The 57,389-nt window shown below is 67.7% G+C and carries 51 protein-coding genes, 2 tRNA genes and 1 pseudogene (2 of these 54 running past the window's edge); 32 read left to right on the forward strand and 22 right to left on the reverse strand.

The window, feature by feature from the left end:
* Nucleotides 1–178, forward strand: partial view of an aminoacyl-tRNA hydrolase gene (gene pth, locus ACIG5A_RS30230; protein ID WP_397246189.1) — the end only. The gene continues 392 nt to the left of window position 1, outside the view; only the last 178 of its 570 coding nucleotides appear in the window; its start codon lies beyond the left edge, outside the window; it ends in the stop codon at nt 176–178.
* Between the two features lie 66 nt (nt 179–244).
* Here pth and ACIG5A_RS30235 read toward each other — a convergent pair whose 3' ends face one another.
* From ACIG5A_RS30235 to ACIG5A_RS30250, 4 genes are all read right to left on the reverse strand, one after another.
* The gene (locus tag ACIG5A_RS30235; protein WP_397246191.1) at nt 245–379 is read right to left on the reverse strand and encodes a hypothetical protein; all 135 of its coding nucleotides are present in this window, start codon (nt 377–379) and stop codon (nt 245–247) included.
* Nucleotides 376–738, reverse strand: a complete 363-nt coding sequence (locus ACIG5A_RS30240) for a hypothetical protein (protein ID WP_397246193.1) — start codon at nt 736–738, stop codon at nt 376–378. The genes ACIG5A_RS30235 and ACIG5A_RS30240 overlap by 4 nt, the downstream gene beginning before the upstream one ends.
* Nucleotides 739–1,021: 283 nt before the next feature.
* The gene (locus tag ACIG5A_RS30245; protein WP_397246195.1) at nt 1,022–2,668 is read right to left on the reverse strand and encodes a fatty acyl-AMP ligase; all 1,647 of its coding nucleotides are present in this window, start codon (nt 2,666–2,668) and stop codon (nt 1,022–1,024) included.
* Nucleotides 2,669–2,913: 245 nt separating this feature from the next.
* On the reverse strand, nt 2,914–3,573 hold the full coding sequence (locus tag ACIG5A_RS30250) for a lysophospholipid acyltransferase family protein (protein WP_397246197.1): 660 nt from the start codon (nt 3,571–3,573) through the stop codon (nt 2,914–2,916).
* 115 nt (nt 3,574–3,688) lie between these two features.
* Here ACIG5A_RS30250 and ACIG5A_RS30255 point away from each other — a divergent pair, with 115 nt between their 5' ends.
* The gene (locus ACIG5A_RS30255; RefSeq protein WP_397246199.1) at nt 3,689–4,246 is read left to right on the forward strand and encodes a TetR/AcrR family transcriptional regulator; all 558 of its coding nucleotides are present in this window, start codon (nt 3,689–3,691) and stop codon (nt 4,244–4,246) included.
* Between the two features lie 80 nt (nt 4,247–4,326).
* Here ACIG5A_RS30255 and ACIG5A_RS30260 read toward each other — a convergent pair whose 3' ends face one another.
* On the reverse strand, nt 4,327–5,499 hold the full coding sequence (locus ACIG5A_RS30260; RefSeq protein ID WP_397246202.1) for an aminotransferase class V-fold PLP-dependent enzyme: 1,173 nt from the start codon (nt 5,497–5,499) through the stop codon (nt 4,327–4,329).
* 153 nt (nt 5,500–5,652) lie between these two features.
* On the opposite strand from ACIG5A_RS30260, the gene egtA reads away from it, so the two are divergent.
* The 5 genes and pseudogenes from egtA to egtD all read left to right on the forward strand — a co-directional run bounded on the left by egtA (nt 5,653) and on the right by egtD (nt 10,657).
* The gene (gene egtA, locus ACIG5A_RS30265; RefSeq protein ID WP_397247941.1) at nt 5,653–6,972 is read left to right on the forward strand and encodes an ergothioneine biosynthesis glutamate--cysteine ligase EgtA; all 1,320 of its coding nucleotides are present in this window, start codon (nt 5,653–5,655) and stop codon (nt 6,970–6,972) included.
* A gap of 116 nt (nt 6,973–7,088) precedes the next feature.
* Complete coding sequence (gene egtB / locus ACIG5A_RS30270; RefSeq protein ID WP_397246205.1) at nt 7,089–8,426, forward strand: ergothioneine biosynthesis protein EgtB; 1,338 nt, start codon at nt 7,089–7,091, stop codon at nt 8,424–8,426.
* Nucleotides 8,427–8,582: 156 nt separating this feature from the next.
* Nucleotides 8,583–8,735, forward strand: a pseudogene (locus ACIG5A_RS30275) (ergothioneine biosynthesis protein EgtC); the annotation flags it as partial.
* Between the two features lie 39 nt (nt 8,736–8,774).
* Entirely contained in the window at nt 8,775–9,689 is a 915-nt protein-coding gene (locus ACIG5A_RS30280; RefSeq protein WP_397247943.1) for a class II glutamine amidotransferase, read from the forward strand.
* Nucleotides 9,686–10,657 carry an L-histidine N(alpha)-methyltransferase gene (gene egtD / locus ACIG5A_RS30285; protein WP_397246207.1) on the forward strand — a complete coding sequence of 324 codons (972 nt, stop codon included), beginning with the start codon at nt 9,686–9,688 and terminating at the stop codon, nt 10,655–10,657. Before ACIG5A_RS30280 ends, egtD begins: the two co-directional genes overlap by 4 nt.
* A gap of 83 nt (nt 10,658–10,740) precedes the next feature.
* Here the strand turns inward: egtD and ACIG5A_RS30290 are convergent, their stop codons facing one another.
* The 6 genes from ACIG5A_RS30290 to ACIG5A_RS30315 all read right to left on the reverse strand — a co-directional run bounded on the left by ACIG5A_RS30290 (nt 10,741) and on the right by ACIG5A_RS30315 (nt 15,019).
* Entirely contained in the window at nt 10,741–11,388 is a 648-nt protein-coding gene (locus ACIG5A_RS30290; RefSeq protein ID WP_397246209.1) for a DUF2461 domain-containing protein, read from the reverse strand.
* A 43-nt stretch (nt 11,389–11,431) separates the two neighbouring features.
* Nucleotides 11,432–11,893 (reverse strand): hypothetical protein, encoded by a 462-nt coding sequence (locus ACIG5A_RS30295; protein ID WP_397246211.1) that lies wholly within the window; start codon nt 11,891–11,893, stop codon nt 11,432–11,434.
* 15 nt (nt 11,894–11,908) lie between these two features.
* Nucleotides 11,909–12,169, reverse strand: coding sequence for a hypothetical protein (locus ACIG5A_RS30300; protein ID WP_397246213.1), 261 nt, complete (start codon nt 12,167–12,169; stop codon nt 11,909–11,911).
* 234 nt (nt 12,170–12,403) lie between these two features.
* On the reverse strand, nt 12,404–13,384 hold the full coding sequence (locus ACIG5A_RS30305) for a ribose-phosphate diphosphokinase (RefSeq protein ID WP_397246215.1): 981 nt from the start codon (nt 13,382–13,384) through the stop codon (nt 12,404–12,406).
* Nucleotides 13,381–14,871, reverse strand: coding sequence for a bifunctional UDP-N-acetylglucosamine diphosphorylase/glucosamine-1-phosphate N-acetyltransferase GlmU (gene glmU / locus ACIG5A_RS30310; protein WP_397246217.1), 1,491 nt, complete (start codon nt 14,869–14,871; stop codon nt 13,381–13,383). Before glmU ends, ACIG5A_RS30305 begins: the two co-directional genes overlap by 4 nt.
* Before the next feature lie 77 nt (nt 14,872–14,948).
* Nucleotides 14,949–15,019: transfer RNA gene (locus ACIG5A_RS30315), tRNA-Gln, on the reverse strand.
* 424 nt (nt 15,020–15,443) lie between these two features.
* Between ACIG5A_RS30315 and ACIG5A_RS30320 the strand changes: the two genes are divergently transcribed.
* The 4 genes from ACIG5A_RS30320 (at nt 15,444) to ACIG5A_RS30335 (ending at nt 21,372) form a co-directional block, all read left to right on the forward strand.
* On the forward strand, nt 15,444–16,058 hold the full coding sequence (locus ACIG5A_RS30320; protein WP_397247945.1) for a TetR/AcrR family transcriptional regulator: 615 nt from the start codon (nt 15,444–15,446) through the stop codon (nt 16,056–16,058).
* Between the two features lie 180 nt (nt 16,059–16,238).
* Nucleotides 16,239–16,886 (forward strand): TetR family transcriptional regulator, encoded by a 648-nt coding sequence (locus ACIG5A_RS30325; RefSeq protein WP_397246219.1) that lies wholly within the window; start codon nt 16,239–16,241, stop codon nt 16,884–16,886.
* Between the two features lie 107 nt (nt 16,887–16,993).
* Nucleotides 16,994–20,611, forward strand: coding sequence for a transcription-repair coupling factor (gene mfd, locus ACIG5A_RS30330; protein WP_397246222.1), 3,618 nt, complete (start codon nt 16,994–16,996; stop codon nt 20,609–20,611).
* 122 nt (nt 20,612–20,733) lie between these two features.
* Nucleotides 20,734–21,372, forward strand: a complete 639-nt coding sequence (locus ACIG5A_RS30335; RefSeq protein WP_397247947.1) for a MazG family protein — start codon at nt 20,734–20,736, stop codon at nt 21,370–21,372.
* A 114-nt stretch (nt 21,373–21,486) separates the two neighbouring features.
* Here ACIG5A_RS30335 and ACIG5A_RS30340 read toward each other — a convergent pair whose 3' ends face one another.
* Nucleotides 21,487–23,292 (reverse strand): CocE/NonD family hydrolase, encoded by a 1,806-nt coding sequence (locus tag ACIG5A_RS30340; protein WP_397246224.1) that lies wholly within the window; start codon nt 23,290–23,292, stop codon nt 21,487–21,489.
* Nucleotides 23,293–23,439: 147 nt separating this feature from the next.
* Here ACIG5A_RS30340 and ACIG5A_RS30345 point away from each other — a divergent pair, with 147 nt between their 5' ends.
* Together ACIG5A_RS30345 and ACIG5A_RS30350 are read left to right on the forward strand one after the other, a co-directional pair.
* Nucleotides 23,440–23,862 (forward strand): winged helix-turn-helix transcriptional regulator, encoded by a 423-nt coding sequence (locus tag ACIG5A_RS30345; protein WP_397246226.1) that lies wholly within the window; start codon nt 23,440–23,442, stop codon nt 23,860–23,862.
* 144 nt (nt 23,863–24,006) lie between these two features.
* Nucleotides 24,007–25,098 carry a glycerol dehydrogenase gene (locus ACIG5A_RS30350; RefSeq protein WP_397246228.1) on the forward strand — a complete coding sequence of 364 codons (1,092 nt, stop codon included), beginning with the start codon at nt 24,007–24,009 and terminating at the stop codon, nt 25,096–25,098.
* Nucleotides 25,099–25,110: 12 nt separating this feature from the next.
* On the opposite strand, the gene ACIG5A_RS30355 is transcribed toward ACIG5A_RS30350, so the two are convergent.
* Nucleotides 25,111–25,761 (reverse strand): DUF4232 domain-containing protein, encoded by a 651-nt coding sequence (locus tag ACIG5A_RS30355; protein WP_397246230.1) that lies wholly within the window; start codon nt 25,759–25,761, stop codon nt 25,111–25,113.
* Between the two features lie 257 nt (nt 25,762–26,018).
* Here ACIG5A_RS30355 and ACIG5A_RS30360 point away from each other — a divergent pair, with 257 nt between their 5' ends.
* Nucleotides 26,019–26,972 (forward strand): phosphodiesterase, encoded by a 954-nt coding sequence (locus tag ACIG5A_RS30360; RefSeq protein ID WP_397246232.1) that lies wholly within the window; start codon nt 26,019–26,021, stop codon nt 26,970–26,972.
* Here the strand turns inward: ACIG5A_RS30360 and ACIG5A_RS30365 are convergent.
* Nucleotides 26,920–28,389, reverse strand: coding sequence for a stealth family protein (locus ACIG5A_RS30365; RefSeq protein ID WP_397247949.1), 1,470 nt, complete (start codon nt 28,387–28,389; stop codon nt 26,920–26,922). The two genes, ACIG5A_RS30360 and ACIG5A_RS30365, sit on opposite strands and share 53 nt — an antisense overlap.
* 493 nt (nt 28,390–28,882) lie before the next feature.
* Here ACIG5A_RS30365 and ACIG5A_RS30370 point away from each other — a divergent pair, with 493 nt between their 5' ends.
* The 3 genes from ACIG5A_RS30370 to ACIG5A_RS30380 all read left to right on the forward strand — a co-directional run bounded on the left by ACIG5A_RS30370 (nt 28,883) and on the right by ACIG5A_RS30380 (nt 30,598).
* Nucleotides 28,883–29,353, forward strand: a complete 471-nt coding sequence (locus ACIG5A_RS30370; protein ID WP_397246235.1) for a flavodoxin domain-containing protein — start codon at nt 28,883–28,885, stop codon at nt 29,351–29,353.
* A 111-nt stretch (nt 29,354–29,464) separates the two neighbouring features.
* Nucleotides 29,465–29,947 (forward strand): hypothetical protein, encoded by a 483-nt coding sequence (locus ACIG5A_RS30375; protein ID WP_397246237.1) that lies wholly within the window; start codon nt 29,465–29,467, stop codon nt 29,945–29,947.
* Nucleotides 29,948–30,022: 75 nt separating this feature from the next.
* Nucleotides 30,023–30,598: a TerD family protein gene (locus tag ACIG5A_RS30380; RefSeq protein WP_397246240.1), complete on the forward strand. Its 576-nt coding sequence runs from the start codon at nt 30,023–30,025 to the stop codon at nt 30,596–30,598.
* A gap of 37 nt (nt 30,599–30,635) precedes the next feature.
* Here the strand turns inward: ACIG5A_RS30380 and ACIG5A_RS30385 are convergent, their stop codons facing one another.
* The 5 genes from ACIG5A_RS30385 to ACIG5A_RS30405 all read right to left on the reverse strand — a co-directional run bounded on the left by ACIG5A_RS30385 (nt 30,636) and on the right by ACIG5A_RS30405 (nt 36,690).
* Nucleotides 30,636–32,042, reverse strand: a complete 1,407-nt coding sequence (locus ACIG5A_RS30385; protein ID WP_397246241.1) for an MATE family efflux transporter — start codon at nt 32,040–32,042, stop codon at nt 30,636–30,638.
* Nucleotides 32,039–33,088: a PLP-dependent cysteine synthase family protein gene (locus ACIG5A_RS30390; RefSeq protein WP_397246244.1), complete on the reverse strand. Its 1,050-nt coding sequence runs from the start codon at nt 33,086–33,088 to the stop codon at nt 32,039–32,041. Before ACIG5A_RS30390 ends, ACIG5A_RS30385 begins: the two co-directional genes overlap by 4 nt.
* Nucleotides 33,089–33,165: 77 nt before the next feature.
* Complete coding sequence (locus tag ACIG5A_RS30395) at nt 33,166–34,569, reverse strand: alanine racemase (protein ID WP_397246246.1); 1,404 nt, start codon at nt 34,567–34,569, stop codon at nt 33,166–33,168.
* Nucleotides 34,560–35,570, reverse strand: a complete 1,011-nt coding sequence (locus ACIG5A_RS30400; RefSeq protein WP_397246249.1) for an ornithine cyclodeaminase family protein — start codon at nt 35,568–35,570, stop codon at nt 34,560–34,562. The genes ACIG5A_RS30395 and ACIG5A_RS30400 overlap by 10 nt, the downstream gene beginning before the upstream one ends.
* The gene (locus ACIG5A_RS30405) at nt 35,542–36,690 is read right to left on the reverse strand and encodes a TauD/TfdA family dioxygenase (protein WP_397246251.1); all 1,149 of its coding nucleotides are present in this window, start codon (nt 36,688–36,690) and stop codon (nt 35,542–35,544) included. Before ACIG5A_RS30405 ends, ACIG5A_RS30400 begins: the two co-directional genes overlap by 29 nt.
* 303 nt (nt 36,691–36,993) lie before the next feature.
* On the opposite strand from ACIG5A_RS30405, the gene ACIG5A_RS30410 reads away from it, so the two are divergent.
* The 9 genes from ACIG5A_RS30410 to ACIG5A_RS30450 all read left to right on the forward strand — a co-directional run bounded on the left by ACIG5A_RS30410 (nt 36,994) and on the right by ACIG5A_RS30450 (nt 47,204).
* A complete protein-coding gene (locus ACIG5A_RS30410) occupies nt 36,994–38,511 on the forward strand; it encodes an ABC transporter substrate-binding protein (protein ID WP_397246254.1) in 1,518 nt (505 codons plus the stop codon).
* Nucleotides 38,508–39,809 (forward strand): ABC transporter permease, encoded by a 1,302-nt coding sequence (locus ACIG5A_RS30415; protein ID WP_397246256.1) that lies wholly within the window; start codon nt 38,508–38,510, stop codon nt 39,807–39,809. The genes ACIG5A_RS30410 and ACIG5A_RS30415 overlap by 4 nt, the downstream gene beginning before the upstream one ends.
* 2 nt (nt 39,810–39,811) lie before the next feature.
* Nucleotides 39,812–40,594 carry an ABC transporter permease gene (locus ACIG5A_RS30420; RefSeq protein WP_397246259.1) on the forward strand — a complete coding sequence of 261 codons (783 nt, stop codon included), beginning with the start codon at nt 39,812–39,814 and terminating at the stop codon, nt 40,592–40,594.
* A 135-nt stretch (nt 40,595–40,729) separates the two neighbouring features.
* Nucleotides 40,730–42,526 carry an ABC transporter ATP-binding protein gene (locus tag ACIG5A_RS30425; protein ID WP_397246261.1) on the forward strand — a complete coding sequence of 599 codons (1,797 nt, stop codon included), beginning with the start codon at nt 40,730–40,732 and terminating at the stop codon, nt 42,524–42,526.
* A 305-nt stretch (nt 42,527–42,831) separates the two neighbouring features.
* Nucleotides 42,832–43,521 (forward strand): lytic transglycosylase domain-containing protein, encoded by a 690-nt coding sequence (locus ACIG5A_RS30430; RefSeq protein ID WP_397246263.1) that lies wholly within the window; start codon nt 42,832–42,834, stop codon nt 43,519–43,521.
* A 161-nt stretch (nt 43,522–43,682) separates the two neighbouring features.
* On the forward strand, nt 43,683–44,972 hold the full coding sequence (gene eno / locus ACIG5A_RS30435; RefSeq protein ID WP_397246265.1) for a phosphopyruvate hydratase: 1,290 nt from the start codon (nt 43,683–43,685) through the stop codon (nt 44,970–44,972).
* Nucleotides 44,973–45,064: 92 nt separating this feature from the next.
* On the forward strand, nt 45,065–45,730 hold the full coding sequence (locus ACIG5A_RS30440; RefSeq protein ID WP_397246268.1) for a septum formation initiator family protein: 666 nt from the start codon (nt 45,065–45,067) through the stop codon (nt 45,728–45,730).
* A complete protein-coding gene (locus ACIG5A_RS30445) occupies nt 45,727–46,254 on the forward strand; it encodes a DUF501 domain-containing protein (RefSeq protein WP_397246270.1) in 528 nt (175 codons plus the stop codon). The genes ACIG5A_RS30440 and ACIG5A_RS30445 overlap by 4 nt, the downstream gene beginning before the upstream one ends.
* Before the next feature lie 2 nt (nt 46,255–46,256).
* Nucleotides 46,257–47,204, forward strand: a complete 948-nt coding sequence (locus ACIG5A_RS30450) for an exopolyphosphatase (protein ID WP_397246272.1) — start codon at nt 46,257–46,259, stop codon at nt 47,202–47,204.
* Nucleotide 47,205: 1 nt separating this feature from the next.
* Here ACIG5A_RS30450 and ACIG5A_RS30455 read toward each other — a convergent pair whose 3' ends face one another.
* Together ACIG5A_RS30455 and ACIG5A_RS30460 are read right to left on the reverse strand one after the other, a co-directional pair.
* Nucleotides 47,206–48,096 carry a neutral zinc metallopeptidase gene (locus ACIG5A_RS30455; protein ID WP_397246275.1) on the reverse strand — a complete coding sequence of 297 codons (891 nt, stop codon included), beginning with the start codon at nt 48,094–48,096 and terminating at the stop codon, nt 47,206–47,208.
* A gap of 81 nt (nt 48,097–48,177) precedes the next feature.
* Nucleotides 48,178–49,014 carry a neutral zinc metallopeptidase gene (locus tag ACIG5A_RS30460; protein ID WP_397246278.1) on the reverse strand — a complete coding sequence of 279 codons (837 nt, stop codon included), beginning with the start codon at nt 49,012–49,014 and terminating at the stop codon, nt 48,178–48,180.
* A 265-nt stretch (nt 49,015–49,279) separates the two neighbouring features.
* On the opposite strand from ACIG5A_RS30460, the gene ACIG5A_RS30465 reads away from it, so the two are divergent.
* The 6 genes from ACIG5A_RS30465 to ACIG5A_RS30490 all read left to right on the forward strand — a co-directional run bounded on the left by ACIG5A_RS30465 (nt 49,280) and on the right by ACIG5A_RS30490 (nt 55,963).
* Nucleotides 49,280–50,743: a peptide MFS transporter gene (locus ACIG5A_RS30465; protein WP_397246281.1), complete on the forward strand. Its 1,464-nt coding sequence runs from the start codon at nt 49,280–49,282 to the stop codon at nt 50,741–50,743.
* 30 nt (nt 50,744–50,773) lie between these two features.
* Entirely contained in the window at nt 50,774–52,249 is a 1,476-nt protein-coding gene (locus tag ACIG5A_RS30470; RefSeq protein ID WP_397246283.1) for an amino acid permease, read from the forward strand.
* Between the two features lie 11 nt (nt 52,250–52,260).
* Complete coding sequence (locus ACIG5A_RS30475) at nt 52,261–52,818, forward strand: hypothetical protein (protein ID WP_397246285.1); 558 nt, start codon at nt 52,261–52,263, stop codon at nt 52,816–52,818.
* A 131-nt stretch (nt 52,819–52,949) separates the two neighbouring features.
* Nucleotides 52,950–53,023, forward strand: a tRNA-Leu gene (locus ACIG5A_RS30480).
* 204 nt (nt 53,024–53,227) lie between these two features.
* Entirely contained in the window at nt 53,228–53,746 is a 519-nt protein-coding gene (locus tag ACIG5A_RS30485) for an SUKH-4 family immunity protein (RefSeq protein ID WP_397246288.1), read from the forward strand.
* A 30-nt stretch (nt 53,747–53,776) separates the two neighbouring features.
* Complete coding sequence (locus ACIG5A_RS30490) at nt 53,777–55,963, forward strand: hypothetical protein (RefSeq protein ID WP_397246291.1); 2,187 nt, start codon at nt 53,777–53,779, stop codon at nt 55,961–55,963.
* 65 nt (nt 55,964–56,028) lie between these two features.
* On the opposite strand, the gene ACIG5A_RS30495 is transcribed toward ACIG5A_RS30490, so the two are convergent.
* A protein-coding gene (locus tag ACIG5A_RS30495; protein ID WP_397246293.1) for a hypothetical protein crosses the window boundary here: on the reverse strand, nt 56,029–57,389 show its 3' portion. 124 nt of this gene lie beyond the right edge of the window; only the last 1,361 of its 1,485 coding nucleotides appear in the window; the start codon falls outside the window, past its right edge; it ends in the stop codon at nt 56,029–56,031.

Here is a 57,389-nt window from a genome sequence, read left to right on the forward strand (position 1 = left end):
CCGCACCCGCATCGGCATCGGCCGCCCGCCCGGCCGCCAAGACCCCGCCGATTTCGTGCTCAAGCCGTTCTCCACCCCGGAACGCAAAGAACTCCCGGTGATCGTCGAACAGGCCGCCGACGCGGTCGAGCTGCTGCTGCGCGTCGGTTTGGAAACCGCGCAGAACCAATTGCACTGAGGTTCGGGTCACCGCCCTGATCGTGTGATCCGTAACAGCTGAATCGGTCAGCCGCTCGTCCCGAGTTCAAGAAGACGAGTCGATGTCGTTGTCGCGCACATCATCAGCCAACAGCTCGTCAAAAACCGGATCATCAAACAACCGACTAGTGCGGCGATACTTCGTATTTGGACTGCGGGGCACACCAACCTGCTCAATCAAGCCCTGCTCCTGCATGATCCGAAGCCATCGACGCAATCCGGCCTCGCCTTGCTCGGTACGGCTTCTCGTCCCGCGCCATGTACCACCGCACGTCGTTTCATGTTGCGTCGCAAGGCCCGCAGCGCTTCGTGCACCATGATCGGAATAGGCCCTTCGGCCACTACAGAATCGAGATACCGCAATCCGGTTGACATTTCGGCGCCACTCACTGTCGGGTAGTACACGAACGTCAACATCAACTGTGGAAAATGCTCTTGTGGCATCCGGCCGATCGCCAGCAGGCCGCCGAGTGAGGTCACATCACGTCCTGTGTGCGGCACAAGCACTTTGTTGCGCCGCAGCACGTCGAGATCGGACACATTCGCATACGCATACGGTCGCAGGGCTCGAAGTCGCTCGATCTTGCTACTTGTCTCGAGAGCTGAAGATAAGTAGCAAGATGAGTGTCAGGCCTCGAGTGAACACGCTCGGTGAGACACCCGCCGGGCAGGTCGCGGCGAGGCGGCTGCATCCGAGCCGTAGCCGAGGTGAGGGCGCTGGCGTCCGAGAGGAGTGTCGATGCCGGACCTGGCGGGTAGCTGGTTCGCGATGGTCGGGTAGTCGAGCTTATCTGTGTGTATGGCGCTTGAAACACCGCCGGGTTCAGTGCAAGTGGATGGCGGTGGCGGAGCGGCGGAGTTTGCCGGAGGAGGTTTTGGGGAGGGCGCCGGGGCCGAGGACGGCTACGGTGCGTGGGCGGGAGCCCACTTCGGAGAAGACCTCGTGGACGATTTCGCGTTCGATGCGTTTGACCTCGTCGTGGTTCTGGTGGTCGTTGCTTTCCACGACGACGGCGAAGCTTTCGCGTTTCTGGCCCGCGTCGAGGCGGACCGCGACGGCGTTGCCGGGGCGAACACCCTTGACGCGCATGGCGGCTCGTTCGATATCGGTGGGGTAGATGTTGCGGCCGCCCATGATGATGACGTCCTTGATCCGGCCGCACACCACGATCAGGCCCTCATCGGTCAGGTAGCCGATATCGCCGGTGTCGAGCCAGCCCTCGGCATCCTGCGCGGGACGGAACCCTTCGACGGTGACGTACCCGGAAGTGACCGCGGGGCCGCGCAATTCGATCACGCCGACCGAACGGGTCGGCAGCGGTTCGTGTTCCGCGTCGACGACCCGGCCCTCGAGCTGATCGACCAGATAGCCGAGGGTCGGCAGCCTGCGGACGTTGCCGTGGTGGCCGTGCTCATCGTGCACCGGCACCGCCTTGCCGAGCGCTTCGAGCAGGTCGGCGTCGATGACGTCGAGCACCTGTCCGTGGCCTGGATCCGGAATCGACACCGCCAGTGTGGTTTCCGCCATCCCGTAGACCGGAGTGAGCGCCATCGGGTTGAGCCCGAACCGCTTACCGGAGGCGGCCAGTGCCTCCATGGTGTCCGGGTCGACCGGCTCCGCGCCGTTCCACATGTAGCGCACGCTGCTCAGGTCGTACGCGCCGTCGTCGGCCTGCCTGAGCCGCCGGGCCAGCAGCGAGTAAGCGAAATTCGGTGCGGCCGTGACGGTGCCGCGATACTTACTGATCAGCTCGGCCCACAGCAGTGGGCGCATCAGGAAGTCCAGCGGTGTCACGCAGACCACCTCGGCGCCGAACTGCATGGGGACGCTGAGGAATCCGACCATGCCCATATCGTGGAACAGCGGCAGCCAGCTGATCATCACGTCGTCGTCGAGCTGGAATTTCACCCGGTCGAACATGGCGTAGGCGTTGACGAAGAAGTTGCCGTGGGTGATCCGCACCGCCTTCGGCGAACCGGTCGACCCCGAGGTCAGCTGCTGCAACGCGATATCGGATTCCACGGTCGGCACCGGATCGATGTCCTCGCCGTCGTGCAGTTGGTCGATGCGCACGACGGTGATGCCGCGTTCGCGCAGCAGCGGTTCGGCGGCCTCGAACGGCGCGCCGAGCACCACCGCACGCGCCTCGATCATGTGCAGCACCGTTTCGGTGTCGCGGGCCCAGATCACCAGATCGGTGCGCGGGGTCGGCTGATGCAGCATGGTGATCGATGCGCCGCGCATCCAGATGCCTTGGCAGGCGGGGGCGATATCCACCGGCATTCCGGCGAGTACGCCGACCGCGTCGCCGTGCCCGATGCCCGCCGCCGCGAGTCCGCCCGCCATCCGCCGGGCGATCCGATGGATCTCACCCCACGTCTGTCTGAGCGGGGCGGCCGGCTCACCGGTCACCAGCCCGCGGATCGATGTCTGCGCCGTCGCGTACATCTCGTCGGTGAACCTGCTCAACGTCGGACTCCCTCATCACCAAGCCGAACTGCCCTGCACCAACTATCCCGCTATCGGCAACCGGCGTTAACCCTCTTTTCGAGATGTCCTGGACAACGCCGCACGCGATAGCTGTCAAAGCCCTGCGAGTGCCGCATCCAGGAATCGAGATCCGTCGAGCGCAGTCATATGGCCCCCAGTTACGGCGTGTCGCAGGGACATTTGACTGTGCTCAGCGCAGGGGGCGGAAGTGGTAGCGGCGCGAGCTAGTTCGCGGCGAAGGTGGCGGCGTAGTGGTCGACGTAGTGGCGGCCGGAGCGGGTGGCGATTTCGCGCATCAGCGCGTCGGTGGCGGCACGCGCGTCGGTGGGTTCGCCGAGGCGGGGGTACTGGCGCGGCGCGCCGAAGGTGATGCGCACCTTGGCGAACCGCCACATGCGGCTGCCGCGCGGGTTGACCCGGTCGGTGCCGGACAGCACGACCGGGATGACCGGCGCGCCGGTGGCGATGGCGACGCGCAGCGCGCCGGTGCGGCCGCGGTAGATCCGGCCGTCCGGCGAGCGGGTGCCCTCCGGATGGATCGCCCAGACTCCGCCCGATTCCAGAATCTTGGTGGCCGCGGCCAGTGCGTCGGCGGCCGCGGTGCCGCCGGTCCGGTCGACCGGCACCTGCCCGGAGACCGTGTAGAACCAGCGGTTGAATCGCCCCTTCGGCCCGGTGCCGGTGAAGTACTCCTGCTTGGCCAGGAAGGTGACGCGGCGCGGCAGTACCAGCGCCAGGTACAGCGAGTCGATCACGGCCAGGTGGTTCGCCGCGATGATCACCGGTCCGGTCTCCGGGATGTGGTGCAGGCCCTCCACTTTCGGCCTGCCGAGCAACCGCAGCAACGGTCCGAGCAGGACGTACTTGAAGAACGAGTACCACATGTAATTTCCTCCCGAGGATTGTGTAGACAATGTCTACCGCACGAGTGTAGACATTGTCTACACCTCGATGGGGTGCGAATGCGGCCGATGACGACCGGCCGTAGACAATGTCCACATGGCTGGAGGTGAACTCTTGCGAGAGCGATTGGTCGGTGCGGGTGTCGACCTCTTGGAGGAAGTGGGCGCGGCACAGCTCGGCCTGCGCGCGATCACCCGCGCGGCGGGTGTCTCACACGGCGCGCCACGGCGGCACTTCCCCACCCACAACGCGCTGCTCGCCGCCATCGCGGCCCGCGGTTTCGCGGATCTCGCAGAGCGCTTCGCCCGCGTCGACGAGCGCGCGAAATCACCGCGAGATCGGTTGCGGCGCATGGCCGTCGAGTATGTCGAATTCGCCGGTGCGCGCCCGGAGATGTTCACGCTGATGTTCCGCCACGACCTGCTGGAGGGTTCCGGCGAGAACCTGCGCGCCACCACGCTGCCGCTGTTCGACCGCTTCGCCGCGCTGGTGCGCCAGAACACCGAATCCGATTCCCGGGCGCGGGCCGTCGCGCTGTGGACCAACCTGCACGGCATCGCGGCGCTGCGCGCCAACCGCAGCCTGAGCCTGGTGGTCCCCGCCGCTGATACCGGTGCATTGGTCGCGCGCGCCCTCGACGTGCACCTGTCCTGACTTCCCGCACACCTTGCGCGCGCACTCCGGCGTGTCACGCGGCAAGTCGGTGTGCGACAGCGCAATAGGTGTGCGGGAACTCAGAGCGCGGCAACCGCCGCCAGGAAACGATCGAGCTCGTCGAAGCTGACGAAGGCGTGCGGCGAGGCGCGCAGCACCGACTCCAGCTTGCGGCTGGTCATATCGAGCAGGGTCGAGCTGGCCCAGCTGACGGTGAGCGTGATGTTCTGCTCGGCGAGCCGATCGCGCACCTCGGCACTGCCCGTGCCGTCCACGGTGAACGAGACGATGCCGCCGCGGCGCAACCCCAGATCGCGAACCGTGACGCCCGCGATCTCCGCGAGCCCCTTGCGCAGGTACTCCGCGCGGGCCGCGATCGCCGCGTACACCGCCTCCGGCCCGAGATCGAGCAGGTAGCGCACGGCGGCGCCGAGACCGAGCCTGCCCGCGATATCGGATTCCCAGAACTCGAACCGGCGCGCGTCCGGCGCGAGGCGGTAGTCGTCGGGGCCGGTCCATTCGGCGCTGTGCAGGTCGAGCCGCTGCGGCTCCATGGACTCGGCCAATTCCGGTCGCACATACAGGAATCCGGTGCCGCGCGGGCCGCGCAACCACTTGCGCCCGGTGACCGACAGCGCGTCGACGTCCAGCTCGGCCACGTCGATGGGCAGCTGTCCACCCGACTGGCAGGCGTCGAGCAGTACGAGCGCGCCCACCGAATGCGCGATGCGGGTGGCCTCGGCGGCCGGGTTGACGAGTCCGCCGTTGGTCGGCACATGCAGCACCGACACCAGCTTCACCCGCTCGTCGACCATGCGCGCCAACGCGTCCAGGTCGATCTGTCCGCTGCCGTCGCTGGGAATCTGCTCGACGGTCGCACCGGTGGCACGGGCGCGCTGCACCGCCGCGATGGCGTTGCTGGCGTAGTCGGCCCCGGAGATCAGCACGCGATCGCCGGGGCCGAGCGGCACCGAATAGAAGAAGTCCGCCCAGGCGCGAGTAGCGCTGTCGCTCAGCGCGATGCTGGTCGGAGCGGCGTTGATCAGGGCGCCGATGGCGGTCTTCACCTCGGCCAGATCGGCGAGCCGTTCGTTCGCCGCGCGATAGCCACCGATCTCGGCTTCGCGGCGCAGATGGCCGATGACGGTATCGGTGACGACCTGCGGAGGGAGCGACGATCCCGCGCTGTCCAGGAAAACCAGACCTGAACCGACGCCGGGAGTATCGGCCCGCACCCGTTCCTCGAGCTGCATATCGTCGACAGTATCGGGTCCAGTGTTCCTATTCTCGTCACTTTTTCTGTCAGTGGGCGTGGGTACCCTGGATTGATCGTTGCCAGGAGCCGGGGGGCCGCGCAGCGAGGGACACCGGGCCCTGACCCACGATGGAGGTTGGCAATGGCAGTCATGCTCGAACATCCGGAATCGATCGGTGACGTGCGTGCGGACGACGAACTGGGCTCCCGCGCCGCGGCCGAGGCGTATATCGCCAAGATCTGCTTCAAACAGGGGCCACCGACACTGATCGGCGCCGAGCTCGAATGGCTCACCGTGCAGGGTGAGTGTCCGGCGTCAGGCCGATCGGCCGCCCCGCGTCCGCAGTTGACCGATCTCGCGGATGCCCTCGGACCCTATGCACCACGGTCCATCGCCCCAGATTCTCCGGCGCTTCCGCTGCCGGGTGGCAGCCGGGTCACCATCGAACCCGGTGGTCAGATAGAACTTTCCAGCGCACCGTTCGCCGCCGCCGACCGGCTCTGCGACGCATTGCGCACCGACGCCCGAATGTTGCGGGCGCTCCTCGAATCCCGTTCCATCGGCACCGTTTCCGCCGCCGCCGACGCGGATCGCCGCGCGAAACGACTCCTGCGGCTGCCTCGCTATCGTGCGATGGAGCAGTCCTTCTCGGGCATCGGCCCGTTCGGCAAGCTGATGATGTGCAATACCGCCGCGACCCAGGTCAGCGTCGATGCCGGCGCGGACCGCGCCGAGGTCGCGGCCAGGTGGGTCGCCCTCTATGCGATGGGGCCCGCGCTCCTCGCCGCCTTCGCCTGTTCCCCCGAACTGCGCGGCGCCCCGGTCGGTGACTGGGCCTCGCAGCGCATGCGCGCCTGGCTGCGCCTGGACAATGCCAGGACCAGGCCGCCGGTCCAGGACTGGTCGGATCCCATTGTGTCCTACGGTCGTTGGGCTTTGGATGTGCCGCTGCTCTGCGTGCGCACACCCGACGGCATCGATGCGGCGAGCTGGGCGGCGCCGCCGGGCGCGACCTTCGCCGATTGGCTCTCCGGCGCGCTGGACGACGAGGTGGGCCGCCGCCCCGACATCGGCGATCTCGACTATCACCTGACCACGCTGTTCCCGCCGGTGCGCGCGTCCGGGCATTTGGAGATCCGCTATCTCGACGCGCAGCCCGGTGACGACTGGACCGTGCCGATCCACGTCTTCGACGCCTTGCTGTCCAGTCCCACCGTGGTCGCCGACGCGACGGCGGTTGCCGCGCCGGTCGCGGGCAGGTGGCTCGACGCCGCGCGATACGGCTTGGCCGACACCGAGATCAGGGCCGTCGCCGTCGATCTGCTGACGCTGGCCGCGGCACACGCCGCTACCGCGGACGCCGGGCGGGCGATCGAGACCGCCATCCGCCGATGTGCGAGCGGTCGCACGCCGATCGAGGAATTCCTGAACCCGCACGCCGAATCCGCAGGGCCGCCAGGCCGCTGGTGATCGCGGCGCGCACGACATCGGCCGCACAGATCCGCCGAGCCGACCTTTCGTGACCGCACGCGCCCACTCCGACCGCGGGTATCGCGGTCGACCGCACCCTCCGAAAGAGCTTTGCCATGACCATGTCCCACCACACCGACAACTCAGCCACCGAGCAGCTGCGTGACACGATCGCCGAGGTGCTGACCCGCGCGCGCACGCGAACCACCCTGCTCACCGACTGCCTCGACGAGGCCGAACTCGTCGCCCAGCATTCGCGCCTGATGAGCCCACTGGTCTGGGATCTCGCGCACATCGGCAACCAGGAGGAACTCTGGCTGGTCCGCGATGTCGGCGGCCGCGAAGCCGTCCGCTCCGATATCGACGAACTCTACGACGCGTTCAAGCACGCACGCGCCAACCGGCCCGCGCTGCCGCTGCTCGACCCCACCCAGGCCCGCGACTATGTCGGCACCGTACGCGACAAGGTGCTCGATGTGCTCGACACCAGCGCATTGCGCGGCAATCCACTGCTCGACGGCGGATTCGCCTTCGGCATGATCGCCCAGCACGAACAGCAGCACGACGAGACCATGCTCGCCACCCATCAGCTGCGCACCGGCGCCGCGGTGCTGTCCGCGCCGGCGACGCCGACGGTCACCGCGCCGGTCGGCGGCGAAATCGTCATCCCGGCAGGCGAATTCACCATGGGTACCTCGACCGATCCGTGGGCGCTGGACAATGAGCGGCCCGCGCACCCGGTTCATGTGCCCGCCTTCGCCATCGACGCCGCGCCGATCACCAACGAGCAGTATCTGGCGTTCGTCGACGACGGCGGCTACGACCGGCCGGAGCTGTGGTCCGAGCGCGGCTGGGCGCATCGGCAGGAGGCAGGCCTGGTCGCGCCGCAGTTCTGGGAGCGCGATCCGGCCGGGCACTGGTGGCACCGGGTCTTCGGTGTGATGACCCCACTGCGCCCGAAACAGCCTGTGCTGCACGTCTGCTGGTTCGAGGCGGAGGCCTACGCCAACTGGGCGGGCAAACGGCTGCCCACCGAGGCCGAATGGGAGAAGGCGGCCCGCTTCGATCCGGCCACCGGACGGTCGCGCCGATTCCCCTGGGGCGATACCGAACCCGATGCCACGACCGCGAATCTCGGTCAGCGCCACCTGGAACCAGCCGATATCGGCGCCTATCCGGCCGGCGCCTCCCCGGCGGGCGTGCATCAGCTCATCGGCGACGTATGGGAGTGGACCGCATCGGGATTCGAGCCCTATCCGGGGTTCCGCGCCTTCCCGTACGCGGAGTACTCGGACGTGTTCTTCGGCGGTGACTACCGGGTGCTGCGCGGCGGCTCCTTCGGCACCGATCCGGTCGCCTGCCGCGGCACCTTCCGCAACTGGGACCACCCCATCCGGCGGCAGATCTTCGCCGGATTCCGCCTGGCCCGCGATCTACGCGAGGACGAACGCTGATGTGCAGGCAGCTCGGATCCGTCGGTATGCCGGTTACAGCTGGTGGAATAGGCACCTGCGGAAAACATTCCCTGCGCGTGCCGTGGTGGCCCCACCCGACAGGCGCAGCGGCGACGCCATCGGTTCGGCGCGTGACCTCCGCGGGGGCGAGCGCCGATGTGTAGGCATCTCGGATATGTCGGCCCACCGGTCTCGGTCGGCGAAATGGTCACCCGCGGACCGCATTCCCTGCGCGTGCAATCGTGGGCGCCGCGTGACATGCGCAGCGGCGGCACGATCAACGCGGACGGTTTCGGCGTGGCCTGGTGGTTACCCGCGGCCGCGATCCGCCCGGTACCGACCGCCGATGTGCGCAGTCGCGAGTCCGCGCCGCCGAATCGGACCGATACCGCTGAGCGGGAAGGGGTTTCGGCCGCCGCTCCCGGTGACATCGTCACTCCGGGGTCCGATGACAGTGCGCGCGACGGCAATCCGGCGGCGCGCGAAGGCAGTGCCGACCGGGCGCTCGAAGGCAGCCCAGCGGCGCGCGCTGCCGAGGGACGGACGGCGCTCGGTTCCGGCGATCCGGCGGCGGCGAACCTCGGTTCGGCCGCTCCGGATCGATTGGTCGCCAGCAGGTATCGCAATGCCGCGCCGATCTGGACCGATCCGGCCGTGGACGAGGTGCTGCCTCAACTGGAATCGAGTGCGGTGCTCGCCGCGATCCGTTCGGCGACGGTCGGCATGCCGGTGGAGCGTGCGGCCTGCGCGCCGTTCATCCACGGGCGCTGGGCCTTCAGCCACAACGGGGCCGTCCGTGACTGGCGGCGGACCCTGACCGCGGCCTCGTCGGATCTGGATACTGCCGCCACGCTCGCGGGCGTCACCCGGCTGTTCGAAACCATCCACCTGCTCGAGGCCGAGTCGGCGACCGATTCGGCGACCGTGTGGGTCCTGCTCAGCAAGCTCCTCGATGCCATCGCACCCGACGGCATCGTCGATTCGCCCGCGGCCGCACTGCGCGTGCTGGTCGCCGCGATCCTCACCCATGCACCGAGCTCCCGGCTGAACTTCCTGCTCGGCGACGGCGAAACGCTGTGGGCGACAACCGTTCACCATTCGCTGTCCGCGTTGATCACCGACGACTACGCGGTACTCGCCTCCGAACCCTACGACGACGACCGACGCTGGCAGCTCATCCCCGATCGCCAGCTGGTGATCGCCCGGCCGGGCCGCCTGCTCATCGAGCCACTCTCTCAGCAACCGAAAGGCCAATCGCTATGACCGCACCGACGCTGGAAATCCACCTCTCCGACGACGATCTCACCTCGGCGTTGCGGGCGGACGCCCGGCTCGGCCTCACCGCGAGCCCGAAGTGGTTGCCACCCAAGTGGTTCTATGACGCGCGCGGCAGTGAGCTGTTCGAGCAGATCACCGAATTGCCCGAGTACTACCCGACCCGCACCGAACGGGCACTGCTGGAGCGGGTGGTCGGCGAGATCGCCCGCACCGCACAGGCCGAGGTGCTCGTCGAGCTCGGCGCGGGCTCGGCGGCCAAGACCCGGCTGCTGTTGACCGCGCTCACCGCCGAGGGGCCGCTGAAAACCTATGTACCGCAGGATGTCTCCTCGTCCGCACTGCGCGCCGCGGCCGACGAGATCGCCGAGGAGTTCCCCGGCCTCGCGGTGCACGGCGTGGTCAGCGACTTCACCGACACACTGCACAACCTGCCCGGCGGCGGCCGCAGGATGATCGCCTTCCTCGGCGGCACCATCGGCAACCTGATTCCGGCCGAGCGCGCCGAATTCCTTTCCAGCATCCACGATGTGCTCGAACCGGGTGAGCAACTGCTGCTCGGCGCGGGCCTGGTGATCGACCCGGCGGTGCTCGTCCCCGCCTACGACGACGCGGCGGGCGTCACCGCCGAGTTCAACCGAAATGTGCTGCACGTGTTGAACTCCCGCCTCGGCGCCGACTTCGCACCGGAGAAGTTCGAGCACATCGCGCGCTGGGACACCGACCACGAGTGGATCGAAATGCGCCTGGCGGCAACCGAAGACATGACGGTCACCGTCCGCGACCTCGACCTGACCGTCCAGTTCGCCCGCGGCGAGCAGATGCGCACCGAAATCTCCGCCAAGTTCCGCCTGGACGGCCTGGACGCCGAACTCGCCGCGTCGGGCTTCGCCACCGAACAGGTCTGGACGGATCCCGATAACCGCTTCGCCCTCGTCCTGGCCGCACGCGGCTAGCGCCGCGTGCGGTGATCGAGCGCAGTCGGATGGCCCGCAATTGCGGCGTGTCGCAGGGCCATTCGACTGCGCTCGACGGACGGTTACCAGTTGGCGGTGCCGCCGACGACGGCGGAGAGCCATTCGATCATGGGGCGCTGGGTTTCCCAGGCGCTGCGGATCTCCTTGGCGGCGCGTGGCGTGTCCAGCCAGGACGGTGCGCCGAATTCCTTACTTGCGGTGAGGGATTTGTGGCGCAGCAGGTCGATGCGGGGGTGGTCTGCCTCATAGCCCTTCGGCTTGGTCTTCAGTTGCTCACCGCCGATGGTGAACTTCGCCTTGGTCAGCTTCGCCAGGATCGCCTCCAGCTCCGCCCCACGCACCTCGTCATCGATGGTGGCTCGCAACTGCGCGATCTGCTCGGAAGATCCCTGATAGAAACCACCGCCGACGAACAGCCCAGCGGCGCTGATCTGGACGTACCAGCCGCACCCCTGCGCCGTCCCGACCACCGCGCCCTGCGCCGTCTTGTACGGCGACTTGTCCTTCGCGAACCGCACATCCCGATAGGGCCGGAACAGTTTGGCCGTACCGAAATCCGCCTCGAGCTCGGCGACCAGCGCCTTCATCGGCGCAAGCACCGACTGCTCGTACACATCCTTGTGCGCCGTCCAGAAGGCCTTCGAGTTGTCGGCTTCCAGGTCTTCGTAGAAATCCAGGCCCGCTAGGGGGAACCCACCGAATCCGGTCATGCGTACAACGCTACGACCTCGGCATGCGTGGGCCGCATCGCGGTCAGTTGTTGCGGATTTCGGCGTTGAAGTACATGTAGTTGATGATCAGGCCGATCACCATGCAGACGGCGGCGGTGATGGCGGCCCAGCGGCCGAGTGGTTCGCCACGGTTGTTGCCGACGACGCCGAAGATGATGCCTGCGGGGCCGAAGAGGATGGGGCAGAACAGGATGGCGATCGCGGCGCAGGCGAATCCGAGGATGGACATGGTCTGGGAGCGCCGCTCGGGTTGACCGTAGGGGTAGGGCTGGTTGCTCGGTTGGCCGACATAGTCGGCGCCGGTCTGCCACTGGCCTTCCGAGCCGGTGTTCGGAGGCAGCGGTGGTGGTTCGGGCCACTGACCGTGCGGGTCCGGTGGTTGCTTGGCCAGCGACGGTCCCGCGTCGCTCGGCGGCGGTGGCGGTCGTTCGGAGCGCTGCGCGTCGGCGGGCTCGTCGGGTTCCGGCTGCGGTGGCGTGGTCATGGCGCTCTCCTCGGGTCAGAGATTGTCGTCGTCGACGATCTCCAGGGCCGCGACCTCCGCGGGCCGCTCGTCCTCTTCGGCGTCCTCGGCGGCTTGTTCGCGTGGTGTCCACTCCTGGGCGAGTTCCTCCTCGATACCGAGGCGACCGTCATCGTCGTTCTCCCGGTATCGAATCTCCAGGTCATCGGGCGGATCCTCGACGTAGCGCTCGTATTCGCGGATCTCGTCCGCCTGCTCGTCATCCCCCATGTCGGTATCCAGCGAGTCGCGGTCCATAGGCCCAGTATCCCCGCATCCGCGCCGGACTCTCGGAACCTGGACCAAAGAATATGGCGGCCCCGGACCGAGTCCGAGACCGCCAAATCTTGGTCATGCTCTACGCAACTACTGATTTCGTGAGCACATGGGTAACTCCTGGGGAACGCCCAGAACTTGACCACGCACCGGACCGCCGGCCCGCAACGCAAATCTCGCGGCACCTACTGGTGCGCTGAAGTCGCGGGGAGGCGGTCAAGCGTTGCCGTTGAAAAGGCCGGTGACCGAACCGTTTTCGAAGACCTCGCGGATGGTGCGGGCCAGCAGGGGCGCGATGGAGAGCACGGTCAGCTGCGGGAACTTCTTGTCCTCGCTGATCGGCAGCGTGTTGGTCACCACGACCTCCTTGGCGCCGCAGGTGGCCAGGCGCTCGGCGGCGGGGGAGCTCAGCACGCCGTGCGTGGCGGCGATGACCACGTCACCGGCGCCCGCCTCCTTGAGCACCTTGACGGCGCCGGCGATGGTGCCACCGGTGTCGATCATGTCGTCGATCAGGATGCAGGTGCGGCCCTCGACCTCACCGACCACGCGGTTGGCCTTGATCTGGTTGGGCACCAGCGGGTCACGGGTCTTGTGGATGAACGCCAGCGGGGAGCCGCCGAGCGAGTCGGCCCACTTCTCGGCGACGCGCACGCGGCCGGAGTCGGGGGAGACCACGGTGATGTGCTCGAGGCTGTAGTTGTTGCGCACGTATTCGGCCAGCTGCACCTGTGCGTGCATGTGATCGACGGGGCCGTCGAAGAAGCCCTGGATCTGGTCGGTGTGCAGGTCGACGGTGATGATGCGGTCCACGCCTGCGGTCTTCAGCAGGTCGGCGACGAGGCGGGCGGAGATCGGCTCGCGGCCGCGGTGCTTCTTGTCCTGGCGGGCGTAGGGGTAGAACGGCAGGACCGCGGTGATCCGCTTGGCCGAGCCGCGCTTGAGCGCGTCGATCATGATGAGCTGTTCCATCAGCCACTGGTTCAGCGGTGCGGGGAAGCTCTGCAGGAGGAAGGCGTCGGAGCCGCGCACCGATTCCTCGAAGCGGACGAAGATCTCACCGTTGGCGAAGTCGCGCGCGGTTTGCGGCGTGACGTGGACGTCGAGTTCCTTGGCGACCTGCTCGGCCAGCTCAGGATGAGCGCGTCCCGAGAAGAGCATCAGGTTCTTCTGGTTGTCGATCCATGACGCGGTCACTGCTGTTTGCCATCCTTTTGCTCGATTGCCTGACCCGACATCTCTTTTGCCGCGATCGCTTCCGCCGCCGCACGTGCCGCGTCCGTCCCCGGACGGTGCCGCTGCACCCAGCCCTCAATGTTTTTCTGCGGACCGCCTGATACGGCGAGAGCCCCGGGCGGAACGCTTCTACGCAGCACAGTACCCGCCGCCGTATACGCGCCGTCACCCACCGTCACCGGTGCGACGAACATCGTGTCGCTGCCGGTGCGCACATGCGAGCCGACGGTGGTGTGGTGTTTCTGCACGCCGTCGTAGTTGACGAAGACACTGGACGCGCCGATGTTGCTGTACTCGCCGATGGTGGCGTCGCCGACGTAGGTCAGGTGCGGCACCTTGGAGTGCGCGCCGATGTTCGCGTTCTTGGCTTCGACGAAGGCGCCGAGCTTGCCCGCCTCGCCGACCACGGTGCCGGGCCGCAGGTAGCTGAAGGGCCCGATATTCGCGTTCGCGCCGATCACGGCGTTGTCGCCGTGGGTGCGGATCACCCGCGCGCCCTCGCCGACGATGACATCGGTGAGCGTGCTGTCCGGGCCGATCTCGGCGTCCTCGCCGATCACGGTGTTGCCCAGCAATTGAACGCCGGGCCGCAGCACCGCGTCCCTGCTGATCAGCACGCTCGCGTCGACCCAGGTGCTCGCCGGATCGACGATGGTGACGCCCGCCCGCATATGCCGCTCCAGGATGTAGCGGTTGAGCCTGCGGGTGGCCTCGGAGAGCTGGACACGGTCGTTGACGCCGGTGACCTTGGCCGCGTCGACGAGTCGCGCGCCGTGTACCGGATGCCCGGCCTCGCGGGCCAGCCGCAGCACGTCGGTCAGGTAGAGCTCGTGCTGGGCGTTCGCGGTGGACAGCCTGCCGATCATGGTGCGCAGCACGGCGGCGTCGAAGGCGTAGACGCCGGAGTTCACCTCGGTGATCGCGCTCTGCTCCGGGGTGGCGTCGGCATGTTCGACGATCTCGACGACCTGGCCGGTGACATCGCGGATGATGCGCCCGTAGCCGTTCGGGTCGTCGGGGACGAAGGTCAGCACGGTGACCGCGGAGCGCTCGGAGTAGCTGCGGTGCTCGTCGAGCAGCGCGGACAGCGTGTGCCCGTCGAGCAGCGGCACGTCGGCGGAGGTGACGAGCAGGTCGCCGGTGAAATCGGCGGGTACCGAGTCGAGCGCGCACTGTACCGCGTGCCCGGTGCCGAGCTGGTCCTCCTGGACGGCCGACAGGATCTCGCGCCCGAGGTCGGCGGCCACCGCGGCGACCGCGCTGCCGACTTGTTCGCGGTCGTGGCCGACCACGGTGATCAGATACGCGGGGTCGATCTCGTTCGCCGCATGCAGCGCGTGCGCGAGCATGCTCCGACCGGCCAGCGGATGCAGCACCTTGGGGGTCTTCGACCGCATACGCGTTCCGGCACCGGCTGCGAGAACGACGACGGCGGTCTGCTGTGGCATGGATCTCCCTCGGCTGCCTGTCATCTTCGTGCGGGCGGTCGTCGTGCGGGGCAACGATAAGCCATAGTGCCGATGTGCTCCGCCGCCAGGACTCGAACCTGAACTATCTGAACCAAAATCAGAGGTGCTGCCATTACACTACGGCGGATTGTCACACCGGCGGATCGGTCAGTGAATCCCAACTGAGCCCGCCGCTGCGCCACGGCACGGCACGAATCTTCGCACGAGTTCCTCCTCCACGTCGAACCGCTTACCGGATTCGGACCGCATGTCGCCGGAATCGCAGGTCGGGTCGCGGTCGGCGGATTCCGATCGGGCTACTTCGGCCGGTCGATGCGTACTGTCGCTCAGCTGTCTGGAACAGTTGTGACCAACGGTAGTGTCGGTGAAGGGAGACAACTTGCGCACCACGCACTGCCCAACGCAACGACTGATTTCGTATGAACATGGGTAACTCGTCGGGAACGCCCGAAATCCAGCCAGGCGCCCAACCGCCGGCCCGGCGCGAAACCGTCGAGGCGCTCGCGACCGGCGAAAAGTCGCGCCGAGGCGGACCAGCGCCCCGGCCGCGGATGACCGGGACGCAGCGGCGGCAGCAGCTGATCGAGATCGGTCGGGCGCTGTTCGCCGAGCGCGGGTACGACGCGGCATCGATCGAGGAGATCGCGCAGCGCGCGCAGGTCTCCAAACCTGTGGTGTACGAACACTTCGGCGGCAAAGAGGGGCTCTACGCCGTTGTGGTCGATCGCGAGATGTCGATGCTGCTGGAGATGATCACTTCCTCGCTCACCCAGAACCGTTCGCGGGTGCGGCTCGAACAGGTCGCGCTCGCGCTGCTGACCTACATCGAGGAACGCACCGACGGATTCCGAATCCTGGTGCGTGACCAGCCGACTACGCAGACCGACGGCCGCTACTCGAGCCTGCTGAACGAGGCGGTCAACCAGGTGGCGCATCTGCTCGCAGGCGATTTCGATCGCCGCGGCTTCGACACGAGCCTGGCGACCATGTACGCGCAGGCACTGGTCGGCATGGTTTCCACGGCTGCTACCTGGTGGCTGGACGAGCGCAAACCCTCGAAAGAGGTTGTCGCCGCACACTTGGTGAACCTCTGCTGGAACGGGCTGAGCCATCTGGAGGCCGATCCGGCCCTCAGTTCGGAGTGGCGGGCGGGTGCAGGCGATTGACCCTGGTTGTTAACCAGGCAATTGCGACGAGGTTCGGACGAATGCGCGAATTGACTGGCGGGCGCTCACCTGATGGTACGGTTCACCCATCCTCTGGGTGCTGTTCGGGCGGTATGTCGGTCTACTTCGGGATGTCGGTCTACTTCAGGATGGCTGGTTTTTGGATGACAGGCGGATCTGATGGCTAGGCAAGCGCGCGCGGAGATCACCCGCGATTCCGTATTGGCGGGCGCTGCCGATGTCTTTCTGCGCTTGGGATATGCGAACGCGAGCCTGAGCGAGATCATCGCGCAGTCGAACGTGACCAAGGGCGCCTTGTACTTTCACTTCGGCTCGAAGGAAGAGCTCGCCCGTGCCGTGGTCGACCAGGGCAACGAGCGCCTGGTCAGCTCGTGCCAGGGCTTCTTCGATCCGCGCGTGCCCGCGCTCGAGGCATGTATCGGCATCACCTATGTGGTGGCCGATCTGTCGATGAACGATCCGATGGTCGGCGCGATGCTGAAGCTGACCCATCAGATCGGCGACTATCGCGGCGCGCAGGGCGACAACATCGCCAAGACCTGGGGCGATACCTACCGGCTGCTAGCCGAGCGCGCCATCGCGCAGGGTGACCTCGAGGCGGAGCTGGATCCCGAGACCATCGGGGTGCTGCTCCAGGAGATGACCGCGGGCGTGCACATCATCGCGGTCGGCACCGAGTCGATGGACCAGATGGCGACCAGGATGGAGCGGGCATGGTACTTCCTGCTGCCCTCCCTGGTCCCCGGCGAAAAGCTCTCGTACTTCAGGGAATTCGCGGCGCGCAGGCTACGCAGGTACGTACCGTAACCGGCGTCCGTCCCGGCCGGGCCAAGGTGCGATCCTGGCTTGTCGGGACCGGCAACTAGACTCGGCTGGCCGCTGGAAATTGCCCCGCTTGCGCTCAGGAGTCCTGCATGTCCACCCACCGTCCACCCCTCGCGGGACTCGCCGCGGCCGCCGGTGCCGATGCGGCGTTGCAGACGGTCGCCGGGCTGATCGGTAAGTCCGCGGTCGAGCTGGTGGCGCCCTCGGCGGTGCGGCCGTTCGTCGCCGCGACGATCGCGGCGACCAAGCCGCTGGTCGTGGTGACCGCGACCGGGCGCGAGGCCGACGATCTTTCCGTCGAGCTGCAGGAGATCCTCGGCGCCGCGGTGGCGCAGTTCCCGTCCTGGGAGACGCTGCCGCACGAGCGGCTCTCGCCCGGTGCCGATACCGTCGGGCGCAGGCTGGAGGTGCTGCGCAGGCTGGCGCATCCGGCGGATCCGAACTTCCCCGAACCGCTGCGCGTCGTGGTGACCACCGTGCGCTCGCTCATGCAGCCGATGGCGGCCGGGCTCGGCGATATCGCGCCGATCGTGCTGCGCGTCGGCGCCGAACTCGACTTCGACGAATTGCTCACGCGCCTGGTGGAATTCGCGTACACCCGGGTCGACATGGTCGGCAAGCGCGGCGAATTCGCGGTGCGCGGCGGCATTCTCGACCTGTTCCCGCCGACCGCGGATCATCCGGTGCGCGTCGAATTCTGGGGCGACGAGGTGACCGAGCTGCGCCCGTTCGCGGTCGCCGATCAGCGGTCGCTGGCGGATGTGCCGGTGGAATTCGTTGTCGCGCCGCCGTGCCGGGAGCTGCTGCTCACCGAGGCGGTGCGCGATCGGGCGGCCGAGGTGGCCGCCGAGAACGCCGCCGACGCCGCACTGGTGGAGATGCTGGAGAAGCTGGCGCAGGGCATCCCGGTCGACGGCATGGAGGCACTGCTGCCGGTGCTGCAGCCGGGGGAGCTGCGCCTGCTCACCGAGGTGCTGCCCGAGGGCACCCATGTGCTGCTGTGCGATCCGGAGAAGATCCGCACCCGCGCCGCCGATCTGGTGCGCACCGGCGAGGAATTCCTCGAAGCTTCGTGGACCGCCGCCTCGTTCGGTGGCGCCGCGCCGCTGGGCGGGCACGGCCTCGATCTCGCCGCGTCCGGATACCGCGCGCTGCCCGAGATCCACTCCAGCGCCGATCGGCACAGTCTGCCCTGGTGGACCCTGAGCCCGCTCACCTCCGGTGACCCGGCCGAGGTGGTGCTTCCCGTGCTGGCCGGTCCGGCGGCGCGCGGCTCCGACGAACTGGTCGCGACCATCTTCGCGTCGCTGCGCGCGCACGTGTCGACCGGCGGGCGCGCCGTGGTCGTCGTCGCGGGACACGGTACGGCGCAACGCATTCTGGAACGGCTCGGCGATGCGGACGTGCCCGCCGCCGCGCTGGAATCCGGTGCGGAACCGGCCGTGGGCGTGGTCGGCGTGCTGTGCGGCTCACTGCACGACGGTCTGGTGTTCGACGATGCGGGCATCGTCGTCGTCGCCGAATCCGATCTCACCGGCAACCGCGTCACCGCTCCCGGCGAGGGCAAGCGACTACCGGCCAAGCGGCGCAACCAGGTCGACCCGCTCGCGCTGAACGCGGGCGACATGGTGGTGCACGATCAGCACGGCATCGGCCGCTTCGTGGAGATGATCGAGCGCACCGTCGGCGGTGCGCGGCGCGAATACCTGGTCATCGAGTACGCGCCGGGCAAGCGCGGCCAGCCGGGCGACCGGCTGTTCGTGCCGATGGAATCGCTCGATCAGCTCTCGCGCTACGTCGGCGGCGAGATGCCGAGCCTGTCCAAGCTCGGCGGCTCCGACTGGGCGAATACGAAACGCAAGGCGCGCAAGGCGGTTCGCGAGATCGCGGGCGAGCTCGTCCAGCTGTACGCGGCGCGCCAGGCCGCGCCCGGTCACGCCTTCGGCCCGGATACGCCGTGGCAGCAGGAGATGGAGGACGCGTTCGCGTTCACCGAGACCGTCGACCAGATGACCGCCATCGCCGAGGTGAAATCGGATATGGAGAAGGCGGTCCCGATGGACCGGGTCGTCTGCGGCGACGTCGGCTACGGCAAGACCGAGATCGCGGTGCGGGCGGCGTTCAAGGCGGTGCAGGACGGCAAGCAGGTGGTCGTGCTCGTGCCGACAACGCTGCTGGCGCAACAACATCTGCAGACCTTCACCGAACGTGTCGCGGGCTTCCCTGTCACTGTCAAAGGCCTCTCGCGGTTCACCCATCCGGCCGATTCGCGCGAGGTGCTCGAGGGCCTGGCCGACGGTTCGGTCGACATCGTGGTCGGCACGCACCGGCTGCTGCAGACCGGCGTGCGCTGGAAGGATCTCGGCCTCGTCGTGGTCGACGAGGAGCAGCGCTTCGGTGTCGAGCACAAGGAGCACATCAAGGCGCTGCGCACGCACGTCGACGTGCTCACCATGTCGGCGACACCGATTCCGCGCACCCTGGAGATGAGCCTGGCGGGCATTCGCGAGATGTCGACCATCCTCACCCCGCCCGAGGAGCGCCATCCGGTGCTCACCTATGTCGGCGGTTACAACGACAAGCAGGTCACCGCCGCCATCCGGCGCGAGCTGCTGCGCGACGGCCAGGTCTTCTATGTGCACAACCGCGTGTCGTCGATCGACAAGGCCGCCAAGCGGATTCGCGATCTGGTGCCCGAGGCGCGAGTCGTCGTCGCGCACGGCCAGATGAACGAGGACATGCTCGAGCAGACCGTGCAGGGCTTCTGGCAGCGCGAATTCGACGTGCTGGTGTGCACGACCATCATCGAGACCGGCCTCGACATCTCCAATGCCAACACGCTGATCGTGGAACGCTCCGACGCCCTCGGTCTTTCACAGCTGCATCAGCTGCGCGGCCGGGTCGGGCGCAGCAGGGAGCGCGGCTACGCCTACTTCCTGTACCCGCCGGAGAAGCCGCTCACCGAGACCGCCTACGACCGGCTGGCCACCATCGCACAGAACTCCGATCTGGGCGCCGGTATGGCCGTCGCGATGAAGGACCTCGAAATCCGCGGCGCCGGAAACGTACTCGGCGCCGAGCAGTCCGGCCACGTCGCCGGCGTCGGCTTCGATCTGTACGTGCGGCTGGTCGGTGAGGCGGTCGAGGCCTACCGTGCGGCCGCCGACGGCAAGCCGATCGTCACCGAGGAGCCCAAGGAAGTCCGCATCGATCTGCCCGTCGACGCGCACATACCGCCCGACTACATCGCCAGCGACCGGCTGCGCCTGGAGGCGTATCGCAAACTGGCCGCCGCACAGGATGATTCGGCGCTGGCCGCGGTGGTGGAGGAACTCGTCGACCGCTACGGCCCGCTGCCGGTCGAGGTGGGCCGCCTGGTGTCGGTCGCGAAGCTGCGGCTGCTCGCCCGCGAATACGGAGTTACCGAAATCGCGGTCACCGGAACCACTTTGAAGCTCTCGCCGTTGCTGAACCTGCCCGATTCCAAGCAGCTGCGGCTCAAGCGGCTGTACCCGAGCGCGGGCTACAAGGCGGCCAGCGGTGTGGTGCAGCTGCCGCTGCCCCGCGTGGAGGACAGTGTGGGCGCGGATCGGGTGCGCGACGTGCGGCTGCTGCAGTTCGTCGCCGATCTGCTGCTCGCACTGGACGGAAAGGCCCAGGGCGCGGTCGATCTCACGGTGGCCACCGAGGCCTCGGCGGGCCGATGACCTCGCATCGTGACGAGGCCGTGCTGCGGGCGGCCAGGCACGTCGCCGCCGAATCCGGCACTCGCGCACCGGAAACCGATGCCGCCGTGGTGGCGGCGGGCCTGGCGGGCGCGGTGGAGGTGATGGACCGGCTGTGGAATTTCGGCGGCTGGGAGGTCACCCAGACCCACGATTCGCTGCGGCCCTACCTGCTCGAGGAGACCTACGAACTCCTCGATGCCATCCAGCACGACGACGCGGAAACCATCAAGGAGGAACTCGGCGATCTGCTGCTGCAGGTGCTGTTCCACTCCCGGATCGCCCAGGCGGCAGGCGAATTCACCGTCGACGAGGTAGCGGCCGCGCTGGTGGCCAAGCTGGTCAACCGCTCGCCGCATCTGATGGGCGCCCGCATCGATCCGTCGGCCAGTGTCGAGGAGAAGATCGCCGCCCAGGAAAGGGCTTGGGAGGAGCGCAAAACCGCGGAGAAGTCGCGCCGCTCCTGCCTTGACGGCATCGCCATGGCCCAGCCCGCCCTCGCCCTGGCCGAGAAGATTCGCGACCGCAGCACCAAGGCGGGCCTACCAGACGATCTGATCCCGGACGACCTGCGCGTGGTGCGCCTGGGCGGCCCCGGCAGCGCCGAAGAACGCCTCCGCAAGGCCGCGCTCACCTTCGCCACCACCATCCGCACCGCCGAGGATGCCGCCGAAGCCGACCGTGGCGACCGCACCCCCCTCTCCGCCACCGACTGGCGCAAATACTGGCCCACCGCCAACTGATCACCATGCGGCGAAGCCCGTCAGGCCGTTCCGGACTCGGCGCCTGCCTAGGCCGCGGCGCGCGGGCTCGGGAGATCGGCGAGCCGGGGGGACCGCGTGCCTAGATGTGGTTCGTCAGTTCCGTACCGGGATGGTGATCCAGGACGGGGATTGGGGGTCGTGGAGCAGGGTCAGGCCGGGGCTCAGGGAGTTGAGTAGTTGGGGGAGGGTGGGGATCAAGTGGGGGAAGTCCATGGTCTGCACTGCCAGTCGCAGCCGGTGGCCGGGCTGGATGACCGCCGCGGTGGGGAAGATCTCGATATCGACCGCGACGGGGACGTTCGCGGGCATCGGTGCGGAGGATTCCCGGGTGTACGGGTGCCATGGCGCGACGATCATGCCGTCGTCGGAAATCGAACGGGTGGGGTCCAATTCACGCAGCGACAGCGTCTGCCAGCCTGCGGTGAGGAAGCTGACGCTGCCGTCGGGGGCGACGTCCTCCAGTCGCACGGCCACCTGGCCGTCACCTGAGCTGGTGGCGAGGGTCAAGTGCGCGTTGACTGTTCCGGTGAGGTGCAGCGGCACGTCGACGGGCAGGTCGTAGCTCAGGCCGGTGGCATCGTTGAGTCGCTGATCGCCGTCGCACACCACGCGTCCCGCAATGCCGACCGTCCACTGTGCGAGCGATCCGGAGCAGAAGCCGGACAGCGGATTCCATGGCACGAGGTCGGGTCCGCCGTCGCCGTGCGCCGTGTCGGTGAGCTGTCCGGCATTGCCGGGGGAGGACGAGCCGGTCAACGACAGCCGCTGGTAGCTGGTGCCCGCGGGCGGCCACGTCGTCGCGGCCTGCCATGTGCCGGAACCGATCTCGTAGTAGCCGACCGGTGCGATATCGTCGTCCAGGCCTGGGTCGGCCTCGCCGCGCACGTAGTGGTCGAACCAGCGCAATTGGAGTTCGGGCAGCGACGGCCCGGTATAACCGCCGGGCAGCGAAGGGTTCTTCCCGTTGCCCGCGAGTGAGACATCGATGTGGTACCCGTCGACCAGGAACATCCGCGTCGGTACACCAGCAGCCGAAAGTCGTTGGTACAGGGCGGGAGTGCTGCGCTGGAACAGGTCTCGCGTGCCGCCGACCAGAAAGGCGGGCACCCGGACCTCATCGATCACATTGATCGGGGAGCGTACCCGCCAGAACGGCCCGTCGAACGCCGTCGCGCCGGCACTCATGACATCCGAACCCGTCGGGATCTCGAATCCGCCGATACCGCCGAGGTGTTCCTGCACCACGCGGGCCGCGCGCGCCGGGTCGGCGAGCACGTCGGCCGGTGGCAGCAGGCCCGCCGCGTCCACGCCGGCCAGCCACATCGGCAGGAAGCCGAGCCCCACCTGACCACCGCTGAGCGCCATGTCGCGATAGAGATCGGCGCCGGGGGCGACCGGGAAGATCGCTTTCAGCCCCGCCGGATGCTGTGCGGCGGTGAACAATTGGTTCACCGCACCGTAGGACGAGCCGACCAGGCCGATCCGCCCGTCGCTCCACGGCCGTTCTGGCGCGGCGGCCCAGTCCACGATCTCCTTACCGTCGAGCTGCTCACGCTGATCGAATATCGACCAGGTTCCCGGTGAACTTCCTGTGCCTCTGGCATCGACGATGATCTGCACGTAGCCACGCTGGACCAGGTACTCGTCGGCGAAATTGAGGCCGGGAATGTTCTTGTTGTATGCCGTTTGGGCGACGAGTACCGGGAATCGGCCCGGCGCCGCCGTGCCGCCGTGGCCGGGGCGGAGCACATCCGCCGACAGCGATACGCCGTCGCTCATCGGGATCGGGACGTCCTTTTCGGTGATGACGTCGAACTCGGCCGGGCGCGGTTGCCAGGCCGATCCGGCTGCCGCCGGCGCCGCGCTCATCCCGGCGACCACAGCGACAGATAGCAACATGACCGCGAATTCTGATCTACGCATCGCCGCACCTCCGCTCGTTACCGCGATCCCATGGTTACTGGAAGTAACCTGAGCATTGCAATGCAGGTAGCGCGCCACAAGAACGCAGAACTTAGTGCGGTACGCATCCGGAGGTAACCGCCAGTGACCGGCTCGGACGACGACTCCACGCTGACTCCGCTGGTAGCGAGGGACTTGCTGTCGACGCTGGCCGGTCGATGGCCCGCGCTGGTCGTCGCTCAGCTGCACGATCGGCCGCACCGCTTCGGCGAGCTGCGCCGAGCCGTCGACGGCATCAGTCATCGCATGCTCAGCGTCACCTTGCGCACACTCGAGCGCGAGGGGGTTGTCGATCGCACGGTGTACCCCACGGTGCCGCCCCAGGTCGAGTACGCGCTCACCGACCTCGGCAATACGCTGGTCGCGGTCATTTACCCGGTCGTCGTGTGGATGCACGAACATCGAGACGACGTGGCCGTGGCGCGCGCCCGCTATGACGAACGATCAACGGCAGGCGAACGATCCACCGCGGCGGACGCCGGGCCCGATCGGACTCGCCCACGCTGAACTTGCCGGTCCGGCAGCGGTATTCATCGAGCTCCGGTATGACGGGCGGGCGGCGGGTAGCGTTGGCGGCGTCGAAGTCGGCTCGGGACACCGTGGTGTGCACGCGATGCGGCGCAACCCGTGTCCGTGATCTGGAGGTGTCGGATGCTGAGTGTGTTCTCTTCGCCGGGGCATTATGTGCAGGGGCGCGATGCGACGGCCGCGCTGGGGGCGGAGTTGACGCGACTCGGGATCGGCGGGCCGATCATGATCGTGGCCGGAGCGAGCGCGCACCGGTTGCTCGCCGACGCGTGGGAGCGGTCGTTGAGCGAGGCGAAGATCGAGTACGCGGTGCACCGCTCGGGCGGGGAATGTACCCGCGCGGAGATCGCCACGATCACCGAGGCGGCCCAGAATGCCGGTAGTGCGGCCATTTTGGGCGCGGGCGGCGGCAAGGTGCTCGATGCGGCGCGTGCGGTCGCCGAGGATCTCGACGTGCCGATGGTCAGCTGTCCGACCACGGCGTCCAGCGATGCGCCGTGCAGTGCGCTGTCGGTGATCTACACCGAGGCGGGCGAGGTCGAGTCCTACAAGCTGGTGCGCCGCAATCCGGCCCTGGTCCTGGTCGACACCTCGGCGGTGGTGCAGGCGCCGGCCAGGCTGCTCGTCGCAGGCATGGGTGATGCGCTCGCCACCTGGTTCGAGGCGCGCACCTGCACCGCGGCCCACGTACGCAACATGCGCGGCGGCGCGTCAACCCGCAGCGCCACCGCGCTGGCCGAACTCTGCTACAACACTCTGCTCGCCGATGGCGCCCAGGCGCTCGCCGCAGTCGAAAACCACACGATCACACCGGCTTTGGAGCGCATCGTGGAGGCCAATACGCTGCTGTCCGGCCTCGGGTTCGAATCCTCCGGTCTCGCCGCGGCGCACGCCGTGCACAACGGGCTGACCGCGGCCGCGCCGACCCACGCCTTCCTGCACGGCGAGAAGGTCGCCTTCGGCGTGCTCACCCAGCTGGTGCTCGAGGGTGCCCCGACCGGCGAGATCGAGACGGTCATCGACTTCTGCTGGGAGGTCGGGCTGCCGACCACCCTTGCCGAACTCGGCCTCGCCGACGCGGACCGGGAAACCCTGTCCGCCATCGCGACTCGCGCCACCGCGCCGGGCGAGACCATCCACAACGAGCCGTTCGCCGTCGACGCCGCCATGGTGCTCGACGCACTGCGTACGGCCGACGCGCTCGGCGTGCGGTGAGCGCGGTCTCGCCTATTTGTGCGGGAGCTGGTCGACGCCGCCGAACGGGGCGATGCTGATCGTCTGGCCGGAGCACACCGAGAACTGTTCGCTCGGACCGGAATACAGGTCGATCAGCTTGGTGCGCAGCGGTTCGGTCTCATCCGGCGGGATGACCTGGATCCGGGTGACCGTACCGCAGTCGGCGCCCTTGCCCGACTGGAAGGTGAGGTAGGCGGCCGCCTTGCCGCCGGGGGACAGCTTCTGCTCGGCGATCGAGTCGCCGTAGCGCTTGGCCGTCGCGAAGGTCTTGTCGCCGTTGAGGAAGGCGATGCCCGGATAGCCGTAGATGGTGCAGGTGCGCTGCGACTTGTTGGTCAGCACCACGTAGGTGCCGATCCGGCCCGAGTTGTTCTGCGCACCCGTCACGGTGCTGGCCTCGAGTTCGCTGCTGTGGCACCGGGTGGATTGCGCGGCCTTGGTCGGCGCCGCGGTGGTGTCGGTGTCGGCGGTGTCCGGGGCCTGCTTGGTCGGCTGTCCCGCGCTGGTCTGGCCGCCCGCGTTCGCCGCGCTCGTCGCGCCGGGCGCGGTCGTGGCGGCCGGTTGACCGGTGGTCGAGCAGCCCGCCACCGCGCCGCCGAGAACGGCGGCTGAGCAGATGGCGGCCATCAGGCGTGCACCCATAGGGGAGTCCCTCTCTGCATACCGGAAATTACCGGTACTAACGATCCAACGGATCGGATCGTAGCCGAATATCGCTGGCCGACAGAAGTTTTCGCAGGTCAGGTTGACGTTGCGGCAAGATCACGACACCGAACCCTCACCTACCCGAAAGCATGTCGTCACCATACGTCGGGAATCCCGTCAGTAGGCCTTCGCTATCCTGGCGTTGGAACCCGAAGCCAATGGCGGGCAAACCGCCGGGAGGGACGTTCGGTCCGGTGCACATCTCCAGAGTCGCGGAGCACCCGCGACCGGATCATGTACTTTTCCACTTCAGCGACACCCATTTGATCGCCGGTGACGGTGCGCTGTACGGAGCGGTCGACGCGGACCGCAGGCTGCGCCAACTGCTCGACCAAGCGGTGGCGAGCCGGATCAAGCCGACCGCCATCGTATTCACCGGCGACCTCACCGACCGGGGTGAGCCACAGGCCTACGACAAGCTACGTGCCCTGGTGACGCCGGTGGCGGAACGTCTGGACGCGCCGATCGTGTGGGTGCAGGGCAACCACGACGACCGCGGCGCGCTACGCAGGCGGCTGCTCGGGCGGCGCTCCACGGCCGCCCCGTTGGACGAGGTGCACGTCATCGACGGGCTGCGCATCATCGCGCTGGACACCTCGGTGCCGGGCCATCACTACGGCGAGATCACCGACGAACAGCTCGCCTGGCTGAGCGAGGTGCTCGCCGAGCCCGCCCCGTTCGGCACCATCCTGGCCATGCACCACCCGCCGGTGCCGTGCGTGCTCGACCTCGCGGTTACCGTCGAGCTACGCGACCAGCGCAGGCTGGCGGACGTGCTCGACGGCAGCGATGTGCGTGCGATCCTGGCCGGGCATCTGCACTTCTCCACCTTCGCGACCTTCGCGGGCATTCCGGTCTCGGTGGCCTCGGCGACCTGCTACAGCCAGGACCTCGCGGTGGAGCAGGGCGGGTTGCGCGGGCGCGACGGCGCGCAGGCGTTCAACTACGTGCACGTCTATCCGGACACCGTGGTGCACTCGGTGGTGCCGATCGATCGGGGGCCGACGGTCGGCGAGCCGTCGACCGCCGAGCAGGCCGCCCGCACACTGGCCGAGGCGGGCATCGTCATCCCGCCCGCGGCCCGCATCCCGCATGTCATGCGGCGCCAGGAGCCGACTCCGGAATCGGATGACGAGACGGTGCGCTGACCTGCTCCGCCGACATCGCTTCCCACGGACCGGGATCCGGGAAGTAGCCGGACAGGAAGTCCGAGACCGCCTGCACCCGTTCGGCTTCGGCGACCTCGGGGAAGCTGCCGTCGTTGAGGCAGAAGAAGTCGACGTCGCGGTGTTCGGCGAGCCCGGTCAGCAGCGCGAGCCCGGTGTGGCTCGTGGTGTCGACGTAGCGCATCCGCGCCGCCTCCTGCGGCACCGCGCGCCCGCTGAGCAGTGCGTAGTAGTGGTAGAGCGAGTTGGTGACCGAGATATCGGTGGCCGCACGGAATCGGCTCGCGCCGGTGCGCGCGAAATCGGCCGCGAACTGCTCCTCCATTTCCAGTAGTACGCTGCGCCGCAACGGAACCGGCGTGTGTTCGAGGTGCCGGGTTATCACGTGGCCGAACCGCTCGGCGAGCAGCTGCCTGTTCATCCGCGCGGCATTCTCGAAACCGCTGCGCCGCTCGTTGTTTCGCCCGGGGCCGATCCTGGTGCCCGCCTCGATGAAGCGGCTGATCCCGGCCGGGGTGAAGAACATCGACGGCCGCACCGGCCTGGCGAAGAACATGTCGTCGTTGGAGTACAGGAAGTGCTCGCTGAGCCCATCGATGTGCTGCAACTGGCTTTCCACCGCATGGGAATTGAAGGTCGGCAGCCCGCTCGGGTCGCGGAAGTGGTCGACCGCGCGCACCACGGTCACCCGTGGATGGTCGGAAAGCCAGTGTGGCACCGGGGAATCGGTGGCGATGAAGATGCGCCGGATCCACGGTGCGTTCTTGTGTACCGAGCGCAGTGCGAACTTCAGCTCGTCGATCTGGCGGATCCTGGCGTCCGCGTCGTCGCCCTCGCCGACCACCACCTGGGCGAGCATGCCCGCGCGGCGGGCCCGGAATTCCGGATCGGAGCCGTCGACCCAGGAGAACACCAGGTCGATGTCGAAGCCGACATCGGTGGGCTGCGCGGTGAACATATCGGTGAGCGTCGGCCAGGTGCGGTCGAAAAGCAGCACCTGGGTCACGTCCACGTCGGCGAGGTCGAAGACGGTGCGGGTCAGCGCATTCGGGCGCGGGCATTCGACGGTGTCGCCGTGGTGATCCCACAGTTCGAGGTCGACGTGATGGGCCCGGTCGTGATCGCGCCCGAGCCGGAACACGTTGGGCTGTAACTCCGCGCAGGCGAAGCCCGCCGCGGTCGCGGCCGCGATGACGCGGCGCACCATCGCCCTGTTGGTCGCGTCGGTGGCGAGCGCCAGCCGGTGCCCGCAGTCGCGGACCAGCAGGAACGGCACCTCCGCCGCCGCGAGCTCGCCTCGTAAGTAGCCGAGGTCTTCGATCATCGCCTCCGACACCACCAGATTGCCCGCCGTGGGGCGGACCACCGTGTCGATCATTCCGGAAACCCAAGCCCCCATGTCGGCCATCGCTTTCTCCACATCCATTCCGTCACCGCTGTGATATCCGCCCACACCCGAGGCACCGCGCCGGGAATGCGGTCCCCGGCAACGCATTTCGCGTTGCCGATGGGGGCGCTGTCCCGGTGCGGTCGAAGTCAGAAGTGGGGGACGGTGCCGTGGTGTAGGGACGAATTGATCCGCCGATTCTCAGACGATCGGATAACCATTCGTTTCACCTCACTCACAGCTGGACGCAGAGCGTCATGGGTGTGCTGAGGATCGTTCGCACGCGCGGCGGATCGGCCGAGCGTGGAACGAAGGAACAGCACGCGGGGCCGGACAATCATCGGCCGGCGAAATTTGGCGAAGCCCTGAACTAAGGGCGCTGCTAGGAATGATGCAACGCGCGCGTCGTGGCGTCAATTGGGACACACCGCCCCAATCACGCCCTTGCGCCGCCCTTCGATCTAGTTAGGATAGGCTTACTATATCTCAACGAGAGGAATCGAGCGTGCGCGTCGTCATTCTGTTCGGATCCGAAATGGGCACCGCCGAGTCCGCCGCGGACAGCATCGCGGACGAACTGGCTGCTCACGACGTCTCGGTCTACGACATGACCGACTTCGATCCCGATGACCTCGACGTGCGCGATGTCCACCTCATCGTCTGCTCCACCTACGGCGACGGTGACCTGCCCACCGGCGCCGAGCCGTTCTTCGACGCGCTCGACACCAGGCGCCCCGACCTCACCGGGCTGTGTTTCGCCGTCTTCGGGCTGGGCGACAGCGTCTACGGCGACACCTTCAACCGCGGTGGTGAGCTGGCGGCCGAGAAATTGACCGGCCTCGGCGCCACGCAGTTCGGGACGCACGGCAGGCACGACGCGTCCACCGGAGTGCGGGCCAAGGAGATGGCGCGCGAGTGGGCGGCCGCCCTACCGATTACTGAGGGCATGCTAAGTCCCGCCCTGATAAGCAGCTGAGAGGACTCCGGACAAACGCCGCAGGCTCAGCGGGCAAGGCGCGCACCGTCTTAGACTGACTAACAAGCGCGGCACAGCCCGTCGCGCGCGACGATCCATGAGGTGACGAAGATGGCAGCCGGAGCGAGCCCGATGCAACGTCAAGACCATTCGACCGATCATCCCGAGTTGGACGTATTACCGGAGTGGCCGCAGGAAACGATCGCGGTGCTGGTCACCACCGATCCCGCGCCGCACGCCATCCCGGTGTCCTGGCCCGTGCGCGCCGGGGACAGGCAGATTCTGCTGAGCCTCAAGTTCGATCGCGGTTCGCTGGCCCGGCTGCGCGAGCAGCCCGAGGTCGCGCTGCTGATCCTCGGCGGCGGCGATGTGGCGCTCTGCGCGCGCGGGCGGGCGCGGGTGGTTGCCGAAAAGATGCCGGGAGCCGCCGACTACGTCGCGGTGCGCATCGACGTCGAGGTGATCGATGATCACCGGCAGTCGGCGTTTGCCGTGGCGAAGGGCATTCAACGGACCGTGCTCGACTCTTCCGAGTTGGATGCGCTACAGGGTAGGGTCGCCACGCTGCGCGCCTGGGCCGAGAACCAAAACTGAACCGGTGCAACCGGTCCGGCGCGGGATAATAATCAGGGAGAAAGGCGGCGCGAAGGCGCCGAAGGGAAGGGGATCATGAGCGTTACTTTGGCCAAAGGCGGAAATGTATCGCTGTCGAAGCAGGCGCCGAACCTGACGAAGGTTTCGGTGGGGCTCGGCTGGGACGTGCGCACCACGACCGGCGCCGATCACGACCTCGACGCGAGTGCGCTGGCCACCGGACAGAATCTGAAGGTGTTGTCGGATCAGCATTTCGTTTTCTACAACAATTTGCGCTCGCCCGACGGTTCGATCGAACACACCGGTGACAATCTCACCGGCGAGGGCGAAGGCGACGACGAGGTGATCAACGTCGACCTGTCCGCGGTGCCCGCGACGATCACCAATATCTTCTTCCCGGTATCCATTCACGAGGCCGACGCGCGCGGCCAATCCTTCGGGCAGGTGCGCAACGCCTACATTCGGGTGGTCGACGCCATCACCGGCGCCGAACTCGCCCGCTACGACCTCAGCGAGGACGCCTCCACCGAGACCGCCATGATCTTCGGCGAGCTCTACCGCTACGGCAACGAATGGAAATTCCGCGCCATCGGTCAGGGCTACGCCTCCGGATTGGCCGGTATCGCACGGGATTACGGCGTCAACGTCTGACGCGGAGCTTTTCTCCGATGGCGGCCGGTCGGTGTCTTCACTGGCCGGCCGTCGCCCGTTCGATCGCCTGGTGCGGGAACGCCGCGGCCGCCTTCGCGCTCAGCAGGGCGAAGTAGCGGCGCAGCATGAGCGCGGCGGTGGTGGCCAGTCCGGCGGTGAGGCCCCACCAGACACCGGCCGCGCCGAGGCCGGCCGGGAAGGCGAGCAGCAGCGCGGTGGGCAGGCCGACGCACCAGTAGCCGATCAGCGAGAGCCGGAAGCCGGCATTGGTCGCCTTGAGGCCGCGCAGCAGGCCGGTGCCGATGTTCTGTGCGGCATCGAAGAATTGGAGCACGATGCCGATCAGCAGCAGGGTGTGCGCGATCGGAATCGTTTCGGCCTCGGTGGAATTCAGGAACGGGCGCAGCACCCAGTCCGGCGCCACCGCGTAGACGATGCCGGTGAGCGCCGCGACCACGGCGACATGACGCAGCGCGAGCCAGGCCAGTGCGCGGGCGTGGTCGAATTCGTCGCGGGCGACGGCATGGCTGACCAGGATCGATGCGCCGTGTGACAGGCCGATCGCGACCTGGAAGACGATGTAGATGATCTGGTAGACGACATTGTGCGCGGCCAGCGCCGCCGGTCCGATACTGCCCATGACGAGGGCGAGCACCGAGAACATGCCCGCCTCCGAGCCGTAGGTGAGCGCGATGGGCCCGCCGAGCTTCAGTTCGGTGCGCAGCGTGGCCGGATTGCTCGGCCACGGCCGAAGCGGCAGTGTCGCACCGAGTTCCACGTCGTGGCGCACCATCGCCAGGAAGACGCCGAAGGTGATGAGGAAGACCAGCGAGGTGGCGACGCCGATACCGGTGAGCCCGAGCGCGGGCAGCCCGGCCCAGCCGTGGATGAAGGCAAGCGCCAGTACGAGATTCAGCCCGACCGAGCCGAGCGTCACCAGCAGCAGCGCCTGCGGCCGCTGCATGCCGACCGTGTACTGGCGTAGCACCTGGAACCATAAGCAGGGCAACAGACCCGGCGCGAGCGCGACCATCAGCGGCCGCGCGTCGGCGAGCACACCGGCGTCCTGGCCCATCCAGCGCAGCGCCCAGCCGAGCCCGATCAGCAGCGCACCGCCGAGCAGCCCGGCCAGCGTCGCGATCACGAAGCTGGACCGCACGATGTCGCGGACCTCCTGACCGGCCGAATCTCCGCGCTTACCAGCCGAACTCACCGCAGACGCGATCTGATTGCCGGTGCCGGTGATCAATCCGACGCACATGGTGCGAATCTGGTTGAACAGCACGATCGCCAGGCCGCCCGCGGCCACCTGCCGCACGCCGAGCGTGCCCATCAGCGCGATATTGGTGGTGGACACCGCGATCTGCGCCAGCTGCGTCAGCGCGATCGGTGTCGCGAGCGCAGTCAGCCGCCGTCCATCGGCCCGATACCGCGACAGGTTCACCGCACCTCCACCAGGTCCGCTCGGGTCGACCTGTCGCGGCGGGCGGCCGGGGCGTAGCGGTCGAGCAGCTCGAGCACCTCGCGTTCGGCGGCCGGATCGAGCAGGTCGCGGTCGTTCATCCAGTCGTCGTCGAAGACGGTGTCGAGGTACTTCTCGCCGCCGTCGCCGATGATGGTGACCACCGTCGAGCCGGGCGGGAATTCCTCCATGCGGGTCAGCGCCGCGTGCACCGAACCGCCCGCGGAGCCGCCGATCAGCAGGCCGAGCCTGCTCGCGAGCGCGCGGGCGGTGGCGAAGGCCGCGGTATCGGAGACCTTCACGCCCTCGTCGAGCAGCGAGTAGTCGACGGCGGTGCCGATGGTCGCGCCGGGCGGTGTGCCGGTGCCGGATTGCCAGTACGGTCCGCCCGGTCCGCCGAACGCGATCGAGCCGACCGGCTCGACACCGACCACGTAGGCCGGGCAGCCGAGCTCGCGCAGCCGGGTCGCGGTACCGAACAGCGAACCTCCGGTGCCGACCGCGGACAGCAGGATGTCGACGCGATCGACATCGGCCAGCAACTCCTCGGCGACGGCGTAGTAGCCGACCGCGTTGGCGTCGTTGTTGTGCTGCTCGGTGAAATACGCGTCGGGCAGCCCGGCGGCCATCGACTCGGCCAGGTCCTCCCGTGCCGAGGTGGCCAGGTTGTCGTCGCCTTCGTCGGCGACGAACACCAGTTCCGCACCCATTGCTCGCATCGCGCGCAGTTTGTCCTTACATGCGTGATGATCGACCACTGCGGTAAAGCGATACCCACGTTCGGCAGCTACTACCGCGAGGCCGAGCCCGGTGTTACCGGATGTCGACTCGATGATATGCCCGCCATCGGGCAGCAAACCGCGCCGCTCGGCATCGAGCACCATCGCGCGCGCCATTCTGATCTTGGCGGCGCCGGTCGGATTGAACTGCTCCAGCTTCAGCAGCAGCCTGGTGCCCGAGGCGGTGGTCGCGAGTTCGAAGAGCGGGGTGCGGCCGATCAGATCCGTCACGCGCGTGACGAGCGGCATGGGGTCTCCTCGTTCGTGTCAGAAGGTGTTCGTGGCCGTGCTGGTGCGCGGCGCGGGCGCGAAAGCGGCGGGTCGGGCTATCCGGCGTCCAGCGTCCAGCGCAGCCGATCGCCGTGGCTGTCGTGCAGCACGACCTTCGGCGGAATCGGCAGCTCGTGGAAGGCCGATTCGTTCGAATCCATCTGGTACCCGGCGGTGTTCGGGTACACCAGCAGATCGCCCACCTCGGCGACCCTCGGCAGCGGGATGCGCCGCCAGCTGAGCATGTCCGATTCCAGGCAGGTGGTGGCGCCGACCGCGGTGGGGGTGGGTTCGCCGGGGCGCGGCGGCCACAGCACCGGATCGGGCAGGTATTCGCTGTCGAACCACTGCTCGGACAGGCTCAGGCTGCTGCCGTCCACGGTGAGCAGGTGATAGGGATGGCCGAGCGCGTGGCGAATCTTGCTGCCCTGCACCCGGAACACGGTGCTGCCCGCCCGATCCAGCAGGGCGCGGCCCGGTTCGATGGCGAGCCGGATGCCGTTGTCGCGCAATCGCTGTGCCAGGTTGTCATGGGCGAGAACGGCGTTCAGCATGGCCGGGCCCGGTGTGGGGAAGTGATACGGGTAATACGAGTCGAACGACTTGCCGGAGTGGAACCAGTCGCGGCCGGCCCGCTCGGTGAACTGGGCCCACGCCGACGCGGACACGTAGTCGACGCCGAAACCGCCGCCGATCGAGATGGTGGTCGCCGGATGGCCGAACGCGCGCGCCTCCAGGCACCGCGCGATCAGCTCGTCCGCGAGTACGGAGCGGGCCACCGCGTCATAGCCGGACAGGTGAAAGCTGAAGCCCTCCAGTCGGATCGATGCGGTCGCCCCGATCAGCGATACCGCGCGGTCGAGCTCGTCGGAGCCCATGCCGAAGCGGCTCGCCGAGGCGGCGGGCAGGACACGCAGCAGCACGCGGGCGGGCCTGCCGGGTGCGGTGAGCCGTGCGAGCCGGTCGATTTCGTCGAGGCTGTCCATGGCGATCAACCCACCGTGCCTGGCGGCGAGCCAGAGCAGGTCATCGGATTTGGCGGGGCCGGTGACCATCAGCTCGCCGCCCCGAATGCCCTGTGCCAGTGCCGCGGTCAGCTCACCGATGCTCGCGACATCGACGCCCGCGCCGTTCTCCGCGCACGCGCGCGTGACGCAGGCGGCCTTGTTCGCCTTCTTGCCGTAGTAGATGGCGCCGTCGACCTCGGCGTGCTCGAAAACCGCCTGGAAGCCGCGGATATTGCGGGCGACCCGCACCGGATACATGAGATGGAAGGGGCCGCCCACCGCGAAAGCGATGTCGCCGAGCAGATTCGGATCGCCGAGCACGCGGCGCTCCCACTCGTCGGCATGCGACGGCAGCGCGATCGCCGTGATACTCGTGCGATTGGCGCACGAGTCACCCAGGATCACCGTCGCAGCCTCCTCACCGAGCCCGATCGCGCCGGTCTCTAATCCCACAGGGGCACCTCCGTGCCACGGCCCTGGGCGATGGCGCGTTCGGCGAGTGCGTGTGCCACCGCGATATCGGTGAGCACCAGACCACTGTTGTAGACGAAGATCTTCTCGTCATCGGAGCGGCGCGCGATGGCGCGCCGGTTCAGTATCTGCGGTAGTTCGGCGTCGACGCCGCGCAGCACGCCGTCGGGGCCCGCCATGTCGGTGCCGGTGAGCGTCATCTGCTCGGCGCTGGTGGCGACGACGCGATCGGCGTCGATCAGCGCCGACGGCGCGAGGCCGTAGCCGACGAGCACGGCCACCGAACCCGGTGCGAGATCGGCGGATTCGATGGCGACCTCGGTGCCCGGCCCCGCGGTCGCCAGCACCACGTCGGCCTGGCTCGCCGCCGCGCGCGGGTCCTCGACCGTCTCCAGAATGGCGTGCGGGTAGTGCACGGCGAGGTTCTCGCGCACCGCCTCCATGCCATCGGGATGGGTGCCGTACATCATCAGCTTGCGCAGCTGCGGGTTCGCGGCGAGCAAGTGCGGCAGGGCATTACGGCCCTGGGTGCCGGTGCCGATCAGCAGCACGCTCTCCGCGTCCTGGCGCACCGTCTCGCGGACGAGCAGCGCCGACACCGCGGGCGTGCGCAGCGCGCCGACCCGGGAGCAGTCCATCATCGCGATCGGGGCGCCGGTGGTGTCGTCGTAGAGCGTGATGGTGGTGTAGTAGCGCTTGGTGCTGCGGTCGTGGCCGGGATCGAATTTGTAGGAGGTCTTCATGGCCACCACGCGGCGGCGGCCGTCCCGGCCGAGCATGGCGTAGGCGACCGACCAGCCGTCCGGGTTGGCGACGCTGAGCTTGCGCGGATTATCCGAATCGCCCGCGGCGAAGGCGAGATACGCCTCCTCGACCGCGCGCACCACCGCGGCCGGGGTGATCGGGACGGTGGCGAGATCACTGCGGCTGAGTACACGCAGGGGTGTGCTGCGATCACGAGTGTTCAACGGGTCCTCGATCATGATGTGCTGCCTCTGCCGATGGTGCGGTCATTCGGGCCGGTTCGCCGCCGTTCCGGCGAAACGGCGCGACGATCCGCTGCCCATAACCATTCTCCTCGGTCTCCTCGGCCCGCCGCCGACGTTCCGGCAGCCGGATGTTGACGCGCTTGAGCCAGCGGTCGGTGCCGTCGTACCGAGCCGTGAACGGGACGCGCCCGTGCACCGCGACATCGTTGTCGACCAGCAATACCTCACCGGGCGCCAGCGCGGCGGTCATGCTGACCCGCTCCAGTTCGGCGGTGAGTTGTTCGTAGGCGCAGCGGAATTCGGGATCCGCGTCGTCGAGCGGGGTGTAGGCCGGGTCGTAGCGCAGCGTCAGGCCTTCGGCCTGGTCGGCGTGCCATAGCGTCGGTAGCGGTGGCGGCGCGTACTGCTCGTGGCCGCTGCCGTAGGAGACGTCGGGCAGGATCGGCAGGGTCGGGGTGCTCAGCAGCCGCCGGTGCTCGGCGTCGAGCTCGACATGCCGCACCGAGGAGACGGTGGTGCCGACCCGATCCGGATTGCGCAGGCAGGCCAGCATCAGCAGGTGCGCGCGCTGCGGATGGAACGCGTCCTCGGTATGCGGGCTCAGCAGTGTTTTGCTGCTGGCTCCGGACTGTTCGTGCTCGTGACCCGCGGCGGGGACGATGTTGTTCACCAGCCGCCCGTCCTGCTGCCCGTGCCAGCCGAACGGCTCACCGGCGCTGCGGGCCAGCAGCAGCATGACGATATCGAGTTCGAAGGAGCGGCAGCGTCGCGTCGCGTCGCGGCTCCAGCTTGCCGCGTCTTGCCAGCTCGGCGGGGTCGGGCCGAATTCGTCGTCGGTCAGCGGCAGGCCGCGCACGATGGTCGCGCCCGCCGCGGTGGCGGGCGGGCGCATGGCGACGGCGACCTCGGCGGGCAGGTCGGCGACCCTGGCATCGATGCGCGCGAGCAGTGCGGGGTCGGCGAGTGCGCGCACCGTGCCGTCGGCCGGGGAGTCGAGTGTGGTACACATCTCCCGCGCGAGCTCGCGCACCGCGCGCCCGGCGGCAGGGGGCAGCTCGCGTCGTTCGATATCCAGCCGGTGAAGCGTCTTACGTTCGGAGAGAACGCTTTTCACCAAGGAATCCCTTCTTCGCATCGGGTCGAAAGCGGGGGGTGACGATTCGCTCTGCGAAGTTAGCGCCTCCGGTCGCGTTAAGCAAGGCTTACCTAAGCGACACGCCAGAAATAGCGGATGCGCATGAGAAGGGTAAAGGTCGGCCGAAGGTGGCGTGGCTATTTCGCAGCATCGATGAATTGATGTCAATCCGCCGCTACGGCAGGGATGTTCGCCGCTATTCCAGCTATATTTAGGCTAGCCTGTCCTAGCTCTGATCGGCACGGGATGCGATCGTGCGAGGTATTCGAGGAAGGCAGCGGGATGGGATTGAACCGGCGACAACTCCTGTGGTCGGGACTGGGAGTCGGCGCGGCCCTGCTGGTCGCCGCGTGTTCGGACGGCACATCGCCCGGCGGGCCCGCGCGGCGCGGCGGCACACTGCGGGTCGGCGCGCTCGGCAGCGCGTCGCGGATCGAGCGCGATCCGCACGGAAATCTGAGCAACGACAGCGATTTCCTGATCACCTCGCTGATCTACGACCCGCTCACGGTTCCCGGCGCCGATCCGAATGTCATGCCGCGGTTGGCATCTCGCTGGGAGCCCGACGCCGCGCGCCGCCGCTGGACCTTCACCCTCGCCGACGGCGCGACCTTCCACGACGGCACGCCGGTCACCTCCGCCGATGTGGTGTGGTCGCTGCGCAGGCTGCGCACGGTGGGCGGCGCGTCGAAAATGCCCGCCGCCGTCGAGGACATCACCGCCGACGGCCCGAACCGGGTGATCATCGCGCTGCCGGAGCCGAATACCCAACTGCCACTGCTGATCCGGCTGATGACGTTCACCGTCAAACAGGACACCACCGACTTCGCCAAGGCCATCGGCACCGGTCCCTTCCGGCTCGAGTCCTACCAGGGCGGCAATGCCAGGCTGGTGCGCAACGAGCGCTGGCACGGGCCCGCGCCGCTGCTCGACGCCATCGAGGTGACCATGTTCGACAGCGTCACCGCGCTCGGCAACGCGGTACTCGGCGGGCAGATCGACCTCGCCTCCAACGTCGGCGCCATCGCGGGCCGGACCGCTGAGGGGCGTGGGGACCTGCGAGTCGTGCGGCGTGCCGACGACACCATGCTCGGTGTGGCGATGCGCAGTTCGGACGGCCCGTTCGCGGATCAGCGGGTGCGCGCGGCGCTTCGGCTCGGCGTCGACCGGAAAGCGCTGGTGAGCCAGGTGCATTCGGGCTACGGCACGGTCGCCAACGACATACTCGGCACCGCCGACCCGCGCTACGACACCGCCATCGCCCAGCGCGGGCGCGACCTCGATCGCGCGAAATCCCTACTGCGCGAAGCCGGATTCGACACCGGCCGGACCTACCAGTTGGTGACCAAAGCCGAGGTGCCCGGCGAGGTGGAATCGGCGAAGGTGATCGCCACCCAGCTGGCCGACATCGGCGTGCGGCTCGAGGTGGTGACTCAGGAGTCGAACGCCTTCTACGACCAGACCTGGTTGAAGGCGCCGCTCTACACCGTGTCATGGGGCACCAACGATTCCGTGCTCTTCCTCGCCGCCAAGGTGATGACCTCGGCCTCCAACCGCAACGAAACCGCGTTCAAGGACGCCGAATTCGATGCGGCGACGGCGAAAGCGCTTGCCGCGGGCAGTGATGCCGACTACGTCCAGGCCTGCCGCGACGTGCAGCGGATCCAGCACGAGCGGGGCGGCTACCTGGTGTGGGGCATGGCCGACGGCATCGACATCGCCGCCGCCAAGGTGCGCGATCTGCCGACCCTCGGCGGCTTCGCCAGGGTGCAGCTGGAACGAGCCTGGCTGGCGGAGTGATCTCCTTCGCGCGGTTACTGATTCGGCGCATCGGCCTGCTGATCGCGCTACTCGCGGCCGTATTCGTCGCGGTCGACCTGCTCCCGGGCAACACCGCCCGCGCGGTACTCGGCCGCGACGCCACACCGGAACAGATCGCGGCGAAGGAACACCAACTGGGCCTCGATCGGCCCCTCCCCACCCGCTTTCTCGACTGGATATCCGGCGTAGCCACCGGCGATTTCGGCACCACAGCCCGCGGCCGCCCCATCAACGACCTACTCGCCGCCAAGTTCCCGCCGACGCTATTGCTCGGCGGCACGGCTTTCGCGCTGACCGTGCTCGCATCACTACTGCTCGGCGCCTGGTGGGCCAGCTCCACACCACCACTAGGTCGCGGATCGACCGGGACGGGTGGTGTTGCGCTCGAGGGCGGTGTGTCGGCTGCGCCGCGAGTAGCGATCGATAGTGAGAAGGTCACGGCCGGATGGTGGCGTGCGGCGCCGGGGCGCGGTTCGGCTGCGGCGGGTGGTGCGGCTCAGGAAACGGTTCGGGCGGTGGTCGGCGGTGAGAGGGCTGCGGCCGGGTGGTGGAATGCGGCACGAGGTCGGGGCTCGGCCGCGTCCGGTACTGAGGTGGCCGGCTTGCGGCGCGCGGTGCAAGAGCCCGCATCCGGCAGCGCGCGACGAGGCACTGTGGCGTTTGCGCGAGGTGCGGGTGGCCGCGGTGCGGCGGTGGCCGCGGTGCGGCGTGCCGGGGTGGTGTCGACGCGAATGTTGCAGCCGGTCACGACCATTGCCGCGGCGGTTCCCGAGTTCGTGGTGGCGACGGTGCTGATCATGGTGTTCGCGCTCGGGCTCGGGTGGCTGCCCGCTGTCACGATGACCGGGCGGTCGGGGTTTCCGGTGAGTGCGGAGATGGTGGTGCTGCCGGTGCTCGCGCTGGCGATTCCGCAGATCGGCTGGAACACCAGGGTGGTGCGCGCCGCGCTGGTCGATGCCGCACGGGCGCCGCATGTGGAAAGCGCAGTGCTGGATGGGATTCCGGGCTCGGCGGTGATGACCCGTCATATCCTTCCGTTCGCGTTGCCGACCATTGTCGCGAGCTTCGCCACCACGGTAGGCATGTTGCTCGGCGGATCCCTGGTGGTGGAGACCATCTTCAACTACCCGGGTCTCGGTGCGCTGCTCGCCGGTTCGGTTGCCGATCGCGATACGTCCCTGGTGGCGGCGGTGGTCGCGCTATCCGGTGCGGTCATCATGCTCATGTTGGCCATGGCCGATGGGATCCGTGCCTGGTCACTCCGGGGGCGCCGATGAAAATGACACGGTTGTGGGTGGTGCTGCCCGCGGTGGCGGTGGTTGTGCTGGCCGTGCTCGGGCCGGTGCTCGCGCCGCGTTCGGCGGAGGCGGCGGTCGGTATTCCGTTCGCGCGGCCCGGCGCCTCGGGGGTGCTCGGCACGGATCGGCTCGGGCGCGATGTGCTGAGCCAAGTGATGTACGGCGGTTGGGGATTGCTGCTGCTGGCCGCGGTGATCGCGGTGCTGGTGACGGCGCTGTCGGGTGTGCTCGGTACTGTCGCGGCGCTGCGTCCACGGATCGGGGTGGTGATCGAACGGTGCACGGACTTCGTGATCCTGGTGCCCGCCGTACTCGGCATCCTGCTGGTATTGACCTCATGGCCGGACGCGGGAATCTATGGACTGGTCGTCGTCGCCCTACTGTTCGGAACCCCGTACTGCGCCAGAGTTTTCACCGCTGCCGCCGCCGGAGTAGCGGCCAGCGGTTACGTCGAGAGCGCGCAAGCGAGCGGTGAAACGTTGGCCCACTTGGTCTTCCGTGAAGTGATCCCCAACCTCCGCGAGGTACTCGCCACCCAGCTCGGCCTCCGCTTCGTGGCCAGCGTCTACCTGGTCAGCACCGCCTCCTTCCTCCAACTCCCCACCACCCTCGGCGCGACCAACTGGGCCGTCATGATCCGCGAGAACTCCTCGGGCACCCTCCTCAACCCCTGGTCCGTCCTGGCCCCCAGCCTCGCCATCGCCACCGTCGCCGTCTGCGTAAACCTCGCCGTCAGCGCCTTCGGACGAGAGGACCACCCATGAGCCACCACCTGCTCGCCCGACCCGGATTCCGCCGAGCGCAGTCGAATGGCCCTGCGACACGCCGTAACCGACGGCCATTCGACTGCGCTCGACGTCGGGGTCGGCCGACGGGGAGTGGTGGTGTGCGGAGTGGTGATGGGTGAGCGGACTATGGGCGCGGCGGGGCATGACATGCGCGAGAGTCAGGGCGCTGTGATCGGCGAAGTGGATGAGGTGCCGGGAGTCGCCGGTTCGGCTGGCACTTCGCTCGACGGCTCTGAGCCGGGCGATATTTCGGTGGTGGTCGACGGGCTGACTATTCGCGCAGCCAACGGACAGGAGTTGGCCGGGCCGGTTACGTTCCGGATGGCGGCGGGGTCGGTGACGGCGCTCACCGGGCCTTCGGGGTCGGGGAAGACGACGCTGATGCGAGCGCTGCTCGGGCACCTGCCGTCGGGGTCGGTGCGAGCGGCGGGGTCGGTGACTGTTGCCGGTCACGACGTCTTCGCGCTGGACAGTGGTGCGCTGCAACGGTTCCGGCGCAGCTGCATCGCCTATGCCGGTCAAGATCCAGGTTCCGCGCTCAATCCGATGATGCGGGTGCACTCCTTGCTCGGGGAGGTCGCCCGCGGTGTCACCCGCGACGCGATGGTCGAAACGCTGGAACTGGTCGGGCTTTCCGCCGAGCATCTGCGCAGGCGGCCGGGTGGCCTCTCCGGCGGGCAGCAGCGGCGGGTAGCGCTGGCCCGAGCCCTGCTGCGGAACACCGCGGTGCTGGTGTTCGACGAACCCCTGGCGGGGCTACACGGCGCACTCCGCACCGACATCGCCCATCTACTCACCGAAATCGCCACCGAGCGCTCCGTCGCGATCCTGCTCTCCGGCCACGACACCGCCCTCGTCCACGTAATCGCCGACCAGGCAATCGAACTCGGCCTCTCCGGCAGTCCTCGGCCATCGACTTCGGACCGCAACACCACCCACGCCGCTCGAATGCTGGACCTGACCGAGGCGGACCGCGACGAACCGCCTCAGTCGCGCGAAATTCGCCTGTGCGCCACGGGGATCGGGGCTTCAATCGATGGATATGAGGTGCTCCGCGAGGTCGACCTCCAGGTATCGGCCGGGGCGGCGGTCGCGGTGGTTGGTGCGTCGGGGGCGGGTAAGACCACGCTCGCGCGTGTTCTCGCGGGGCTGCATCAGGATGCGACCGGATCGTTGCAGGTGCGCGGCGAGCCGATTCCGGTCGGGGGCGCGCGTCGGCTCGGGAACGGCGGCAGTTGGATTCGGCTCGGGCGCGGCACCCGGCGGGGGACCGGTCGCCGTGGTCCCGGGCATCAATCCGAAGGCGGTGGCGTCGGTGCGCAGGCCGGAGTCGTTGATGGTGGGCTTCCGTTCAGGCCCGGCGGCGGGTTGTGGCCCGGCGGCAACGGGCACCGGGGTGGGCGGGGCGGCAACGGGATTCAATTGGTTACGCAGAATCCTTTGTCGGCGCTCAATCCGCGGCGGACAGTGGCGCAGACGCTCGGCAGGCCGTTGCGCAGGTTCGGGAAGGTGCCGAAACGGGATGTGGGGGAGCGTGTTCGCGAATTGCTCGGTGCAGTCGAGTTGGCGCCGGACTTGGCGGGGCGGTATCCGCATGAGCTGTCCGGTGGGCAGCGGCAACGGGTTTCGCTGGCCAGGGCGCTCGCCGCCGAGCCCGCGGTACTCATCTGTGATGAGATCACCTCCGCGCTCGATCACGAGACGGCGGCCGCGATCATGGGCCTGCTCGATCGCATTTGTATCGAACGTGGCACCGCCCTGGTGGTGATCACCCACGACATGTCCCTGGCCGCCGCCCACTGCGCGCATATCGTCGTGCTCGACCACGGCCGCGTCGTCGAATCGGGCGACACCGCGACCGTGCTCGCGGCGCCGACCCATAACGCCACCCGCGAACTGCTCGGCTAGCGCAGCGGCCAGCGAACTCCTGGGGCAATCCCGTCGAGCGCAGTCAGATGGCCCCAGTTACGGCGTGTCGCAGGGCCATTCGACTGCGCTCGGCGGACGTCGAACTGGGGAGGTGGCGGGCTGGCCTCGATCCGCAGATCAGGTGATCGACGCAACTGGGGACAACTGGCGGCGTACCGAATGACCGGCAGACAGTGTCACTCTGTGAGCTCTAAGGTCGCCGTAAGGCGGATCTGGATGATGGAGGGGTGCGATTGACGAGGATCGGTGGGGGACTGGGGTGGGGTGCCGGTCTGATAGCCACGATGGTGACGGCCCTGCTCCTCTCGGGCTGCGCGACGGAGAATCTTCCGCCCATCCCCGACGGTATTCCGCCTGGGCCGGGCACTCCGGTGCCGGTCATCGACATCGATGCGCCCGGCCGCACCGCCGCACAGCTGCGTGAGTGGGCCGATAACCAATCCGACGCGTTGAACATCAACTCGACCGCGCTACAGGCCTACGGCTATGCCGCCGCGGTGATGGCCAGGTCGAAGCCGGATTGCGGGATCGCGTGGACCACCATCGCCGGTATCGCCAGCGTGGAGAGCAAGCACGGCACGTTCCGTGGCGCCAGGGTCGGCGCGGACGGCACCGTCCGCCCGCCCATCATCGGTATCCCGCTCGACGGTTCGCCCGGTGTCGCGCTGGTCAAGGACACCGACGGCGGCAAGCTCGACGGTGACCCGGTCAACGATCGCGCGCTCGGCCCGCTGCAGTTCATCCCGGAGACCTGGAAACGCTGGGGCGTCGACGCCAACGGCGACGGCGTGATCGATCCGCAGAACATCGACGACGCCGCGCTCACCGCCGCCCGCTACCTCTGCGCGAGCGGTGGCGATCTCACCTCGCAGCACGGCTGGCAGCGTGCGTTGCTGACCTATAACCAATCCAACAGCTACTTGCTCACGGTGCGGAACAGGGCCGCCGCGTACAGCGTCGGCCGCAGAGCCTGACTGCCGGGCAGTCGGCAGAAAATACAGGGGTGGCCTGCCCGGTCGGGCGGCTGTTCGTCGGAGTGCCGGTTACCAGGCTCGGCGCACGGACGCTAGGCTCGCAGGCGCACGGCTCATCCCGTCAGACCTACCGTGCCAGCAGCCGAAGGAGTGTCGTTTTCGTGGCCATCATCGAACAGGTCGGAGCGCGCGAGATCCTGGATTCTCGCGGCAACCCCACTGTCGAGGTCGAGATCGCCCTCGACGACGGCACCCTGACCCGGGCGGCCGTGCCCTCCGGTGCGTCCACCGGTGAGCACGAGGCCGTCGAACTCCGCGACGGTGGCGAGCGCTACGGCGGCAAGGGTGTGCAGAAGGCCGTCGAGGGTGTGCTCGACGAGATCGCGCCGGCCGTCATCGGCCTGGACGCGGTCGAGCAGCGCACCGTCGACCAGGTCCTGCTCGACCTGGACGGCACCCCGGACAAGTCGCGCCTCGGCGCCAACGCCCTGCTCGGTGTTTCGCTGGCCGTGGCACGCGCCGCCGCCGAGTCCTCGGGCCTGGAGCTGTTCCGCTACCTCGGCGGCCCGAACGCGCATGTGCTTCCGGTGCCGATGATGAACATCCTCAACGGTGGCGCGCACGCCGACACCAGTGTCGACGTGCAGGAATTCATGATCGCCCCGATCGGCGCGCCCACTTTCAAGGAGTCGCTGCGCTGGGGCACCGAGGTGTACCACGCGCTGAAGGCCGAGCTGAAGAGCAAGGGCCTGTCCACCGGTCTCGGTGACGAGGGCGGTTTCGCTCCCGATCTGGCCGGCGGCACCCGTGAGGCGCTCGACCTGATCGGTCAGGCGATCGCCAAGACCGGTCTGCGTCTCGGCACCGATGTCGCGCTCGCGCTCGATGTCGCGGCCACCGAGTTCTACACCGCGGGCAGCGGTTACAAGTTCGAGGGCACCGTGCGCACGGCCGAGGAGATGGCGGCGTTCTACGGCGAGCTGCTCGGCGCGTACCCGCTGGTCTCCATCGAGGATCCGCTGTCGGAGGACGACTGGGACGGCTGGGTCGCGCTGACCGACCTGATCGGCGACAAGGTGCAGCTGGTCGGCGACGACCTGTTCGTCACCAACCCGGAGCGCCTGGAAGAGGGCATCGCCAAGGGCGCGGCCAACGCGCTGCTGGTGAAGGTCAACCAGATCGGCACGCTCACCGAGACGCTGGACGCCGTGGAGCTCGCGCACCGCAACGGCTACAAGACGATGATGAGCCACCGTTCCGGCGAGACGGAGGACACCACCATCGCCGACCTCGCGGTCGCGGTCGGCAGCGGCCAGATCAAGACCGGCGCCCCGGCGCGCAGCGAGCGGGTGGCCAAGTACAACCAGCTGCTGCGCATCGAGGACGCACTGGGCGATTCCGCCCGCTATGCCGGGGATGTCGCGTTCCCGCGGTTCGCGTTCGAGGGCTGAATCCGCGATGCGAGCTCAGGGCCCGGAGGCGGCAGCCCGTGTAACCACGAAGGGCCCAGGGAGCATCGCAAATAGATACAGCAAGGTGTGACATGACGGAGCGACGTGCGCGTGGGAGCAAGCCGACAGGGCGTGGCGACCGCCGCACGTCGCGAACCGCCAGGTCACGACCGGCCGATACCGCGGCGCGGCCCGCGGCGGCCAAGCGGACCGCGCGCAGGCGCGGTGAGCCCGCCGAGAAGAAGGCCGAGCCGCGCAAGATCGAACCCCGTGCCGCGCGGGCGGATTCGGATCGGCACGAGCGAACCATCCTCGGCATGTCGACCGGCCGCGCGGTGGTGCTCGCCATCGTGGTGTGCGCGCTCGCGCTGACCCTCGCGGTGCCGACGCGCACCTACTTCACTCAGCGTGCCGAGGCCAAGCAGCTCGCGCAGCAGCGCGTCGAGCTGGAGGCCGATCTCGCCCGGTTGCGCGATCGTCGTGCGCAGCAACGGGATCCGGCCAACACCAAGGCCGAGGCGCGCGAACGGCTGCGGCTGGTGATGCCGGGCGAGACGCCCTACATCGTGCAGGTACCGGGTATCGAGGCGCCCGCGCCGCCGCCGGCGCCCACCCGATCGAAGGCGCCCGACCCTTGGTACACCGAGGTGTGGCGCACCATCTCCGAACCACAGCAGACCCCGGGGGCCGCTCCGGCGCCGCCCGCCGGACCGCCGCCGCCCGTGCCACCCCCGCCAGGACCGGAAGGACCCAGGTGACCGAACCCACCGCCCGCGATCTCGAGATCATCGCCGCCCAGCTCGGCCGGGAACCGCGCGGCGTACTCGCCGTCGCCTACCGCACGCCGGACGGCCTGCCCGCGGTGGTGAAGACGGCGCCGCGACTGCCCGACGGCACCCCGTTCCCGACGCTGTACTACCTGACCGATCCGCGGCTCACCGCCGAGGCGAGCAGGCAGGAATCCGCGGGCGTGATGCGCGAGATGACCGAACGACTGGCCACCGACCCGGCATTGGCCGCGGCCTACCGCGCCGCGCACGAGAGCTACCTGGCCGAGCGCAACGAGATCGAATCGCTCGGCACGGATTTCACCGGCGGCGGGATGCCGGAGCGGGTCAAGTGCCTGCACGTGCTGATCGCGCACGCGCTGGCCAAGGGGCCCGGCGTCAATCCGTTCGGTGACGAGGCGGTGGCGCTCGCGGCCGATAATGGATTGCGTGGCACCGCGATTCCGGCGGACTGGCCGAAGTACGAGCGCGAACTACCTGCGGACGGGGCGTAAAAATGAGTGATCGGGTTGCGGCAGTCGACTGCGGTACCAATTCCATCCGGCTCTTGATCGCCGATGTGCAACCCGACGGCACACTCACCGACGTGCATCGCGAGATGCGCATCGTGCGGCTCGGTCAGGGCGTCGACGCGACCGGGTCGCTTGCGCCGGAGGCCATCGAGCGCACCAGGGCTGCGCTCACCGATTACGTCGACCTGATGCGCAAGGCCGAGGTCACCAGGGTGCGCATGGTGGCGACCTCCGCCACCCGCGACGCGTCCAACCGGGAAGACTTCTTCGCCATGGCCCGCGCCGAGCTCGGGCGCGTTGTGCCCGGCGCGGAGGCCGAGGTGATCACCGGCGACGAGGAGGCCAGGCTGTCGTTCACCGGCGCGGTCGGCGAATTGCCCAGCGCACAGGGCCCTTTCGTGGTCGTCGATCTCGGCGGCGGTTCCACCGAGCTGGTTTTCGGCGACAGTGACGGCGTCCATGCCGCGTTCTCCGCCGATATCGGCTGCGTCCGGATCACCGAGCGCTGCCTGCCGGGCAACCCGCCGACCGCCGAGCAGGTCACGGCGGCACGGGAATTCGCGACGGAACGGCTGTACGAGGCGTTCGCGCGCGTCCCCGTCGACGGCGCGCACACCTGGGTCGGCGTGGCGGGCACCATGACCACGATCGCCGCCATCGCCCTCGATCTGCCCGAATACGATTCGGACCGTGTGCATCTGACCAGGCTGACCCTGGATCAGCTACGCGCCGTCTGCGATCGCCTGATCGGCATGAACCACGACGAACGCGCCGCACTCGGCCCCATGCATCCCGGCCGGGTCGACGTGATCGGCGGCGGCGCCGTCATCACCGAGGTGCTCGCCGACGAATTATCCCGCCGCGCGGGCATTTCCGAACTCGTCGTCAGCGAACACGACATCCTCGACGGCATCGCCCTGTCCATCGCCTGACTCACTCCACCTCGCTCGGTGGGGCGGTCCAGGTGTTGCAGGAGGACGTGGAGGCGCTGTGGTAGCCCGCTTCGGACCAGCGCAGGCTGCTCGCGGCGGTGCCGTGGATGCGTTCCTCGGCGACCATTTCCTGCACCGCGATCATGTAGTCGGCTTCCCTCGGTGACACCGTGCCGCCGAGTTTCGCTGCCGCGGTGGCCACTCCGCCCAGGCACTGGGCTTGCTGTTCGGCGCGGCGGCTGGTCCGCAGGCCGGATTCCGAATCCCAGCCGGTGACGGACTTGTCCAGATCGGCGCGGCGTTCGATGCCGGTGAGCTCCTGGACGTGATGGCCGTACTCGTGCATGACCACGAACAGGGTGTGTGCGCGGTATGCCTCGCGTGCCGTCCAGTTCCCGCGGTCCGGTATCCAGACGCCGCCACGCCCCTCGGTGGGCCAGAAGATCGATCCCGCGCAGTAGAACGCCTGAGAATCGGTGGGCTGCACCTGCTCTCCCGCGCAGTCGAGCAAGCCGAGCCGGTCGATGATCCGCAGCGCGGGCCGCTCGGCTCCTGCCCACGCGGTGAGCGCACCCGCCGCGCGCAGGACCGGCAGCCAGCTGTCGTTGAGGCAGTCGATGGCGGCCTGGACGAATCGCTGCTGACTTGCCGCGTTCGAATCCACCTGCGGCAGTTCACAGTGCATCGGCGGCAGCCGTATATCGCGGTGCAGCGGATTGTCTTCGAGCGTCGGCTCCGGCAGGGTTTCCGGTGCGGCCGCGGCGGCCTGCGTGGTCGTCGGGCTCGCGGCGGGCTTGGGTAGCCGCCCTCGGTCGCATCCGGCCACCACCAGCGCGGTGAGCAGGACGACCAGCGGCAGGCACGCCGATCGGCGCGTGCGCGGAGATTTCACCTGTGTCCCCCACAGATCAAGTTTCGAAAGTCGTACGAGTGCCAGCATTCCCGATGGGACCGACACGAATGACGGTGGGTGTCAGTCGACTTCGGCGGGCGCCGCCGCCCAGGTATTGCAGGCCGCGGTGGAGTTGCCGCGGTAGCCGGCCTCGGTCCAGCGCTTGCTGTTCGCGCCCGTGCCGTGGCTGTCGGTACCTGCGATCTTCGACTGCATCGCGATCAGCTGTTTCGCCGCCCACGAGGCCAGTACGCCACCCTGTTCGGCGGCGGACAGTGTCATGCCGGCGAGGCACTGGGCCTGCATTTCCATCCGCCTGCTGGTCTGCATGGCCTGCGCCGATTTCGCGCCCGCGGTGTTCGCCCGCAGCGCGGTGCGCTCGATGCCGGTGAAAAGCTGGATGTGGTGCCCGTATTCGTGCATCACCACGAACAGCAGATACCGGTCGAGCAGCCCGGGCGGCCAGCCCTGGTGGTAGGCGTCCTCGGTGGGCCAGTACACCGTGCCGTCGCAATAGAAGGCAGGGTCGGTGGCCGAGATCTCCTTACCGCAGCTCGTCGTCGGCTTGTCGACGATCGCGAGCCGCACCGGCGACACGGCGATGCCGTCCGCGCCGAGCGCGCTGGTCCAGAGCTTTTCCACACAGGTGAGCGCTGCGCCGACGAAGCGACGCTGGCCTTCGGTGTCCATCGCGGCCTGCGGCAGTTGGCAGCGCAGGGGCGACAATCGATACCCGGAGTGCAGCACGTTGCGCGCGACGTCCTGCTGCGGTGCGCGCGTCTGTTCGGTGCTGATTGTCGATGTTCGTGCCGCGGTCAACCGTGGTCCGGCGCATCCGGCGAGCACACTCGAAACGAGGAGCACCACCAGAGCGAACAGTCGCAGGTGCCGCACTCGAACGGAGTGCTGTGCATTCACTGATGTTCCTCATCCAACTCGACGCGCACTCTATCGAGCCGTCGCTGGGGACGCACATCGAGCGATCACGGGAAATCCGCGCGAATCTGGCGAATCACCTCCGTAACCCCAGTGTTGCGCGGTACCCTGCAAGGTTCCATTTAGAAGTATTACCGATGAGAGTCGGTCCGAATAAGCCGATTAAGGCTGGCTTCAGCGGCATTTCGCACCCGCGATTCGGTATGGATGCCGATGAATTGCTATCGTCCGTGCAATGTCCCAAAGTATGTCCGAAGACACAGTGAACGAGCCGATCCCAGGGCGGACGGTCTTCGGACATCCCATCGGATTGGTCAACCTGTTCGGTGTCGAGCTGTGGGAGCGGTTCTCGTTCTACGGCATGGTCACGATCCTCGGTTACTACCTGTACTACTCGGTCACCGACGGCGGCCTCGGCCTGGAGAAGAGCACCGGCGTCGGCATCGTCGGCGCCTACGGCGGCCTGGTCTACCTGTCCACGGTGCTCGGCGGGCTGATCGCCGACCGGGTGCTCGGCATGGAGCGCACCGTGTTCTACGGCGGTGTGGTCGTGATGGCCGGGCATATCGCGCTCGCGCTGCTGCAGGGACTGACCGGGGTCGGCGTCGGCCTGGTGCTGGTGGCCTTCGGCAGCGGCGCCCTCAAGGCCAACGCGTCCTCGCTGCTCGGCACGCTCTACCCCAAGGGCGACGCGCGCGTCGACGGCGGCTTCACCCTCTTCTACCTCGGCATCAACCTCGGCGCGTTCCTCGGCCCGCTGCTGACCGGCCTGCTGCAGACCAGGATCGGCTTCCACTACGGCTTCGGCGCGGCCGCCATCGGCATGGCGATCGGCCTGACCCAGTACGTGATCTTCCGGCGCAATCTCGGCGACGCGGGCAAGCACGTGCCGAACCCGTTGACGCGCGGGGAAGTGCGCCCGGTGATCGCCGCGGTCGTCGTCGTGGTGCTCGCGGTGGCGGCGGCCTGGGCGACCGGCCTGCTGACCCTGGACAACCTCGCCGACGTGACCACCGGTGTCATCGTGGTCGCCTCGATGATCTACTTCGTCGTGATGCTCACCAGCGCCAAGGTCAGCACCGTCGAACGCAGCAGGGTGCGCGCGTTCATCCCGCTGTTCATCGCCAACGCGGTGTTCTGGTCGCTGTTCCAGCAGATGTTCACCATGCTCGCGGTGTACTCCGACGAGCGGATCAACTGGACCATCTTCGGCTGGACCGCGCCGTCGAACTGGATCAGCTCGGTCGAGCCGGTGTGGATCATCACGCTCTCGCCGCTGTTCGCGATCATGTGGACCAAGCTCGGTCAGCGCGCGCCGAGCACGCCGCGCAAGTTCGCGCTCGGCGTGATGGGCATGGGCGCGGCCTTCTGGTTGTTCGTGCCGTTCGCGAGCGGCGAGGGCAAATCCACCCCGGTGCTCGCGGTGCTCGCGATCATGGCCGGGTTCGCGGTGTCGGAGCTGCTGTTGTCGCCGATCGGGCTCGCGGTCACCACGCAGCTCGCGCCGGAGGCATTCCGCGCGCAGATGATGGCGCTGTATTTCTTCTCGATCGGCATCGGCACCTCGATGTCCGGTGTGCTCGCCCGCTTCTACGCCGCCGACCACGAATTCGCCTACTTCGGGATCTCAGGCCTCGCGGCTATCGTGGTCGGGCTGATCGTGCTCGGCATCGCGCCCTGGGTGAGCAGGCATATGCAGGGCGTTCACTAGCGCGAGCACGAAGGAACAGAAGGAGAGAGTGTGGCCATTCGAGGGTCAGCCAGCCGGAGCGGGCTATTCCGCACCAAGTCGATCGAGCAATCGATCCGGGACACCGACGAACCGGATTCGAAGCTGCGCAAGGACCTCACCGCCTGGGACCTCACCGTCTTCGGTGTCGCGGTGGTCATCGGCGCCGGTATCTTCACCCTCACCGCGCGGACCGCGGGCAACGTCGCCGGGCCCTCGGTATCGCTGGCCTTCGTCTTCGCCGCCGTCGCCTGCGGGCTGACCGCGCTGTGCTACGCCGAATTCGCCTCCACCGTCCCCGTGGCGGGCAGCGCGTACACGTTCTCCTACGCGACCTTCGGTGAACTCGTCGCGTGGATCATCGGCTGGGACCTCGTGCTGGAATTCGCCCTCGCGGTCTCGGTGGTGGCCAAGGGCTGGTCGCAGTACCTCGGCGAGGTGATCGGGCATACGCCGATCGTGCATCTCGGATCGATCGACTTCGACTGGGGCGCCGTCGCTCTCATCGCGGTCCTCGGCCTGCTGCTGGCCACCGGCACCAAGCTGTCCTCGCGGGTGTCGGCGATCGCGGTCGCGATCAAGCTGGCCGTGATCGCGCTGGTGCTCGTCGTCGGTATCAGCTACTTCGATTCGAAGAATCTGACGCCCTACGTTCCGCCGTCCCAGCCCGCCGAGGAGGGCGACGGCCTGCGGCAGTCGCTGTTCTCCTTCCTGACCGGCGCGGGCCACAGCAGCTTCGGCTGGTACGGGCTGCTGGCCGCCGCCAGTCTGGTGTTCTTCGCGTTCATCGGATTCGACGTGGTGGCCACCGCGGCCGAGGAGACCAAGAACCCGCAGAAGGCGGTGCCGCGCGGCATCCTCGGCTCGCTCGTCATCGTCACCGTGCTGTACGTGGCGGTCTCGCTGGTGCTCACCGGCATGGTGCCCTACACCGCGCTATCCGGCGATCACGCCACGCTCGCCACCGCTTTCGCGCTGCACGGCGCCACCTGGGCGAAGAACATCATCTCCATCGGCGCGCTCGCCGGGCTCACCACCGTCGTCATGGTGATGTACCTGGGGCAGACCCGGGTGCTGTTCGCGATGTCGCGCGACGGACTGCTGCCGCGCAAGCTCGCGCACACCGGCAAGAACGGCACCCCGGTGCGGATCACCGTCATCGTCGGCATCGTCTGCGCGGTGCTCGCCGGTTTCGTCGACTTCGGCACGCTGGAGGAGATGGTCAACATCGGCACGCTGTTCGCCTTCGTGCTCGTCTCGATCGGTGTGCTGATCCTGCGGCGCACGAGGCCGGATCTGCCGCGCGGGTTCCGCGTTCCGCTCGTGCCGCTCATCCCGGTGCTCGCGGTGCTGTCCTGCCTGTGGCTGATGCTCAATCTCTCGGTGGAGACCTGGCTGCGGTTCGTGGTCTGGATGGCGCTGGGTCTGCTGGTGTACTTTGCCTACGGCCAGCGGCATTCGCTGCTGCGGACATCGGCTTCGGAATAGAGGTTGCCGTAATGCGTCACCACTGGTTACGACGCATTACCGGGCGGCGCGCGACACCCGTTCGCGCGCCGGCCACACCCGATGACACCGGCACCGATCTCGTGCTCGCGTGGATCGGCGACGTCACGGCCGGGCTGGCGAATCCGCCGCCCGGCCCGCCCGAATCGGCCGCCGCCCGCAGCTGCGACGGACTGTTCACCGCCGCGGCCCTGTCGGCCGTGCTGATCGAAAAGGTCGATCCGCGACCCGAATACCGGATCGCCAACCGGTACTGCCTCGCCGCCGCCATCGAGTTCATGAAGGCGCTCGGCGAAGAAACCCTGCGTCGCTACCGCATTCGCGCCGCCACCCCCGTCGGCTGGGAACGCATGACCGCCGACCTCGACGAACGCGCTATCGCCGCCAAAATGATCCAGCTCGGCGAGGCATTACAACTGACCCTCTGCGCCGTCACCATCGACGCCACCCTCACCACCGACATCCGCGACGTCGCCGACGATTTCGGCCTCCCCGCCGCCGCGGCCATCGTCGACTCCTTCCAGACGGTGCTCACCCACCCGGATTCCTGACGCCTGGTTTGCCCGGCGCGGCTGCGGGAACGGCGACACCAGTCACAACCCGCGCGACCCGCCGACGCGAGCCCCCGTGATACCCACGGGGATTCCGGTACAGACGTACGAGTCGGTACGCTAGCCCGAGCGCCCCCATAGCCCAATTGGCAGAGGCAGTGGACTTAAAATCCATTCAGTGTCGGTTCGAGTCCGACTGGGGGCACGTACAGCATGGACACAAGTAACGACGTTCGCGGCCTGACCAGGTGGTTTTTCTGCAGCGCTCACGCCCATGGTGCTGCCAGGTGCGTCGACGGTGACGACCGGGCGCGGACTTGTGGTGCGTGGCCTATGGTGAGCAGGAAATGCCAAGCAGCGGAGTGCATCTCACCGTCGCCGACACACTGGGCGGGTAGTATCCAAACGCATGAACCGTGTATCGGCCTGGGGTAGCAAGTGCGATCCCGACGAGATCCGCGAGGTTTGGGGCGGCCAGATCGAACCCGTCGACGGAGGTCTGGTTGGGCCGGGAGTGTCGTCCGGCACGCGTAGGTTTCTCACCGAAGTCGGCCTGCCGACGGTCGAGGCGTACAGCATCGGCTTCGTGCGCGGCGAACGTCTGTCGAGGAGACTGCGGCACGATGATCGCGAGTATCTGGTCATTGCCGAGGAGCGCGATCCCAATTTCGTGTTCGCCGTCGACGTGTTTTCCGACAACGTAGTACACCTCTATCGGCCATCGTCGAAGTACACCCAGTTCTGCAATTCCGACATCGCTGCGTTCACATTCTTTCTCGGCCTGCTGAATCGGGACGTTCTCGGGCTGGATGGAGAAATCATAGAGGACGGCATCATCACCGTCCGCACGGCATTGCGCGAACGCGACCCCGCTGCGCTGGAGACCGGCACACAATGGGATGCCCTGCTCGACGATTTGATCACATAGTAAGTATTAATTCGGGAGGGGATCGCGACGATGACCACGAGGATTCACGGGGCATCGCGCATTGCCCATGTCGTGCTGGTATTGCTCACTGTCCTGATCGCCGTGACACCGCTTCCGGCCTCAGCGCAGCAGTCGGATGCCTACAATCTCGCCGAAACCTATCCCGGCCACCCGATGCACATCCCGGTTCTGATATATCGCCATCGACACCAGACGGACTGGATCGGCAACGTCGCCGCATTCGACTTCATGCACAACGGCAAGCAGATGATCGTGGTGGCCCCAAGTATGCAGAGGGGAAAGAATGCGCCGACGACGGTCGCCATCGACATCCTCTGGTTCGATCCGGCGGCGGGCCAATGGATCGTCGTGGACGTGAACGGGAATCCGTTGACTGCCGACGGAAAGCCGGCCTCCGACTGGCGCACCGAGACGAGACCGACTTTTCTGTGGGATCTGGCGCGGGAAGCCGACCTGCAGGAGGAGATGAAAACCGGTCTGCACTCGGAAAGGATTGCGGCGCTCTTTCTCGACAGAGTAGTGAATGGGGCGAGCGCCACCACAAAGCGAGGGCTGTCGGAGCGAAAGCCATGCACCTCAACGGGAAACAACTGCCTGACTAACCTTGCTGAGGGAAATTGGTTCCCGAATCTGCACGAAATGCTCTACCTGACCGATAAACGCAACCCATTCAAAGACCAGGCCGCCGCTGCTCTCGAGACTCCGGAGAAATTCGCTTCGACCCAGTTGGAGGGGATTCAGAAGGCCTGGGACAAAGCGAGAATGCCGATCGGTCCGGACGCGCGAGCCAGGATAGGCCAACCGGTGTTCGTCACTCCCGACAGCCCGGCCCCCAAGGGCGCGGCCGCGTCCGTTCTCGACCGTGCGGGCCAACCTGGAGGCATCGACTTCTCCACGGTTGAGCTGCACTACCTGGCAGATCGTGGTGACGGTCAGTTGCGATACTCGTTCAATGCGACGTCGGCGACCGTTCCCTCCGATGTCGCTGTGGGACAAACCGCTGCGGTGCAGGCGTCGGACGCCTTCTTCGTCTGGCTGAGCCTGCCGGAATCCGCGTTCTGGGTGAACCTCAATCCCAACGAGCCCGACCGCATCGTCGACAACAAGCTCGGCGCCACAGACGTCGGGCGCATTCTGCTTGTCGCGGATCTGGAGATGAAGAAGGTGGTGGGCCGCCTGATTCACCCTGACACCGATCTCGGCAGGCGGTTCTGGCGTGGTCCGGGCGAACGTGCAAGTTGTATTGACATGCGGCAGTGGATCGTGCCGGCGCCGGCCACAGTCTACGAACGCGATGGGGGCATGTACATCGTCGACGCGCCGCTACAGGTGCAGATGGAGTCCGACTTCCTGCGTAAGCAGGGCATGCCGTCTCAATGCGTCGCTCCTGATGCGCAGATGGAGAGCATGTTCCGCGATCAGGTTCTGCCGAAGGTCCAAGACGCGGTCAACCATGCGCCCGAGTTCACAGAGCTGCGCCGCGTGTACCTCAGCCGGGTGGCCGCGCAATGGTATCGGGAGCGTCATGGACGCGACGGTGCGCTGTCGACCATGATCGACTCGGGTGACGTGTCGGCCTGGCCTGCGCTGCAGCCGTGGTCCTCGCGCGAAGTATTCGACCGATATGTGCAGTCGTACAACAACTTCGAGTTCAATGTGACCAGAGAGATCCCGCAAGGCGATGTCGTCTACACGATGACGTACACCTATGGCGGGGTCGACTTCAGCAAGGTCCCGCTGAACAAGTCGGCGCGGCATGTCCAGGCCGACGTGCCGGGCGTGGTCGACCGATCGTTCGAGCAGGCGGCGACGGATCAGCAGGGCAAGGTGTGGTTCGGCTCGATCAGCCGACCGAACATCCAGCAGACCGAGCTGGGCGGTAGCCCCTGGTGGTACGCGGCGGCGTTCTGGTACGCGGCCGTCGCGCTGCTCCTCGGTGGCTTGTTGCTCGTCTACCTCAGATCGGCCGTTCGCCTCAGGCATCGGAATACCGAATGGCGCCCAGCGGTGTCGACCTGGCAGGCAGCTCCTCGCCCCGAGTCCGGCCTGTCTCGTCCGAGGCCGACCTGGGATACACGCTCGGGTTCGACGTCATCGGATCAAGGCACCAACTCCGGTGCCGGCTCCCGCGCAATACGCAGCACGTGGTCGCAGTCGCCACCGCCGGCGCCGCGAGACTCGGACAGGTCCTGCTGATCGGGACAGTGATATTTGCGGTCTTGCCAACCATCTCGAGGTGGTTGGCACATGACCGCCCGAAGTCAGTCCGCGCACCGTGACCGGAACGTGAACGATCCGGACCACCCGTACTTGTTACGGGCGTTCGATGCTGCCTGGTTCTGCGCCTCCTCGACGGTGAATCCATCTCCCCAAAACCAACCGCCGCGTCCGAAGAAAGCGATGGCAATGCACTTGTTCTGAGCCCACTTCGGCTTGCAGTCCGATCCGCAGCGGCTCATTACGGAGTCGACCGCAGCCGTTTGAGTGGAGGCGGTGGCCCAATACACCTGATTGTCGTCGGTGCCGTATGCGCCCGCGACGTAGTGGGCGACTGGCACCGGTGGGAGCGAGATCTTGATCGTTGGCAGCGGCGGGATGGTGTGGATAGGCGGGATGGTGTGGAAAGGCGGCGGGGTACGCAACGCGGAAGTGCTCGGTGACGGGGTGATCCCGGTGTCGGAGAATGCCAGTCGTGTTAGAACGACGAATAAGCCGACGACACCGGCAGCGATCGCGACGCGGAGCAGAGTGAGACGGTTCGCGGCAGGTTTAGCACCAGTTGGCTGGCCGGTGCTTCCGGCGGGTTGTGGAGTCCACGCCGGACGGGGCACCGCGGCGGGGGGCGCGGTGGCCGGGGTGGTCGAGGCGGAGGCCGCGGCTGATCGGAGTTGCTCGGCCCACTGGGCGGGCAGGGGGCGTCGGGCTGGAGCGAGGTCGAGGCTCAATCGCGCGAGGGTGCCCAACGCGGGGTGGATGGCGGTCAGGGGTGTGGTGTCGGTGGTGGTTTGGTCGCGGGCGAGCAACCGTACGGCAAGTAGCCCGAATTTGTAGATATCGCCGGCTTGTGTGGCCTTCTCCTCGCCGGAGGGGAGATTCCAGTCGGGCGTTTCGGCTTGTGGCAGCACGGATTCGCCGCGTACACGCATGGCGTCGCAGTCGATGAGGAAGCATTCAGGGGCCGGGTCGGTGGTGAACAACAGGTTCTTCGGCGACAGGTCGCCGACCACGATATCGAGACGGTGTAGACGGGCCAAGGTGGCGGCCAGGTCGGCAAGTAGTTCGAGCCGGTCGCGTTCGCTGATGCGCAGTCCGACGCGTGCGACGTAGGCGTCATCGTTGAGCAGGTATTCCAGGTTCGCCAGCCGCTCGTTGGGCCGGGTGGTAGCCGACAGCCCGTGCATGGTGAACCGGAATCTGTCGGGTACGACACGCATGATGATGCCGCAGACGCGTTCCTGACGGACGACCATGGCGGCCGGCCATGCGGTCTTCTCGCACAACCATTGACCGTCGGAGTGGCTCAGTTCCCTCAGCAGTGCCACCATGCTGGTCAATGCGACGACGTCGAGTTGAGCCAGCGATGTGGTGTTGTATTCCTTGAAGACCACGTCCCAGCCGGCGT

Source organism: Nocardia sp. NPDC052566 (genome assembly GCF_044547285.1).
Taxonomy (GTDB): Bacteria; Actinomycetota; Actinomycetes; order Mycobacteriales; family Mycobacteriaceae; genus Nocardia.

Coding starts and splice junctions, on each gene's coding strand:
- ACIG5A_RS30440 (WP_397246268.1), top strand. CDS start 45,065: ATGACGGAGCGACGTGCGCGTGGGAGCAAGCCGACAGGGCGTGGCGAC.
- ACIG5A_RS30290 (WP_397246209.1), bottom strand. CDS start 11,388: ATGACCGGATTCGGTGGGTTCCCCCTAGCGGGCCTGGATTTCTACGAA.
- ACIG5A_RS30335 (WP_397247947.1), top strand. CDS start 20,734: ATGGACCGGCTGTGGAATTTCGGCGGCTGGGAGGTCACCCAGACCCAC.
- ACIG5A_RS30375 (WP_397246237.1), top strand. CDS start 29,465: ATGGCAGCCGGAGCGAGCCCGATGCAACGTCAAGACCATTCGACCGAT.
- ACIG5A_RS30410 (WP_397246254.1), top strand. CDS start 36,994: ATGGGATTGAACCGGCGACAACTCCTGTGGTCGGGACTGGGAGTCGGC.
- ACIG5A_RS30295 (WP_397246211.1), bottom strand. CDS start 11,893: ATGACCACGCCACCGCAGCCGGAACCCGACGAGCCCGCCGACGCGCAG.
- ACIG5A_RS30325 (WP_397246219.1), top strand. CDS start 16,239: ATGGCTAGGCAAGCGCGCGCGGAGATCACCCGCGATTCCGTATTGGCG.
- ACIG5A_RS30260 (WP_397246202.1), bottom strand. CDS start 5,499: ATGCAGCTCGAGGAACGGGTGCGGGCCGATACTCCCGGCGTCGGTTCA.
- ACIG5A_RS30365 (WP_397247949.1), bottom strand. CDS start 28,389: ATGGGGGCTTGGGTTTCCGGAATGATCGACACGGTGGTCCGCCCCACG.
- ACIG5A_RS30485 (WP_397246288.1), top strand. CDS start 53,228: ATGAACCGTGTATCGGCCTGGGGTAGCAAGTGCGATCCCGACGAGATC.
- ACIG5A_RS30490 (WP_397246291.1), top strand. CDS start 53,777: ATGACCACGAGGATTCACGGGGCATCGCGCATTGCCCATGTCGTGCTG.
- ACIG5A_RS30390 (WP_397246244.1), bottom strand. CDS start 33,088: ATGCCGCTCGTCACGCGCGTGACGGATCTGATCGGCCGCACCCCGCTC.
- ACIG5A_RS30320 (WP_397247945.1), top strand. CDS start 15,444: ATGACCGGGACGCAGCGGCGGCAGCAGCTGATCGAGATCGGTCGGGCG.
- ACIG5A_RS30425 (WP_397246261.1), top strand. CDS start 40,730: ATGGGTGAGCGGACTATGGGCGCGGCGGGGCATGACATGCGCGAGAGT.
- ACIG5A_RS30475 (WP_397246285.1), top strand. CDS start 52,261: ATGCGTCACCACTGGTTACGACGCATTACCGGGCGGCGCGCGACACCC.
- ACIG5A_RS30420 (WP_397246259.1), top strand. CDS start 39,812: ATGACACGGTTGTGGGTGGTGCTGCCCGCGGTGGCGGTGGTTGTGCTG.
- ACIG5A_RS30355 (WP_397246230.1), bottom strand. CDS start 25,761: ATGGGTGCACGCCTGATGGCCGCCATCTGCTCAGCCGCCGTTCTCGGC.
- ACIG5A_RS30465 (WP_397246281.1), top strand. CDS start 49,280: ATGTCCGAAGACACAGTGAACGAGCCGATCCCAGGGCGGACGGTCTTC.
- mfd (WP_397246222.1), top strand. CDS start 16,994: ATGTCCACCCACCGTCCACCCCTCGCGGGACTCGCCGCGGCCGCCGGT.
- egtA (WP_397247941.1), top strand. CDS start 5,653: ATGCTCGAACATCCGGAATCGATCGGTGACGTGCGTGCGGACGACGAA.
- ACIG5A_RS30255 (WP_397246199.1), top strand. CDS start 3,689: ATGGCTGGAGGTGAACTCTTGCGAGAGCGATTGGTCGGTGCGGGTGTC.
- ACIG5A_RS30380 (WP_397246240.1), top strand. CDS start 30,023: ATGAGCGTTACTTTGGCCAAAGGCGGAAATGTATCGCTGTCGAAGCAG.
- glmU (WP_397246217.1), bottom strand. CDS start 14,871: ATGCCACAGCAGACCGCCGTCGTCGTTCTCGCAGCCGGTGCCGGAACG.
- egtB (WP_397246205.1), top strand. CDS start 7,089: ATGACCATGTCCCACCACACCGACAACTCAGCCACCGAGCAGCTGCGT.
- ACIG5A_RS30250 (WP_397246197.1), bottom strand. CDS start 3,573: ATGTGGTACTCGTTCTTCAAGTACGTCCTGCTCGGACCGTTGCTGCGG.
- egtD (WP_397246207.1), top strand. CDS start 9,686: ATGACCGCACCGACGCTGGAAATCCACCTCTCCGACGACGATCTCACC.
- ACIG5A_RS30300 (WP_397246213.1), bottom strand. CDS start 12,169: ATGGACCGCGACTCGCTGGATACCGACATGGGGGATGACGAGCAGGCG.
- ACIG5A_RS30400 (WP_397246249.1), bottom strand. CDS start 35,570: ATGATCGAGGACCCGTTGAACACTCGTGATCGCAGCACACCCCTGCGT.
- ACIG5A_RS30340 (WP_397246224.1), bottom strand. CDS start 23,292: ATGTTGCTATCTGTCGCTGTGGTCGCCGGGATGAGCGCGGCGCCGGCG.
- ACIG5A_RS30450 (WP_397246272.1), top strand. CDS start 46,257: ATGAGTGATCGGGTTGCGGCAGTCGACTGCGGTACCAATTCCATCCGG.
- ACIG5A_RS30430 (WP_397246263.1), top strand. CDS start 42,832: ATGGTGACGGCCCTGCTCCTCTCGGGCTGCGCGACGGAGAATCTTCCG.
- ACIG5A_RS30350 (WP_397246228.1), top strand. CDS start 24,007: ATGCTGAGTGTGTTCTCTTCGCCGGGGCATTATGTGCAGGGGCGCGAT.